53 protein-coding genes (2 of these 53 running past the window's edge) are annotated in these 57,185 nt (G+C 73.0%); 32 read left to right on the top strand and 21 right to left on the bottom strand.

The features are described from left to right. Positions 1 to 348, top strand: partial view of an ABC transporter permease gene (locus QOM21_RS27045; RefSeq protein WP_407555840.1) — the end only. The gene continues 483 nt to the left of window position 1, outside the view; only the last 348 of its 831 coding nucleotides appear in the window; its start codon lies beyond the left edge, outside the window; the stop codon is at positions 346 to 348. Positions 349 to 416: 68 nt separating this feature from the next. Then, positions 417 to 1,112 (top strand): ABC transporter permease, encoded by a 696-nt coding sequence (locus QOM21_RS27050; protein WP_407553612.1) that lies wholly within the window; start codon positions 417 to 419, stop codon positions 1,110 to 1,112. 66 nt (positions 1,113 to 1,178) lie between these two features. Here QOM21_RS27050 and ybaK read toward each other — a convergent pair whose 3' ends face one another. From ybaK to QOM21_RS27065, 3 genes are all read right to left on the bottom strand, one after another. Further along, positions 1,179 to 1,694: a Cys-tRNA(Pro) deacylase gene (gene ybaK, locus QOM21_RS27055; protein WP_407553613.1), complete on the bottom strand. Its 516-nt coding sequence runs from the start codon at positions 1,692 to 1,694 to the stop codon at positions 1,179 to 1,181. Positions 1,695 to 1,711: 17 nt separating this feature from the next. Then, a complete protein-coding gene (locus QOM21_RS27060) occupies positions 1,712 to 2,458 on the bottom strand; it encodes an LON peptidase substrate-binding domain-containing protein (RefSeq protein WP_407553614.1) in 747 nt (248 codons plus the stop codon). A gap of 69 nt (positions 2,459 to 2,527) precedes the next feature. Then, positions 2,528 to 4,129: an oxidoreductase gene (locus QOM21_RS27065; protein WP_407553615.1), complete on the bottom strand. Its 1,602-nt coding sequence runs from the start codon at positions 4,127 to 4,129 to the stop codon at positions 2,528 to 2,530. A 276-nt stretch (positions 4,130 to 4,405) separates the two neighbouring features. Between QOM21_RS27065 and hisD the strand changes: the two genes are divergently transcribed. From hisD to hisF, 8 genes are all read left to right on the top strand, one after another. After that, positions 4,406 to 5,728 (top strand): histidinol dehydrogenase, encoded by a 1,323-nt coding sequence (gene hisD, locus QOM21_RS27070; protein WP_407553616.1) that lies wholly within the window; start codon positions 4,406 to 4,408, stop codon positions 5,726 to 5,728. Further along, positions 5,725 to 6,873 (top strand): histidinol-phosphate transaminase, encoded by a 1,149-nt coding sequence (locus QOM21_RS27075; protein ID WP_407553617.1) that lies wholly within the window; start codon positions 5,725 to 5,727, stop codon positions 6,871 to 6,873. Before hisD ends, QOM21_RS27075 begins: the two co-directional genes overlap by 4 nt. A gap of 112 nt (positions 6,874 to 6,985) precedes the next feature. Further along, entirely contained in the window at positions 6,986 to 7,579 is a 594-nt protein-coding gene (hisB, locus tag QOM21_RS27080) for an imidazoleglycerol-phosphate dehydratase HisB (RefSeq protein ID WP_407553618.1), read from the top strand. Next, entirely contained in the window at positions 7,576 to 7,740 is a 165-nt protein-coding gene (locus tag QOM21_RS27085; protein WP_407553619.1) for a hypothetical protein, read from the top strand. The genes hisB and QOM21_RS27085 overlap by 4 nt, the downstream gene beginning before the upstream one ends. Continuing rightward, positions 7,731 to 8,378, top strand: coding sequence for an imidazole glycerol phosphate synthase subunit HisH (gene hisH, locus QOM21_RS27090; protein WP_407553620.1), 648 nt, complete (start codon positions 7,731 to 7,733; stop codon positions 8,376 to 8,378). Before QOM21_RS27085 ends, hisH begins: the two co-directional genes overlap by 10 nt. Then, on the top strand, positions 8,378 to 9,109 hold the full coding sequence (gene priA / locus QOM21_RS27095) for a bifunctional 1-(5-phosphoribosyl)-5-((5-phosphoribosylamino)methylideneamino)imidazole-4-carboxamide isomerase/phosphoribosylanthranilate isomerase PriA (protein WP_407553621.1): 732 nt from the start codon (positions 8,378 to 8,380) through the stop codon (positions 9,107 to 9,109). The genes hisH and priA overlap by 1 nt, the downstream gene beginning before the upstream one ends. Before the next feature lie 24 nt (positions 9,110 to 9,133). Beyond that, positions 9,134 to 9,538: a RidA family protein gene (locus QOM21_RS27100; protein WP_407553622.1), complete on the top strand. Its 405-nt coding sequence runs from the start codon at positions 9,134 to 9,136 to the stop codon at positions 9,536 to 9,538. After that, on the top strand, positions 9,535 to 10,290 hold the full coding sequence (hisF, locus tag QOM21_RS27105; protein ID WP_398556180.1) for an imidazole glycerol phosphate synthase subunit HisF: 756 nt from the start codon (positions 9,535 to 9,537) through the stop codon (positions 10,288 to 10,290). The genes QOM21_RS27100 and hisF overlap by 4 nt, the downstream gene beginning before the upstream one ends. 119 nt (positions 10,291 to 10,409) lie before the next feature. Here hisF and QOM21_RS27110 read toward each other — a convergent pair whose 3' ends face one another. Genes QOM21_RS27110 through QOM21_RS27120 form a run of 3 tightly spaced genes read right to left on the bottom strand, consistent with a single transcriptional unit; the run spans position 10,410 to position 13,889 of the window. Continuing rightward, the gene (locus QOM21_RS27110; protein WP_407555842.1) at positions 10,410 to 11,153 is read right to left on the bottom strand and encodes a succinate dehydrogenase/fumarate reductase iron-sulfur subunit; all 744 of its coding nucleotides are present in this window, start codon (positions 11,151 to 11,153) and stop codon (positions 10,410 to 10,412) included. 59 nt (positions 11,154 to 11,212) lie between these two features. After that, the gene (locus QOM21_RS27115; RefSeq protein ID WP_407553623.1) at positions 11,213 to 13,162 is read right to left on the bottom strand and encodes a fumarate reductase/succinate dehydrogenase flavoprotein subunit; all 1,950 of its coding nucleotides are present in this window, start codon (positions 13,160 to 13,162) and stop codon (positions 11,213 to 11,215) included. Between the two features lies 1 nt (position 13,163). Beyond that, positions 13,164 to 13,889, bottom strand: coding sequence for a succinate dehydrogenase (locus QOM21_RS27120; RefSeq protein WP_407553624.1), 726 nt, complete (start codon positions 13,887 to 13,889; stop codon positions 13,164 to 13,166). 95 nt (positions 13,890 to 13,984) lie between these two features. Here QOM21_RS27120 and QOM21_RS27125 point away from each other — a divergent pair, with 95 nt between their 5' ends. Then, a complete protein-coding gene (locus QOM21_RS27125; RefSeq protein ID WP_407553625.1) occupies positions 13,985 to 14,881 on the top strand; it encodes a LysR family transcriptional regulator in 897 nt (298 codons plus the stop codon). A gap of 107 nt (positions 14,882 to 14,988) precedes the next feature. Here QOM21_RS27125 and QOM21_RS27130 read toward each other — a convergent pair whose 3' ends face one another. Together QOM21_RS27130 and QOM21_RS27135 are read right to left on the bottom strand one after the other, a co-directional pair. Further along, a complete protein-coding gene (locus QOM21_RS27130; protein ID WP_407553626.1) occupies positions 14,989 to 15,621 on the bottom strand; it encodes a TIGR03085 family metal-binding protein in 633 nt (210 codons plus the stop codon). Positions 15,622 to 15,714: 93 nt separating this feature from the next. Beyond that, positions 15,715 to 15,852, bottom strand: coding sequence for a hypothetical protein (locus tag QOM21_RS27135; protein ID WP_393892326.1), 138 nt, complete (start codon positions 15,850 to 15,852; stop codon positions 15,715 to 15,717). Positions 15,853 to 15,876: 24 nt separating this feature from the next. On the opposite strand from QOM21_RS27135, the gene hisI reads away from it, so the two are divergent. The 11 genes from hisI to lgt all read left to right on the top strand — a co-directional run bounded on the left by hisI (position 15,877) and on the right by lgt (position 25,496). After that, complete coding sequence (gene hisI / locus QOM21_RS27140; protein WP_407553627.1) at positions 15,877 to 16,290, top strand: phosphoribosyl-AMP cyclohydrolase; 414 nt, start codon at positions 15,877 to 15,879, stop codon at positions 16,288 to 16,290. Between the two features lie 11 nt (positions 16,291 to 16,301). Next, positions 16,302 to 17,837: an anthranilate synthase component I gene (locus QOM21_RS27145; RefSeq protein WP_407553628.1), complete on the top strand. Its 1,536-nt coding sequence runs from the start codon at positions 16,302 to 16,304 to the stop codon at positions 17,835 to 17,837. A gap of 111 nt (positions 17,838 to 17,948) precedes the next feature. Beyond that, positions 17,949 to 18,599, top strand: coding sequence for a TIGR02234 family membrane protein (locus QOM21_RS27150; RefSeq protein WP_407553629.1), 651 nt, complete (start codon positions 17,949 to 17,951; stop codon positions 18,597 to 18,599). A gap of 85 nt (positions 18,600 to 18,684) precedes the next feature. After that, positions 18,685 to 18,936: an HGxxPAAW family protein gene (locus QOM21_RS27155; protein WP_407553630.1), complete on the top strand. Its 252-nt coding sequence runs from the start codon at positions 18,685 to 18,687 to the stop codon at positions 18,934 to 18,936. 172 nt (positions 18,937 to 19,108) lie between these two features. Further along, positions 19,109 to 19,648, top strand: a complete 540-nt coding sequence (locus QOM21_RS27160) for a DUF2752 domain-containing protein (protein ID WP_407553631.1) — start codon at positions 19,109 to 19,111, stop codon at positions 19,646 to 19,648. 208 nt (positions 19,649 to 19,856) lie between these two features. Then, entirely contained in the window at positions 19,857 to 20,666 is an 810-nt protein-coding gene (gene trpC / locus QOM21_RS27165) for an indole-3-glycerol phosphate synthase TrpC (protein WP_393892331.1), read from the top strand. 25 nt (positions 20,667 to 20,691) lie between these two features. Then, positions 20,692 to 20,931 (top strand): tryptophan biosynthesis modulator TrpM, encoded by a 240-nt coding sequence (gene trpM / locus QOM21_RS27170; RefSeq protein ID WP_407553632.1) that lies wholly within the window; start codon positions 20,692 to 20,694, stop codon positions 20,929 to 20,931. A gap of 286 nt (positions 20,932 to 21,217) precedes the next feature. Further along, complete coding sequence (trpB, locus tag QOM21_RS27175; protein ID WP_407553633.1) at positions 21,218 to 22,498, top strand: tryptophan synthase subunit beta; 1,281 nt, start codon at positions 21,218 to 21,220, stop codon at positions 22,496 to 22,498. Then, positions 22,498 to 23,316, top strand: a complete 819-nt coding sequence (gene trpA, locus QOM21_RS27180; RefSeq protein WP_407553634.1) for a tryptophan synthase subunit alpha — start codon at positions 22,498 to 22,500, stop codon at positions 23,314 to 23,316. The genes trpB and trpA overlap by 1 nt, the downstream gene beginning before the upstream one ends. 124 nt (positions 23,317 to 23,440) lie before the next feature. Further along, on the top strand, positions 23,441 to 24,250 hold the full coding sequence (locus QOM21_RS27185; protein ID WP_407553635.1) for a thioredoxin domain-containing protein: 810 nt from the start codon (positions 23,441 to 23,443) through the stop codon (positions 24,248 to 24,250). Between the two features lie 115 nt (positions 24,251 to 24,365). Next, positions 24,366 to 25,496, top strand: coding sequence for a prolipoprotein diacylglyceryl transferase (gene lgt, locus QOM21_RS27190; RefSeq protein WP_407553636.1), 1,131 nt, complete (start codon positions 24,366 to 24,368; stop codon positions 25,494 to 25,496). A gap of 97 nt (positions 25,497 to 25,593) precedes the next feature. On the opposite strand, the gene QOM21_RS27195 is transcribed toward lgt, so the two are convergent. From QOM21_RS27195 to QOM21_RS27220, 6 genes are all read right to left on the bottom strand, one after another. Continuing rightward, positions 25,594 to 26,619: an HpcH/HpaI aldolase/citrate lyase family protein gene (locus tag QOM21_RS27195; protein WP_407553637.1), complete on the bottom strand. Its 1,026-nt coding sequence runs from the start codon at positions 26,617 to 26,619 to the stop codon at positions 25,594 to 25,596. Beyond that, positions 26,616 to 27,869: a CaiB/BaiF CoA transferase family protein gene (locus tag QOM21_RS27200; protein ID WP_407553638.1), complete on the bottom strand. Its 1,254-nt coding sequence runs from the start codon at positions 27,867 to 27,869 to the stop codon at positions 26,616 to 26,618. The genes QOM21_RS27195 and QOM21_RS27200 overlap by 4 nt, the downstream gene beginning before the upstream one ends. Continuing rightward, positions 27,844 to 29,253, bottom strand: coding sequence for an ADP-ribosylglycohydrolase family protein (locus QOM21_RS27205; protein WP_407555844.1), 1,410 nt, complete (start codon positions 29,251 to 29,253; stop codon positions 27,844 to 27,846). The genes QOM21_RS27200 and QOM21_RS27205 overlap by 26 nt, the downstream gene beginning before the upstream one ends. A gap of 101 nt (positions 29,254 to 29,354) precedes the next feature. Continuing rightward, entirely contained in the window at positions 29,355 to 30,569 is a 1,215-nt protein-coding gene (locus QOM21_RS27210; protein WP_407553639.1) for an ADP-ribosylglycohydrolase family protein, read from the bottom strand. After that, entirely contained in the window at positions 30,566 to 31,777 is a 1,212-nt protein-coding gene (locus tag QOM21_RS27215) for an ADP-ribosylglycohydrolase family protein (RefSeq protein ID WP_407555845.1), read from the bottom strand. The genes QOM21_RS27210 and QOM21_RS27215 overlap by 4 nt, the downstream gene beginning before the upstream one ends. Before the next feature lie 812 nt (positions 31,778 to 32,589). Then, positions 32,590 to 33,726, bottom strand: coding sequence for an ADP-ribosylglycohydrolase family protein (locus tag QOM21_RS27220; RefSeq protein ID WP_407555847.1), 1,137 nt, complete (start codon positions 33,724 to 33,726; stop codon positions 32,590 to 32,592). 504 nt (positions 33,727 to 34,230) lie between these two features. On the opposite strand from QOM21_RS27220, the gene QOM21_RS27225 reads away from it, so the two are divergent. The 3 genes from QOM21_RS27225 to QOM21_RS27235 all read left to right on the top strand — a co-directional run bounded on the left by QOM21_RS27225 (position 34,231) and on the right by QOM21_RS27235 (position 41,315). Further along, positions 34,231 to 34,962 (top strand): VIT1/CCC1 transporter family protein, encoded by a 732-nt coding sequence (locus QOM21_RS27225; protein ID WP_407555848.1) that lies wholly within the window; start codon positions 34,231 to 34,233, stop codon positions 34,960 to 34,962. A gap of 289 nt (positions 34,963 to 35,251) precedes the next feature. Next, the gene (gltB, locus tag QOM21_RS27230) at positions 35,252 to 39,862 is read left to right on the top strand and encodes a glutamate synthase large subunit (protein WP_407553640.1); all 4,611 of its coding nucleotides are present in this window, start codon (positions 35,252 to 35,254) and stop codon (positions 39,860 to 39,862) included. Further along, positions 39,855 to 41,315 (top strand): glutamate synthase subunit beta, encoded by a 1,461-nt coding sequence (locus QOM21_RS27235; protein ID WP_407553641.1) that lies wholly within the window; start codon positions 39,855 to 39,857, stop codon positions 41,313 to 41,315. Before gltB ends, QOM21_RS27235 begins: the two co-directional genes overlap by 8 nt. A 115-nt stretch (positions 41,316 to 41,430) precedes the next feature. On the opposite strand, the gene QOM21_RS27240 is transcribed toward QOM21_RS27235, so the two are convergent. Then, positions 41,431 to 42,000 carry a hypothetical protein gene (locus QOM21_RS27240; protein ID WP_407553642.1) on the bottom strand — a complete coding sequence of 190 codons (570 nt, stop codon included), beginning with the start codon at positions 41,998 to 42,000 and terminating at the stop codon, positions 41,431 to 41,433. 67 nt (positions 42,001 to 42,067) lie between these two features. On the opposite strand from QOM21_RS27240, the gene QOM21_RS27245 reads away from it, so the two are divergent. Further along, entirely contained in the window at positions 42,068 to 42,829 is a 762-nt protein-coding gene (locus QOM21_RS27245; RefSeq protein WP_407553643.1) for a winged helix-turn-helix domain-containing protein, read from the top strand. Positions 42,830 to 42,873: 44 nt separating this feature from the next. Here QOM21_RS27245 and QOM21_RS27250 read toward each other — a convergent pair whose 3' ends face one another. After that, positions 42,874 to 43,368 (bottom strand): PPOX class F420-dependent oxidoreductase, encoded by a 495-nt coding sequence (locus QOM21_RS27250; RefSeq protein ID WP_407553644.1) that lies wholly within the window; start codon positions 43,366 to 43,368, stop codon positions 42,874 to 42,876. A 71-nt stretch (positions 43,369 to 43,439) separates the two neighbouring features. After that, the gene (locus tag QOM21_RS27255) at positions 43,440 to 43,973 is read right to left on the bottom strand and encodes a hypothetical protein (protein ID WP_407553645.1); all 534 of its coding nucleotides are present in this window, start codon (positions 43,971 to 43,973) and stop codon (positions 43,440 to 43,442) included. Between the two features lie 132 nt (positions 43,974 to 44,105). Between QOM21_RS27255 and QOM21_RS27260 the strand changes: the two genes are divergently transcribed. Then, positions 44,106 to 44,834, top strand: a complete 729-nt coding sequence (locus QOM21_RS27260) for an MBL fold metallo-hydrolase (protein WP_407553646.1) — start codon at positions 44,106 to 44,108, stop codon at positions 44,832 to 44,834. After that, positions 44,831 to 45,355, top strand: a complete 525-nt coding sequence (locus tag QOM21_RS27265; protein ID WP_407553647.1) for a GNAT family N-acetyltransferase — start codon at positions 44,831 to 44,833, stop codon at positions 45,353 to 45,355. Before QOM21_RS27260 ends, QOM21_RS27265 begins: the two co-directional genes overlap by 4 nt. Before the next feature lie 91 nt (positions 45,356 to 45,446). Here QOM21_RS27265 and QOM21_RS27270 read toward each other — a convergent pair whose 3' ends face one another. Next, complete coding sequence (locus QOM21_RS27270; protein WP_407553648.1) at positions 45,447 to 46,490, bottom strand: LacI family DNA-binding transcriptional regulator; 1,044 nt, start codon at positions 46,488 to 46,490, stop codon at positions 45,447 to 45,449. Between the two features lie 155 nt (positions 46,491 to 46,645). On the opposite strand from QOM21_RS27270, the gene QOM21_RS27275 reads away from it, so the two are divergent. Further along, positions 46,646 to 47,341, top strand: a complete 696-nt coding sequence (locus QOM21_RS27275) for an alpha/beta fold hydrolase (protein WP_407553649.1) — start codon at positions 46,646 to 46,648, stop codon at positions 47,339 to 47,341. Positions 47,342 to 47,431: 90 nt separating this feature from the next. Here QOM21_RS27275 and QOM21_RS27280 read toward each other — a convergent pair whose 3' ends face one another. Next, positions 47,432 to 48,331 (bottom strand): hypothetical protein, encoded by a 900-nt coding sequence (locus tag QOM21_RS27280; RefSeq protein WP_407553650.1) that lies wholly within the window; start codon positions 48,329 to 48,331, stop codon positions 47,432 to 47,434. Between the two features lie 267 nt (positions 48,332 to 48,598). Here QOM21_RS27280 and QOM21_RS27285 point away from each other — a divergent pair, with 267 nt between their 5' ends. Beyond that, positions 48,599 to 49,408: a S1 family peptidase gene (locus QOM21_RS27285; RefSeq protein ID WP_407553651.1), complete on the top strand. Its 810-nt coding sequence runs from the start codon at positions 48,599 to 48,601 to the stop codon at positions 49,406 to 49,408. Between the two features lie 232 nt (positions 49,409 to 49,640). Further along, the gene (locus tag QOM21_RS27290) at positions 49,641 to 52,727 is read left to right on the top strand and encodes an endo-alpha-N-acetylgalactosaminidase family protein (RefSeq protein WP_407553652.1); all 3,087 of its coding nucleotides are present in this window, start codon (positions 49,641 to 49,643) and stop codon (positions 52,725 to 52,727) included. A gap of 57 nt (positions 52,728 to 52,784) precedes the next feature. Here QOM21_RS27290 and QOM21_RS27295 read toward each other — a convergent pair whose 3' ends face one another. Beyond that, the gene (locus QOM21_RS27295; RefSeq protein WP_407553653.1) at positions 52,785 to 54,596 is read right to left on the bottom strand and encodes a beta-galactosidase; all 1,812 of its coding nucleotides are present in this window, start codon (positions 54,594 to 54,596) and stop codon (positions 52,785 to 52,787) included. Between the two features lie 211 nt (positions 54,597 to 54,807). Between QOM21_RS27295 and QOM21_RS27300 the strand changes: the two genes are divergently transcribed. Continuing rightward, positions 54,808 to 55,695, top strand: a complete 888-nt coding sequence (locus QOM21_RS27300; RefSeq protein WP_393896027.1) for a helix-turn-helix domain-containing protein — start codon at positions 54,808 to 54,810, stop codon at positions 55,693 to 55,695. A gap of 160 nt (positions 55,696 to 55,855) precedes the next feature. On the opposite strand, the gene QOM21_RS27305 is transcribed toward QOM21_RS27300, so the two are convergent. Next, on the bottom strand, positions 55,856 to 57,185 hold the 3' portion of the coding sequence (locus QOM21_RS27305; protein WP_407553654.1) for an MFS transporter. It continues 131 nt past the right edge of the window; 1,330 of the gene's 1,461 nt are visible here — the last part of the coding sequence; its start codon lies beyond the right edge, outside the window; the stop codon is at positions 55,856 to 55,858.

Genomic DNA, 57,185 nt, shown 5'->3' on the forward strand with positions numbered 1-57,185 from the left:
CTCTGGGTCCTGGTCGCCGTCATCCCGCTGTCCGGCGCCGCCCTGGCCGGCCTCGGCGCGGCCCTCGGACTGCTCGCGCCGCGCCAGGAACTCGCCACCCTCTGCGGCCAGCTGGGCATGTCGGCCGCGTTGCTGCTGGGCGTGCTGCCCGCCGGGCGGCTGCCCGCGGTGATCGGCTACGCCCGCGACCTGCTGCCCTCGACGTACGGGGTCGAGGCGCTGACCCGCAGCTTCGACGCGCATCCGGACTGGCTGGTGGTCTGCGCCGACCTGGGCGTCTGCGCGGCCGTCGGGGTGCTCTCGCTGGCCGTCGCGACCTGGGCGTACCGCCGGGCGGCGGCCCGGTGAGCGGCGCCACGGGCGGGCCGGGACGTCCCTCTGCCGACCGCACGACGCCGACCTGGCACGATGACAGGGTGACCGCACCGCTGACGCCACGCGACAACCAACCGCCCGAAGAGCCGCACCACCCCACGGCCACGCCTGCCGGGGTCCACGGCGCCACCGCCGACCCGGGGGCGCACGGCCCCGACGGGGACCACGGGGGCCTCGGCGGCCCCGAATTCGCCCGCGAGCTGCGTGAGGCGGCCCTGATCGCGCTCGTCGTCGCGGTGAGCGGTGTGCTGCTCGGCGTGCTGTGGGCCTGGCTGGCGCCGAAGGTCCCGCTGATCGCGGACACCCGGAACGTCTACCTCAAGAACACCGAGGGCGAGGAGGCGATCGGCGCGGACGGCACGTTCGTCCTGCTGTCGCTGGCCTTCGGCCTGGTCAGCGCGGCCGTGGTGTTCCTCGTCCGCAGGCGCGGCGGGATTCCGCTGGTGGTGGCGCTGGTCGTGGGCGGGCTGCTGGGCGCGCTGGCCGGCTGGGTCATGGGTATGTGGCTGGGCCCCGGCCCGGACGTCGCCGCGCACGCCAAGCAGGTCGGTCCGGGCGTCACCTTCTACGGACCGCTGCGGCTCCAGGCCAAGGGCGCGCTGCTGGCGTGGCCCATCGCGGCGATGCTCGGGCAGCTGCTGCTGACCGGACTGTTCGGGCCGCGCGACCCGGAGCCCGGGGAGCCGCCGGAGCCGGACTGGTCCGGTCACCAACGGCAGCAGCCGCCGGCCGGCTGACGGCAGAGGCGGCAGGCCGGACGCCCACGCGGTCGTCCCTCCGAGGAGTGGCGGCCGCCGCCGGGGTCAGCCGCGGGCGATCCGCGCGATCCGGGCGCCGGTGAGAGCCGCCAGGTCGGCGGGGGACAGCTCGACCTCCAGGCCGCGCCGGCCCGCGGAGACGCAGATCGTTCGGCGCCCCTCGGCCGAGGCGTCGAGGACCGTGGGCAGCCGTTTGCGCTGGCCCAGCGGGGAGATCCCGCCGAGGACGTAGCCGGTGCTGCGTTCGGCCGCCGCCGGATCGGCCATCACCGCCCGTTTGCCGCCCACCGCGGCCGCCAGCGACTTGAGGTCCAGGGAGCCGGACACCGGCACCACCGCGACCGTGAGCGCCCCGTCCACCTCCGCGAGCAGGGTCTTGAACACCTGGTCGGGCGCGACGCCGAGGGCTGTCGCCGCCTCCTCGCCGTACGACGGTGCGGCCGGGTCGTGCGCGTAGGAGTGCACCGTGAACGGGACGCCGGACGCGGTGAGCGCGACCGTCGCGGGCGTACCGCCGCCGGACTGCGGTGCCTTCCGGCTCTGCTTCGACTTCTTCGACAACGCCGGTTCGCCTTGCGTCAGTTGGGACTGGTCGGCTGCCGGGTCAGATCCACGGCCGGCAGCGACGGGAGCTTACCGAGCAGCGCCGACTCCTGACGAAGCAGTTTCAGCTCCTGCGCCAGCCGCGTCGCGGTGTCCGGTGCCTGGAGCAGCCGCTGCTTGGCGGGCACGTCGAGCACCGCCGCGGCCGCGACGAGGTACGACAGCACGGACGGGTCGGCCGGCAGGTCCTGGCCGCTGGACAGGGTCCGCTCGTTCGCCCAGGCCAGCCGCTTCTGATAGGTCCGAAACGCCCGGACGACGCCGGAGGCGAGCGCGCCCGCGCTGTCGCCCTCCTCCTCGTCCAGCTCTTCCATCTCGCCGGTCAGATACGGGCCGGAAGCATCCACCGACACCAGCCGGAAGCGGGTGGTGCCGGTGGCGAGCACTTCGTAGCCGGTGTCGTCATCCGTCGACTTCTCCCGGATGGTCGCCGCGTCCGCGATACAGCCCACGGTGTGGAACGCCTTCATCGGCTCGTCCCCGAAGCCCGCGGCGGGACCTTCCGCGGCGGGCAGGGTCGCGTCCGGCATGCCCTGGGCGGTGGCCGCGACCTCGCGGCCGTCGCGGATCGCCACCACGCCGAAGCGGCGGTCGTCCTCGGGCAGCGCGCTCAGGTCGCGCATCATCGCCCGGTACCGCGCCTCGAAGATGTTCAGCGGGAGCACGAGCCCCGGGAAGAGCACCGAGTTCAACGGGAAGAGCGGCAGGCGCACGGAGGTCACAGTCGGTAAGCCTAGAGGAGTAGGTCGGAAGTTCTGCCTGCGGGGAGGCGCCGAAATGCGCGTTCACCACTACTGCCGCCGCAACAACCGCGACGCGCCCGCCGCGACCGTCGTGGCCAGCACCCAGCCGGCGAGGATCAGGATCGCCGCCGCCCACTGCGCACCGCCGTCCGGTTTCCAGGCGGCGCCCTGATAGAGGTCGATCACCGGCAGCAGCAGGTCGAGCGAGTACAGGAACGGGTTCCACGGCGGCGCCTCGCCCGGCTTGAGCGGGGGCGGGGGCGACTGGCTGAAGTAGATCGTGCCGATCGCCCACAGGATGGCCATCCAGACCGCGGCCCGCCCCGGCCGGTAGCCGTACGCCACCGTCCAGTCCTGCAGGAAGCCCCACGCCTTCGCCGCCAGCGGAAGCGTCTCCCGGCGGCGCCGCTGCTTGGCCAGCAGCACCTCCCGGGCGTCGGCGTCCTCGCCGCTGCTGCGCAGGGCGGTGGCCAGCATCTCGTACGGCTCCGGCGCGTACTCGGGGGTCGCCGCGGACACCCACTGCACCCGCAGCTGGAGCGGGAAGTGACCGCGCGGGATCAGCGTCTCGTAGGCGAAGCCGGCCATCCACAGCCCGCCCAGGCCCGGCCAGCTCGCCGACTTGTCGACCAGGTTGACGACCCGGGCGCCCGAGAGGATCACCCGGCCGCGCTGCGGGCGCTCACAGAGGAACCGCAGCTCAGGGGTCTGGATCCGGCGCAGCGACAGCTCCTGGTCGGACTCCATGAGGAAGCGGGCGTGCTCCAGGTCGAGCGCGTCGCCGAACCGGCCGTCGTCGAGCCGCATACCGCCCTCGCACTCGAAGCGCTGCATGCGGGTGCCGCGCGAAGGGGTGTTGGTGACGCCGTAGGGGGGCGTGGCGTTGCTGGAGAACGGGGAGTTCGCCAGCCCGGCGGCGGTCAGGTAGACGGTGCGCTCGACGGTCAGCTGGGGGGCGTTCAGCGCGCGGCGGCCGAAGGGGTTGCTCAGCCGGCTGCCGCGCAGGCTCAGCGACACGCCGATGGTGGCGCCGCGCAGCGACAGCTCGCCGTACGACTCCATCATCTCGGCCTGCAGGTCCTGGGCGACGGTCATGCCGTCCGCCATGATCGAGCGGCCCTGCCGGTCCTTGTGCACCACGGTCTGGTTCAGCAGCAGGTCGGTGCCGATGTGCGCGTCGGTGAGACGGATGCCGGAGTGCACCACGCAGCGCGGCAGATGCAGATCGCCCTCGGTGTGCAGCCGGGCGGCCTCCACGCGGGGTATCGCGCAGTTGACCAGCCGCAGCGTGGTGAACCTGCTCTCGGGCAGCACCACCTCGGCCTCGAAGCGGCAGTCCCGCAGCTCCACGAATGGCTTGATCGTGCCGCCCGCAAGGTCGAGAGTGTCCGTGATGTACGCGCCGGTCAGCTTGAGCGCGGAGACCCGGCCCGGCTGCGGGCTCGGCCCGTCCAGCAGCAGCAGCGCCACGACCCGGGCCCGCACCCGGCGCTCCGGTCCCCACAGGTGCTGCCCGTGCGGGTCGTCCCTGGCCGGGTCGCCGATGTGCAGATCGCAGGTGCTGCCGTTGCGAAAGGCCTGCCACATGCTCCATTCCGCCGATGTCAGCTGCAGGTCGGCGGGCGCGTCGCCGTCCCCGGGCTCGGTCACAGTGGGTCCCCCTTGTTTCGCCTTGTTTCGCTGTTTTCCGGTCCGCACGGCGGTGGTCACGTCCGTCGTGCACGGTCCACACCCGTGCCACAGGTGCTCCCGTACGCCCGTACGGGGCCCTTGCCCCGCCCGTGACTGCTTGAACACGCGTGGTCAGGGCCAACTCCGGTCAACTTCGCGCGGCCGGTCCCGGCGCGTGTCCAGGACGTGTGTGGCTGTGTATCACTGAGTGATACGCCCGGTCGGGCGCGAGATCGGGTCTGAGACACTGGGAGGGTGATCTCCCGAATCGATCTGCGCGGTGACGCCCTCCCCGAGGGCGGCGCCCTGCGCGACCTGCTGCCCCGTGCCGAGTTCGACGTGGAAGCCGCCCTGGAGAAGGTGCGGCCCATCTGCGAGGACGTACGCCATCGTGGCACCGCGGCGCTGATCGATTATGCGCGGCGGTTCGACGGCGTCGACATCGAGCGGGTGCGGGTGCCGGCCGAGGCCCTCGACCGCGCCCTCCAGGAACTCGACCCGGCCGTCCGGGCCGCCCTGGAGGAGTCCATCCGGCGCGCCCGCATCGTCCACCGCGAACAGCGCCGTACGGACACCACCACCAAGGTCGTCCCCGGCGGCACGGTCACCGAGCGCTGGGTGCCGGTCGAGCGGGTCGGGCTGTACGTCCCCGGCGGCCTGGCGGTCTATCCCTCGTCCGTCGTGATGAACGTCGTCCCGGCCCAGGAAGCCGGCGTCGAGGGCATCGCCGTCACCTCCCCGCCGCAGAAGGCGTTCGCCGGCCTGCCGCACCCGACCATCCTCGCCGCCTGCGCCCTGCTCGGCGTCGACGAGGTCTATGCCGCCGGCGGCGCCCAGGCCATCGCGATGTTCGCCTACGGCACCGAGGAATGCCTGCCGGTCAATCTCGTCACGGGCCCCGGCAACATCTTCGTCGCCTCCGCCAAGCGCCTGCTCAAGGGCCGCATCGGCATCGACGCCGAGGCCGGCCCCACCGAGATCGCCGTCCTCGCGGACGCCACCGCCGACCCGGGCCACGTCGCCGCTGACCTGATCAGCCAGGCCGAGCACGACACCCTCGCCGCGGCCGTCCTGGTCACCGACTCGGCCGAGCTCGCCGAGGCCGTGGAGGCCGAGCTCAAGGAGCAGGTCGAGGCCACCAAGCACACCGAGCGGATCACCGAGGCGCTGGCCGGGCAGCAGTCCGCGATCGTCCTCGTCGACGGCCTCGACGCCGGCCTGAAGGTCGTCGACGCCTACGGCGCCGAGCACCTGGAGATCCAGACCGCCGACGCCTCCGCCGTCGCCGCCCGGGTCCGCAACGCCGGCGCGATCTTCGTCGGCCCCTACGCCCCGGTCTCCCTCGGCGACTACTGCGCCGGCTCCAACCACGTCCTGCCCACCGGCGGCTGCGCCTGCCACTCCTCGGGCCTGTCCGTGCAGTCGTTCCTGCGCGGCATCCACGTCGTGGACTACTCCCGCGACGCGCTCGCGGAGGTCGCCCACCATGTGGTGACCCTCGCCGAGGCCGAGGACCTCCCGGCCCACGGCGCCGCGCTGAAGGCCAGGTTCGACTGGAAGGTTCCGCAGAGCAAGTGAGCAGGCACGTGACCCGCACCCCCTCCTCGTCCCGCATCGACGCGCTGCCCATCCGCGACGAGCTGCGCGGAAAGTCGCCCTACGGCGCCCCGCAGCTGGACGTCCCCGTACGCCTGAACACCAACGAGAACCCCTACCCGCTGCCCGAGCCGCTGGTACGGCGGATCGCCGAGCGGGTCACCGAAGCCGCCCGCGAACTCAACCGCTACCCCGACCGGGACGCCGTCGAGCTGCGCACCGAGCTGGCCGCGTACCTCACCCGCACCGCGGGCCACGCGGTCTGCGCCGACCAGGTCTGGGCCGCCAACGGCTCCAACGAGGTCATCCAGCAGCTGCTGCAGACCTTCGGGGGACCGGGCCGCACCGCCCTCGGCTTCGAGCCGTCGTACTCCATGCACGGCCTGATCTCGCGCGGCACGGGCACCGGCTGGATCGCCGGCGCACGCAACGACGACTTCACCATCGATGTCGCCGCGGCCCGCGCCGAGATCGCCGAGCACCGGCCCGACGTGGTCTTCATCTGCTCGCCGAACAACCCCACCGGCACCGCGGTCGACGCCGACACCGTTCTCGCGCTGTACGACGCGGCCCAGGCGGCCAAGGCCGACAGCGCCGGGGCACTGGTCGTGATCGACGAGGCGTACGGCGAGTTCAGCCACCGCCCGTCGCTGCTGTCGCTGATCGAGGGCCGGCCGAACCTGGTCGTCTCCCGGACCATGTCCAAGGCGTTCGGCGCCGCCGGGCTCCGGCTGGGCTACCTCGCCGCCGACGCCGCCGTGGTCGACGCCGTCCAGCTCGTCCGGCTGCCGTACCACCTCTCGTCCGTCACCCAGGCCACCGCGCTCGCCGCCCTGGAGCACACCGACACGCTCCTGAAGTACGTCGAGCAGCTCAAGACCGAACGCGACCGCCTGGTCACGGAGCTGCGCGCGGCCGGCTGCGAGGTCGTCGACTCCGACGCCAACTTCGTGCAGTTCGGCCTCTTCGAGGACTCGCACGCCACCTGGCAGGCCATCCTCGACCACGGCGTGCTGGTCCGGGACAACGGCGTGCCCGGCTGGCTGCGCGTCAGCGCCGGCACCCCGGCCGAGAACGACGCGTTCCTCGACGCCGTGCGCGCGGTCCTCAAGGAGCACGGGCGATGAGCCGCACGGCAGACGTACCGCAGCTTCCGGGGCACGCTCCCCGGACCCCCAGCCGAGTCCGCGGTCACCGCGCGTCGGACCCGTACCGCCAGCACGAACCAGGAGTATCGCGATGACCCGCGTCGGACGCGTGGAGCGCACCACCAAGGAGACCTCGGTCCTCGTCGAGATCGATCTCGACGGCACCGGCCAGGTCGATGTGTCGACTGGTGTCGGCTTCTACGACCACATGCTCGACCAGCTCGGCCGGCACGGCCTCTTCGACCTCAAGGTCAAGACCGACGGCGACCTGCACATCGACACCCACCACACCATCGAGGACACCGCCCTCGCCCTGGGCGCCGCCTTCAAGCAGGCCCTCGGGGACAAGGTCGGCATCTACCGCTTCGGCAACTGCACCGTCCCCCTGGACGAGTCGCTCGCCCAGGTCACCGTCGACCTCTCCGGCCGCCCGTACCTGGTGCACACCGAGCCCGAGTCGATCGCGCCGATGATCGGCAGCTACGACACGACGATGACCCGGCACATCTTCGAGTCCTTCGTCGCGCAGGCCCAGATCGCCCTGCACATCCACGTCCCGTACGGCCGCAACGCCCACCACATCGTGGAGTGCCAGTTCAAGGCCCTGGCCCGCGCCCTGCGCTACGCCAGCGAGCGCGACCCCCGCGCCGCCGGGATCCTCCCCTCGACCAAGGGCGCCCTGTGAACGGACTGTCGACCGTCTTCATCCTCGTCGGTCTCTTCCTGCTCGGCGGCGTCTACTCCTTCTGGAAGCAGCAGCTGCCCAAGGGCGTGATCACCCTGCTCGCCATCGGCTCCGCGCTGTGCCTGGTGGCGGGTGTCATGCGGCTGGAGGTGTGGAATTGACCGCCCCCAAGAAGGTCGTCGTCTTCGACTACGGCTTCGGTAACGTCCGCTCCGCCGAGCGCGCCCTGGCACACGTCGGCGCCGAGGTGGAGATCACCCGGGACTACGACCGCGCGATGAACGCCGACGGCCTGCTGGTCCCCGGCGTCGGCGCGTTCGCCGCCTGCATGCGGGGCCTGAAGGACGCCCGCGGCGACTGGATCGTCGGCCGGCGGCTGTCCGGCGGCCGCCCCGTCATGGGCATCTGCGTCGGTATGCAGATCCTCTTCGGGCGCGGCATCGAGCACGGCGTGGAGGCCGAGGGCCTGGACGAGTGGCCCGGCACGGTCGGCCCGCTCAAGGCCGATGTCGTCCCGCACATGGGCTGGAACACCGTCGAGGCCGCGGAGGGCTCCCAGCTCTTCGCCGGCCTGGACCGCGACGCCCGGTACTACTTCGTGCACTCCTACGCGGTGAACGACTGGGAGCTGGAGACGGGCAACCCGCACATCGCCGCCCCCAAGGTCACCTGGACCACGCACGGCGCCCCGTTCGTGTCCGCGGTCGAGAACGGCCCGCTGTGGGCCACCCAGTTCCACCCCGAGAAGTCCGGCGACGCCGGTGCCCAGCTCCTGACCAATTGGATCGAGACCCTGTAATGCCGAACGCGTCGAAGCTCGAACTGCTCCCCGCCGTCGATGTCCGTGACGGCCAGGCCGTCCGCCTCGTCCACGGCGAGTCCGGCTCCGAGACCTCCTACGGCGACCCGCTCCAGGCCGCCCTCGCCTGGCAGCAGGCCGGCGCCGAATGGCTGCACCTCGTCGACCTCGACGCGGCCTTCGGCACCGGCGACAACCGCGCGCAGATCGCCGAGGTCGCCCGCTCGATGGACATCAAGGTCGAGCTGTCCGGCGGTATCCGCGACGACGCCTCGCTGGCCGCGGCGCTCGCCACCGGCTGCCGCCGCGTCAACCTGGGCACCGCCGCCCTGGAGGCCCCCGAGTGGGTCGCCAAGGTCATCGCCGAGCACGGCGACCAGATCGCCGTCGGCCTCGACGTGCGCGGTACGACGCTGCGCGGCCGCGGCTGGACCCGGGACGGCGGCGACCTCTACGAGACGCTGGCCCGCCTGGACTCCGAGGGCTGCGCCCGCTACGTCGTCACCGACATCAACAAGGACGGCACCCTCCAGGGCCCCAACCTGGAGCTGCTCAAGAACGTCTGTGCGGCCACCGACCGGCCCGTCGTCGCCTCCGGTGGCGTCTCCTCGCTTGACGATCTGCGGGCGCTTGCGACCCTGGTACCGGAAGGTGTCGAAGGCGCGATCGTCGGCAAGGCGCTCTATGCGAAGGCGTTCACGCTGGAAGAGGCCTTGGCGGCAGTGTCGTAAGCGGTGTGACCGAAAGGCGGCGTGATGACCATCGAGCGCGTACGGACCGGCAGTCCCTGGGAAGAGGCCATCGGCTTCGCGCGCGCGGTGGCGGCCGGTGACCGGGTCCTGGTCGCCGGCACCATGCCCCTGGTCGACGGCGTCCTGCACGGTGAGGGCGACCCCTACGAGCAGACCAGGGTCGCCCTCACCAACGCGCTGACGGCGCTCACCCCCTTCGGGCTGGGCGTCGACGACGTGCTGCGCACCCGCCTGTATCTCACCCACGCACGCGATGTGGACGCCGTCGGCCGCGCCCACCGGGAAGTCTTCGCCGACCACCCGCCCGCCGCGACCCTGGTCGTGGTCTCCGGGTTCGTCGACTCCCGCGTGCTGGTCGAAGTAGAACTCGAAGCCTTCCGAGAAACCCCCGAGGAGCCTGACCAATGACCCTGGCGGTCCGTGTCATCCCCTGCCTGGACGTGGACAACGGCCGGGTCGTCAAGGGCGTGAACTTCCAGAACCTCCGCGACGCCGGCGACCCCGTGGAGATGGCCAAGATCTACGGCGAGGAGGGCGCCGACGAGCTGACCTTCCTGGACATCACGGCCTCCTCCGGCAACCGCGAGACCACCTACGACGTCGTCCGCCGCACCGCGGAGCAGGTCTTCATCCCGCTCACCGTGGGCGGCGGGGTCCGCACGGCGGAGGACGTCGACAAGCTGCTGCGGGCGGGTGCCGACAAGGTGGGCGTCAACACCGCCGCGATCGCCCGGCCCGAGCTGATCCGGGAGATCGCCGAACGCTTCGGCAGCCAGGTCCTGGTGCTGTCGGTGGACGCCCGCCGCACCGACACCGGCTCCTTCGAGGTCACCACGCACGGCGGCCGCCGCTCCGCCGGCATCGACGCCGTGGAATGGGCGCACCGCGCCGCCGAGTTGGGCGCCGGCGAGATCCTGCTGAACTCCATGGACGCCGACGGCACCAAGGACGGCTACGACATCGAGATGATCGAGGCGGTACGCAAGCACGTCACCGTCCCCGTCATCGCCTCGGGCGGTGCGGGCCGCCTCGACCACTTCGCCCCGGCGGTGGCCGCGGGCGCCGACGCCGTCCTGGCCGCGTCCGTCTTCCACTTCGGCGATCTGCGCATCGGCCAGGTCAAGGACACGCTCCGCGAGGCCGGCCACCCGGTGCGGTAACGGTCACCCGGCACGGGCGGGTGCCGCGGCCCGCCCACCATGAACACCTGGAGGCACCCCCGCACTGCCGGGGGTGCCTCCAGTTCGTTCCGCGGGGGCCGATGCCCCTCACGCGCCCGTCACTGCCGCTTGCGGGCCGCCCGGACGAACTCGCGGTTCATCTTGGTGATACTGAACAGCGGGATGCCCTTGGGGCAGGCCGTGGCGCACTCGCCGGTGAGGGTGCAGCCGCCGAAGCCCTCGTCGTCCATCTGGCCGACCATGTCCAGGACGCGGGACCCGCGCTCGGGAGAGCCCTGCGGCAGGACGTTGAGATGGTTGACCTTCGCCGAGGTGAACAGCATCGCCGAGCCGTTGGGGCAGGCCGCCACACAGGCGCCGCAGCCGATGCACTCGGCGTGCTCGAAGGCGGCGTCGGCGGCCGGCTTGGGGACGGCGGTGGCGTGCGCCTCGGGGGCGGCTCCGGTCGGGGCGGTGATGTAGCCGCCGGACTGGATGATCCGGTCGAAGGCGGACCGGTCGACGACGAGGTCCTTGACGACCGGGAACGCCGAGGCGCGCCAGGGCTCGATGTCGATGGTGTCGCCGTCGGAGAAGGACCGCATGTGCAGCTGGCAGGTGGTGGTCCGCTCAGGCCCGTGGGCGTCGCCGTTGATGACGAGGCTGCAGGCGCCGCAGATGCCCTCGCGGCAGTCGTGGTCGAAGGCGACCGGGTCGTCACCGGCCAGGATCAGCGACTCGTTGAGGGTGTCGAGCATCTCCAGGAAGGACATGTCCGGGGAGATGCCCTCGACCTCGTACGTGGACATCGTGCCGTCGGCGGCGGCGTTCTTCTGGCGCCAGACGCGCAGGGTGAGGGACATCGGGGCGGCGGCCTGCGGCGTGGCCGCCGTCGGGCGCCGCGTCCCCGGGGAAGAGGCGGTCATGCGTAGCTCCGCTGAGTGGGGTGGACGTATGCGAAGACGAGGTCTTCCTTGTGGAGGGTGGGGGCGTCGCCGGTGGCGGTGAACTCCCAGGCCGCGGCGTAGGAGAACGCCTCGTCGCGGCGGGCGGCCTCACCGTCGGGGGTCTGCGACTCCTCGCGGAAGTGACCGCCGCAGGACTCGGCCCGGTGCAGCGCGTCGAGGCACATCAGCTCGGCGAGTTCGAGGTAGTCGACGACGCGGTTGGCCTTCTCCAGCGACTGGTTGAACTCCGCACCGGTGCCGGGGACCTTGATGCGGCGCCAGAACTCCTCGCGGATCTGCGGGATCCGGTCCAGCGCCTTGCGCAGACCCTCGTCGGTACGGGCCATCCCGCAGTACTCCCACATGAGTTCGCCGATCTCGCGGTGGAAGGAGTCCGGCGTCCGGTCCCCGTCCACCGCCAGCAGCGCGGCGAGCCGCTCCTCGGTACGCCGCACGGTCGCCACCGCCTCCGGGTGGCCGCCGTCGATCCCGTCCTCGTGCGGATTGCGGGCGAGGTAGTCGTTGATGGTGGACGGCAGCACGAAGTAGCCGTCGGCCAGTCCCTGCATCAGGGCGGAGGCGCCGAGGCGGTTGGCGCCGTGGTCGGAGAAGTTGGCCTCACCGATGGCGAACAGGCCCGGGACGGAGGTCTGGAGGTCGTAGTCGACCCAGAGGCCGCCCATCGTGTAGTGCACGGCCGGATAGATCCGCATCGGGACCTCGTAGGGGTCCTCGTCGGTGATCCGGGCGTACATGTCGAAGAGGTTGCCGTACTTCGCCTCGACGGCCTTGCGGCCCATCCGGGCGATGGCGTCGGCGAAGTCGAGATAGACGCCTTGGCCGCCGGGGCCGACCCCGCGCCCCTCGTCGCACACGTTCTTCGCGGCCCGGGAGGCGATGTCGCGCGGGACGAGGTTGCCGAAGGCCGGGTAGATGCGCTCCAGGTAGTAGTCGCGCTCGTCCTCGGGAATGTCCTTCGGCGACCGCGCGTCACCCCGGGCCTTCGGCACCCAGATGCGGCCGTCGTTGCGCAGCGACTCGCTCATCAGCGTCAGCTTGGACTGGTGGTCGCCGGTGCGCGGGATGCAGGTGGGGTGGATCTGGGTGAAGCAGGGGTTGGCGAAGTAGGCGCCGCGCCGGTGCGCCCGCCAGACGGCGGTCGCGTTGGAGTTCATGGCGTTGGTGGAGAGGTAGAAGACGTTGCCGTAGCCGCCGGAGGCCAGTACCACCGCGTCGGCGAAGTAGGTGTCGATCTTCCCGGTGATCAGGTCGCGGGCGACGATGCCGCGGGCCCGCCCGTCCACCACGATCAGGTCCAGCATCTCGGTGCGGGAGTGCATCTCCACGGTGCCCGCCGCGATCTGCCGCGACAGCGCCTGGTAGGCGCCGAGCAGCAGCTGCTGCCCCGTCTGGCCGCGGGCGTAGAAGGTCCGGGAGACCTGGACGCCTCCGAACGAGCGGGTGTCGAGCAGCCCGCCGTACTCGCGGGCGAACGGCACGCCCTGCGCCACGCACTGGTCGATGATCTCCACCGAGACCTGCGCCAGCCGGTGCACGTTCGACTCGCGGGCGCGGAAGTCGCCGCCCTTGACGGTGTCGTAGAAGAGGCGGTGGACGGAGTCGCCGTCGTTGCGGTAGTTCTTCGCGGCGTTGATCCCGCCCTGCGCGGCGATGGAGTGGGCCCGGCGCGGTGAGTCCTGGTAGCAGAACTGCACGACGTGGTAGCCCTGTTCGGCGAGCGTGGCGCCGGCGGCGCCGCCCGCGAGGCCGGTGCCCACGACGATCACGGTGTGCTTGCGCCGGTTGGCGGGGTTGACCAGCTTCGCCTCGAAGCGGCGGGTGTCCCAGCGCTCGGCGATCGGGCCCTGCGGGGCCTTGGTGTCGGCGATCGGGGCGCCGGTCGCGTAGTCGGTGTATGCGGTCACGTCAGCTCACCCATCCGGTCATGACGGCGACGGGCACGGAGACGAAGCCCGCCGTCAGCAGCAGCGCGAGAACAGTGGCGGTCGTCCTGAGCACCCGGTCACGGGCGGCGCTCCCGGCGCCGAGCGTCTGCGCCGCGCTCCAGAAGCCGTGCCGGACGTGCAGCCCCAGGGCCAGCATCGCCACGATGTAGACGGTGTTGCCGTACCAGGTCGAGAAGGTCGCCACGACGTTCTCGTACGGGTGGCCGGCCTCGGCGCGCGGATTCACCGTCAGCGTCGTCAGGTCCAGGATGTGCCAGACGATGAACAGGCCCAGGATGACGCCGCCCCAGCGCATGGTGCGGGTGGCGTAGCTCGCCCGGCGCCGCTTGCTCCGCTGTCCGGCGGCGGGGCGGGCGTACTTCACCGGCCGGGCCGCGATGTCGCGCCGGCTGAGCCGGTAGGCGGCCACGGCGTGTGTCACCACCGCGGCGACCAGCACGATCCGGGCGATCCACAGGAACCACTCGTGGTGCAGAAACGGCTCGCCGATGGTGCGCAGCCAGGCCGCGTAGCCGTTGAAGTCCACCGTCCCGAAGAAGATCTTGAGGTTGCCCAGCATGTGGACGACCAGATACAGCAGCATCACGATGCCGCTGACGGCCATGGCCGTCTTCTTGCCGACGGTCGAGCCCCACAGGAGGCCGGCGAAGGACGGCCGTCGATCCGTCCGCGTGTCCAGTGCCATGGGTCCCGACGGTAGGGACGGTTACCCCGATCAGTCCAAGACATGGAACAGCTCATCTCCATAGGCCCAGCCTATTGACGCTTACGATGACCCCCATGCAGCTGCAACAGCTCCGCTATTTCACCGCGGTGGCCGACACCCGCCATTTCACCCGCGCCGCCGAGCGCGAACACGTGGCGCAGCCCTCCCTTTCCCAGCAGATCCGTTCCCTGGAGCGGGAGTTGGGCGCCGAGCTGTTCCACCGCGCCCGCGGCCACATCACCCTCACCGATGCCGGGGAGACCCTGCTCCCGCTCGCGCGCCGCATCCTGGCCGACGCCGAGACGGCACGCCGCGAGGTCCAGGAGGTCGCCCAGCTACGCCGCGGGCGACTGCGCCTCGGCGCCCCGCCCAGCCTCTGCGCGAGCCTGGTCCCCGACGTCCTGCGGTCCTTCCACGCCACCTACCCCGGGGTGGACCTGATCGTCACCGAGGACGGCTCCCAGGACCTCGTCCGCGCACTCGCCGACGGCGAACTGGACCTGGCCCTGATCATCACCCCGCTGCCCGGCCAGGCGCCCGCCCTGGCCACCTCGGAGCTGCTGCGCGAAGAACTCGTCGTGGTCTCGGCCCCCGACCGCCCGGCGCCCGAGGGCCGCAGGACCCGCATCCGCGTCGAGGACCTGCGCGGACGTCCGCTCGCCATGTTCCGGCGCGGCTACGACCTGCGGGAATTCACCACCGCGGCGTGCCGCGCGGCCGGTTTCGAGCCGACCTTCACCGTGGAGGGCGGCGAGATGGACGCCGTCCTCGGCTTCGTCCGGGCAGGGCTGGGCGTCGCCGTGGTGCCCAGCATGGTCGCCGAGCGCTCCGGCCTGCGGGTCACCCGCTTCGCGACCCCCGGCATGCACCGCGTGGTCTCCGTGGCCCACCGCGGCGACGTCTCCCCGCCCCGGGCCGCGCGCGAACTGGAACGCATCCTGATGGAGCACCTGGACACGGGCCTGTCCTGACCTGACGGAAGCGCCCGGCCGCGGCTATGGGTACGGACATCCCCGACAGCGCGGGTGCGCAATCGGGGCCCCGCACCGGCAGGCCACGGCCACGAGCCGGGCCGCGGTCACAGCCCGAGTTCGGCCTGCCTCACCCGTGCCACCGCGTCCTTGTCGCCGTCCAGCTCCACATCGGCCACCGCCTGCCGGCCGAAGGTGAACATCGTCAGCTCACCGGGCTCCCCGACGACCGTGACCACCGGAGTACCCCGATGAGCCACCGCGGTCCGCCCGTCCGGCCGCCGCAGCACCAGCCCGACCGGAGACTTGCGCCCCAGCACCCGGGACAACCGCTCGATCCGGGTCCACAGGGCGTCCGAGAAGACCGGGTCCAGTTCCCGCGGGGCCCAGTCCGGCTGCGCCCGCCGCACGTCCTCGGCGTGGACGTAGAACTCGACGGTGTTGGACGCCTCGTCGATCTGCTTCAGGGCGAACGGCGACAGCCGCGGCGGCCCCGTCCTGATCAGCTGGATCAGCTCCTCGTACGGCTTGGCCGCGAACTCGGCCTGCACCCGCTCCAGCCGCGCGGCCAGCGGCTTGACGAGGATCCCGCCGGCCGCGTCGGCCCGCCGCTCGCGCACCACCAGATGCGCGGCCAGTTCCCGCGTCGTCCAGCCCTTGCACAGAGTCGGCGCGTCGGGACCTGCGCTCTCCAACAGGTCGGCGAAAAGGAGTCGTTCACGCTTCGCATGGGTCGACATACGGTCAGCCTACGACCGGCCCCCCGGCACTGCCACGGCACCGCGCGCACCGGGGTGCGCGTCCCCCGGGGCCGCGCACCGGAACCCCGCCGCTCACCGCAACCACAGCACCACGCTCACCACCACCGCGGCCGCGAACACCGAGCCCAGCACGATCACCGCGACCCGGCCGGCGCGGTCCGGGTCCGGCTCCTGCGGCGGTGGCGGGCGGGGCGGCTGCTGCTGATGCATGTCAGCAGGATGCCGCACGGCACAATGGACACCATGAGCAGCCGTGCCGCCGGGCAGGACCCCGCCCCGTCCTCGCCCGCCCCCACCCTGGACCCCGCCGTCGCCGCCCGCCTCAAGCACGGCGCCGACGGCCTCGTCCCCGCCATCGCCCAGCAGTACGACACCGGCGAGGTGCTGATGCTCGGCTGGATGGACGACGAGGCACTGCGCCGCACGCTCACCACCGGCCGCTGCACGTACTGGTCGCGCAGCCGCCAGGAGTACTGGGTCAAGGGCGACACCTCGGGCCACTTCCAGCACGTCAAGTCCGTCGCCCTGGACTGCGACGCCGACACCGTTCTGGTCAAGGTCGACCAGGTCGGAGCCGCCTGCCACACCGGCGACCGCACCTGCTTCGACGCGGATGTGCTGACCCTCGCCTCTCCCACGGACCAGTAGGCTCCGCTCCCATGACCACGGGAACCACCGGCACCGCCACTCCGGACCTCGACACCTTCCGCACCCTCGCCAAGGACCGGCGGGTCATCCCCGTCACCCGGCGCCTGCTGGCGGACGGCGACACCCCGGTGGGGCTCTACAGAAAACTCGCGGCCGAGCGCCCCGGAACCTTCCTGCTGGAGTCCGCGGAGAACGGCCGGACGTGGTCGCGCTACTCCTTCATCGGCGTGCGCAGCGCCGCGACGCTCACCGCGCGCGACGGCCGGGCGCACTGGCTGGGGACCCCGCCGGTCGGCGTGCCCACCGACGGCGACCCGCTGGCCGCCCTGCGCGCCACCGTCGAGGCCCTGCACACCCCGCGCGACCTCATCGAGGGCGCGGGCCTGCCGCCGTTCACCGGCGGCATGGTCGGCTACCTCGGCTACGACATCGTGCGCCGGCTGGAGAAGATCGGTGACCACACCACCGACGACCTCCGGCTGCCCGAGCTGACCATGCTGCTCACCTCCGACCTCGCGGTCCTGGACCACTGGAACGGCACGGTCCTGCTGATCGCCAACGCGATCAACCACAACGACCTCGACACCGGCATCGACGAGGCGTACGCCGACGCGGTCGCCCGGCTCGACACCATGGCCGACGACCTCGCCCGCCCCGCGCCCGCGAGCGCCGCGGCCCTGCCGCCCTCCGAGGTGCCCCCGTACACCGCGAAGTGGGGCGGCGAGGAGTTCCAGGAGGTCGTCGAGGACATCAAGGAGCGGATCCGGGCCGGCGAGGCATTCCAGGTCGTGCCCTCCCAGCGGTTCGAAACCCCCTGCACCGCAAGCGCGTTGGACGTCTACCGCGTGCTGCGTGCCACCAACCCCAGCCCGTACATGTACCTCTTCCGCTTCGAGGGCGGTGACGGGGGCGCCTTCGACGTGGTCGGCTCCAGCCCCGAGGCGCTGGTGAAGGTCGAGGACGGCCGGGCGATGGTGCACCCCATCGCGGGCACCCGCCCGCGCGGCGCGACCGTCCAGGAGGACCAGGCGCTCGCGGACGAGCTGATGGCCGACCCCAAGGAGCGCGCCGAGCACCTGATGCTCGTCGACCTGGGCCGCAACGACCTCGGCCGGGTCTGCGAGCCCGGCAGTGTCGAGGTCGTCGACTTCATGTCCGTGGAGCGCTACAGCCACGTCATGCACATCGTCTCCACCGTCACCGGGCAGGTCGGCGCGGGCCGCACCGCCTTCGACGTGCTCACCGCCTGCTTCCCCGCCGGCACCCTCTCCGGTGCCCCCAAGCCGCGGGCCCTGCAGATCATCGAGGAGCTGGAGCCGACCCGTCGCGGCGTCTACGGCGGCTGCGTCGGCTACCTCGACTTCGCCGGGGACTCCGACACCGCCATCGCGATCCGCACCGCCCTGCTGCGGGACGGCACCGCCTACGTCCAGGCGGGCGCCGGCATCGTCGCCGACTCCGACCCGGTCGCGGAGGACACCGAGTGCCGCAACAAGGCCGCCGCGGTCCTCCGCGCGGTGCACACCGCGAACCGCATGGCGACGTAGCGGCGCCTCGCGCTCCCCGTCACCCGCCAGGGGCACGGTCGGCGCCGCGGAATCCGTCGCACGCACCCCCGCGCGGCGGCCCCCACCCCGCGGTGCGCGATAGTGGTACGCGTGAGTGCCGTATCCCAGCCCCGTACAGACGCCGAGCCCGCGCCCGCGCCGGCCGCGCCCGGCAGCGCCCGGCGCAGCCTCGCCCTCGCGCTGCTGGCCGGCGCGTTGGGCGCCGGCCTCGCGCTGCTCTCCTCAGGCCGCACCTGGGCCGAGGGCACCGCTGTCCTCGCCCAGGGAGAGCTGCCGCGCCGCGTGACCGGCAGCGATGTGACGGGCGTGCCCGGCGCGCTCGCCGTCGTCGGCCTGGCCGCGCTGGTGGCCGTCTTCGCGGTGCGCCGCGCGGGCCGGATCGCGGTCGCCGCGCTGCTCGCGCTCAGCGGCCTGGGCACCGTCGTCGCCGCCGTGCTCGGCAACTCCGACACCTCGGCGCTGCGGGAGAAGGCCGCCACCGCCGTCGGCCTGACCGGAACCGATGTGCATCACGTCACGCACACCCTGTGGCCCTGGGTGGCCGCCGCCGGCGGTGTGCTGCTGCTGATCGCCGGGGTGCTCGCACTGCTTCACGGCCGCTACTGGCCTGCGATGTCGGGCCGTTACGAGCGGACGCCGGGCGGCGGCCGCGGTCCGCGCCGCGCCCCGGCAGCGCCGGACCTGGACCGGCCGGAGGAGATCTGGAAGTCCCTGGACCGCGGCGAGGACCCCACCCGGTAACCGCGTGCCCCGCGGCATCGGTGACAATGGACGCCGAGGATCACCGCGCCCCGACCCCGGCGCGAAAGAGCAACGAGGAGCATTCATGTCGAGCAGTGGCCACGGACACACCCCCGCCGCCTGGACCGGCGTCATCATCTCGTTCATCGGCTTCTGCGTCGCGGGTGCCTTCATCGTGCTGGCGAACGTGCCCGGTTTCTGGGCCGGCATGGCCCTGATCGGCCTCGGCGCCGTGGTCGGCGGCCTGATGCGCATGGCCGGCCTGGGCGACGCCCCCAAGCGCTCGGCCGCGCCGCGCGCGGCGACGGCGGCGAAGGCGCAGCCCCAGGAGGGCTGACCTCTCCTCCCACTCCTCCGTGGCGCCGGATCCCGGCGCCACCCGGCAGTACCCCCGAAGGCGCCGCTTCCCGGCCCGTACGCACGCCTCGTGCCGTACCCGCCGTCCGTGCCACCCCCGTACGGCGGCCGAGAAGCTGCGCCTTCGCGCATGCCGCAGCACAATCGGCAGCGTGAGCGAGCGCGCGGACCGGATCGGACCGGGAGCCCCGCCTGCTGCCCGGTGGGACGCCCGCCCGGCAGCCGGACCTCCCGGCAGGCCCCCGGCCGCGAGCGAGGACCCCCCGGCCGGTGCCCGTACGGCCGCGCGCCGGAGCCCGCAGCGCCGCCTGGCGGCCCCTCTGGGCACTCTCGCCGCCGCTACCGCCGCCTTCGCCTACGTCGGCGCTGTCGACCCGCACGAGCCCGGCCACTACCCGGTCTGCCCGCTGCTGCACCTCACCGGCATCTACTGCCCGGCCTGCGGAGGGCTGCGCAGCGCGTACGCGGTCGCACACGGCGACCTCGTGGCCGCGCTGGGCGCCAACGCCCTCGCCGTGGCGGGCTACGCCGCCTTCGCGCTCTTCCTGGCGGCCTGGCTGGCCCGTGCGGCACGCGGACGCCCCACCCTGGGCCCCCGCCCGCGCGCCGGGCACTGGTGGGCTCTGGGCGGGCTGGCCCTGGCCTTCACGGTCCTGCGCAATCTGCCCTTCGGCACCGGGCTGATCCCGTGACCGGCCGTCCGCGCCCTCCGCGCCGCTCCGCCCTCCCCGGCCGCTCCGCACGCCGGACGGAGCCCGCGGATGTCCAGGTTGTGGGACCACCGTCAACCGGATGCGGGACCTGCGCCCCGCGGCGGATACCATCGGAGTGCCTGCTGGGACGGATTCTCGCCCCGAGGGTCACTGTCCACCTCCACCGTTCAAGAAGGAGGCCGCTCGCGTGAGTGTGCTCGACGAGATCATCGACGGAGTCCGCGCCGACCTCGCCGAGCGGCAGGCACGCGTCGGCCTCGACGAGCTCAAGGACCGGGCGCAGAAGGCACGGCCGGCCAAGGACGGCGTCGCCGCGCTCAAGGGCGACAGCGTCACGGTGATCTGCGAGGTGAAGCGCTCCAGCCCCTCCAAGGGCGCGCTCGCCGCGATCGCCGACCCCGCCGGGCTCGCCGCCGACTACGAAGCGGGCGGTGCGGCGGTCATCTCCGTCCTCACCGAGCAGCGCCGCTTCGGCGGCTCGCTGGCCGACCTCGAAGCGGTCCGCGCGAGGGTCGACATCCCGGTCCTGCGCAAGGACTTCATCGTCACCGCCTACCAGCTCTGGGAGGCCCGTGCCTACGGCGCCGACCTCGCGCTGCTGATCGTCTCCGCGCTGGAGCAGGAGGCGCTCGTCTCGCTGATCGAGCGCGCCGAGTCGATCGGCCTGACGCCGCTGGTCGAGGTGCACGACGAGGAGGAGGCCGCCCGCGCGGTCGACGCCGGCGCCCGGATCATCGGTGTCAACGCCCGCAACCTCAAGACCCTTGAGGTCGACCGCGGCAACTTCGCCCGGATCGCCCCCGAGATCCCCGACCACATCGTCAAGATCGCCGAGTCCGGCGTGCGCGGGCCGCACGACCTGATCGCATACGCCAACGACGGCGCGGACGCCGTCCTGGTCGGCGAGTCGCTGGTCACCGGCAAGGACCCCAAGACCGCCGTCGCCGACCTGGTCGCCGCGGGCTCGCACCCGGCGATCCGCCACGGCCGGTCCTGAGCGGCCGGAGTACGCGGACACCGACATGACCGCCACCACCGCAGGCATCCGCCGTCAGGCCCGGGGACCCCACCCGGGCCCGGTCGGCGTGCGCGCCGCGGCGGGTGGCGCCCGTGCCCCCTACCCGGCCCTCGTCCGCGGCTGCCGGCCGCGCGGCTGCCGGGCGCCCGCCCGCCGTGTCCACGGCCGCCGGGTCAGGTACCACATCGGCTCCGAGCCGGGGCAGATCAACGGCATGCGATGGCGACCGGGGTCCGCGCGCTGACGCGCCGGCCCCGCACGCACAGGCCGGAGGGAGCGGCGGTCCGATGACCGCCTGCCGCCTCCCCGGCCGCCGCCCGTCGACCCATGACGGCGGCACCGTGCCCCTGGCCGACGCGGCGTACGGCGCTGCCGCCCCGCACCCCCGCCCTGTACGAGCCGTTCATTACACCGGCCCACAGGCTCCGCGGTGGCAGCGAACGACGCCCGCGTGCGACGCATACCGTGATGCCCACATCCCGACATAACCGGACTTCCGGGGCGACTGCCCCGGCCTAGGAGTGCGTCAGATGTCCTCCGATTTCTTCCTTCCCGACCCCGAGGGTCGTGTGCCGAGCCCCGAGGGCTACTTCGGTGCCTTCGGCGGCAAGTTCATCCCCGAGGCGCTGGTCGCCGCGGTCGACGAGGTCGCCGCGGAGTACGAGAAGGCCAAGGCCGACCCCGCGTTCGTGGCCGAGCTCAACGACCTGATGGTCAACTACACCGGGCGGCCCAGCGCGCTCACCGAGGTGCCGCGGTTCGCCGAACACGCCGGTGGCGCGCGGGTGTTCCTCAAGCGCGAGGACCTCAACCACACCGGCTCGCACAAGATCAACAACGTGCTGGGCCAGGCGCTGCTCACCAAGCGGATGGGCAAGACCCGCGTCATCGCCGAGACCGGCGCCGGCCAGCACGGCGTCGCCACCGCGACGGCCTGTGCCCTCTTCGGCCTCGAATGCACCATCTACATGGGCGAGATCGACACCGAGCGCCAAGCGCTCAACGTCGCCCGGATGCGGATGCTCGGCGCCGAGGTCATCGCCGTGAAGTCCGGCAGCCGCACCCTCAAGGACGCCATCAACGAGGCGTTCCGGGACTGGGTCGCCAACGTCGACCGCACCCACTACCTCTTCGGCACGGTCGCGGGCCCCCACCCCTTCCCCGCCCTGGTCCGCGACTTCCACCGCGTCATCGGGGTCGAGGCGCGCCGCCAGCTCCTGGAGCGCACCGGCCGCCTGCCCGACGCCGCCGTGGCCTGCGTAGGCGGCGGCTCCAACGCCATCGGCCTCTTCCACGCCTTCCTCGACGACGAGAGCGTCCGGCTGGTCGGCTGCGAGCCGGGCGGCCACGGCGTCGAGACCGGCGAGCACGCGGCCACCCTCACCGAGGGCACCCCCGGCATCCTGCACGGCTCCCGCAGCTACGTCCTGCAGGACGAGGACGGCCAGATCACCGAGCCGTACTCCATCTCGGCCGGCCTGGACTACCCGGGCATCGGCCCCGAGCACGCCTACCTCAAGGACGTCGGCCGGGCCGAGTACCGCGCCGTCACCGACGACGGGGCGATGCAGGCCCTGCGACTGCTGTCGCAGACCGAGGGCATCATTCCGGCCATCGAGAGCGCGCACGCACTGGCCGGCGCCCTGGAGCTGGGCCGCGAGCTGGGCCCCGAGGGCCTGCTGCTGGTGAACCTCTCCGGCCGCGGTGACAAGGACATGGACACCGCCGCCCGGTACTTCGGGCTGTACGACGACAAGGGCGAAGCCGACGTGGACGGCGTCGTCCGCCCCACGGGCGAAGGTGAGAAGTGATGGCAGGCAACATCGAACTGCTGAACTCGGTGCTGGCCGCGGCCCGCGCGGAGAACCGCGCCGCGCTCGTCGGCTACCTCCCGGCGGGCTTCCCGACCGTGGACGGCGGCGTACGGGCGATGACCGAGATGCTGGACGGCGGCTGCGACATCGTCGAGGTCGGGCTGCCGCACAGCGACCCGGTCCTGGACGGGCCGGTGATCCAGACCGCGGACGACATCGCGTTGCGCGGCGGCGTGAAGATCGTCGATGTGATCCGCACGGTCGGTGAGGTGCACGCCGCCACGGGCGCGCCGGTGCTGTGCATGACGTACTGGAACCCCGTCGACCGCTACGGCGTCGAGCGGTTCGCCGCCGATCTCGCCGAGGCCGGCGGCGCCGGCTGCATCCTGCCGGACCTGCCGGTCGAGGAGTCCGAGGTGTGGCGCAAGGCCGCCGAGCAGCACGGGCTGGCCACGGTCTTCGTGGTCGCGCCGAGCAGCCGCGACGAGCGCCTCGCCAAGATCACCGCGGCGGGCAGCGGGTTCGTCTACGCCGCCTCGCTGATGGGCGTCACCGGCACCCGCGTGTCGGTCGGCCGCCAGGCGGAGGAGCTGGTCACCCGCACCCGCGCCACCACCGACCTGCCGGTCTGTGTCGGCCTGGGCGTCTCCAACCCCGAACAGGCCGCCGAGGTGGCCCGGTTCGCGGACGGTGTGATCGTCGGGTCCGCGTTCGTCAAGCGCCTGCTGGAGGAGGACGGCGACCTCACGGCGGGTCTCGCCGGCGTCCGGGCCCTGGCGGGCGAACTGGCAGAGGGCGTGCGCAGGCGCGCATAGGGCCGTAGGCATGTACGCCCATCCGTGCGGGTGGGTGCGTGCAGTCGGTCGAGCCATCCCCCAAAGGGGCGAAAAACGGTGCGGAGGGGTGCAGCGGCACCCCTCCGCTTCGTTGTCCAGGAGTGTGAGCCAAAAGAACCTTGAGGCAAAGAGCAGCGCCCGCGAGCGGCTGCAGGCACAGCGTGAGAAGGAAAAGGCGCGCGCCCGGCGCGGCCGTCAGGCGATCGTCGCCGGATCGGTCGTCGCGGTGCTGGCGATCGCCGGCGGCGTAGCGGTCTGGGCGTCCGCCATGGGAGGCGAGGACACCACCGACGCCAAGATGGCGGTCCCGAAGGCGGCCGCCGACGGGGACAAGCCGGCCGTCACGGTCGGCGCGGTCAACGCCCCCTCGACTCTCACGGTCTGGGAGGACTTCCGCTGCCCCGCCTGCCAGCAGTTCGAGACCGGTTTCCGCTCGGTCATCCACGAGTTGGAGGACTCCGGCCGGATGAAGACCGAGTACCACCTCGCGACGATCATCGACGGCAACGTCGGCGGCAAGGGGTCCCTCAACGCCGCCAACGCGGCACTCTGCGCCCAGGACACCGGGAAGTTCCGCGATTACCACGACGTCCTCTACTCGAACCAGCCGCCCGAGCCGCAGGACAAGTTCGCCGACAAGAAGCACCTGATCCAACTGGCGGGCAAGGTCAAGGGGCTGGTGACCGACAACTTCACCCGGTGCGTCAACGAAGGCACCTACGACGGCTTCGTGCAGAAGTCCAACTCCGCCTTCGCCACCTCCGGTTACCGCGGCACACCGACCGTGCTGCTCGACGGCAAGGACCTGGCCAAGGCCAAGGGCGGCCGGTTCACCCCGGCGGACCTCAAGAAGGCGGTGCAGGGCACCGGCAAGGCGAAGAAGCCCGGCACCGGATCGGTGCCCGTGTCCTGACGTCCGGCGGGCTCCGCACGCGCAGTGTCCTGGCGTGGAACGGCGGGGTCGTTACGGAGCCGTAGCCGGGTGGGTTGTCGCCGACCCCGCCCGGCGCGGTAGCGTCGACCCTGCCATGGACCTCGCATTCATTCCCAGCCCGTCGACCGGTGTCGTACATCTCGGCCCGATCCCGCTGCGCGGCTACGCATTCTGCATCATCATCGGCGTCTTCATCGGCGTCTGGCTCGGCAACAAGCGCTGGATCCAGCGCGGTGGCCGCTCCGGGACCGTCGCGGACATCGCCGTGTGGGCCGTGCCCTTCGGGCTCGTCGGTGGACGCCTCTACCACGTCATCACGACGTACGAGCCGTACTTCGGCGAGGGCGGCCACCCCCTCGACGCCTTCAAGGTGTGGGAAGGCGGCCTCGGGATCTGGGGCGCGGTCGCGCTCGGCGCGGTCGGCGCCTGGATCGGCTGCCGCCGACGGGGCATCCCGCTGCCCGCCTACGCCGACGCGCTGGCGCCCGGCCTCGCTCTCGGGCAGGCGATCGGCCGCTGGGGCAACTGGTTCAACCAGGAGCTCTACGGCCGCGCCACGGACGTGCCGTGGGCGCTGGAGATCAGCTCCGACCCCGCGATCGGCCGGGTCGGCGGCACCTACCACCCCACCTTCCTCTACGAGTCCCTGTGGTGCATCGGTGTCGCGCTGCTGGTGATCTGGGCCGACAAGCGCTTCAAGATGGGCCACGGCCGGGTCTTCGCGCTCTACGTCGCCGCCTACTGCGCGGGCCGCGCCTGGATCGAGTACATGCGCGTCGACGAGGCGCACCACATCCTGGGCATGCGGCTGAACGTCTGGACCGCGCTGATCGTCTTCCTGTGCGCGGTCGCCTACCTGGTGGTCTCCGCCAAGAGGGCGCCCGGGCGTGAGGCGGTCGTCGAGCCGCTGGCGCAGGCCGAGGCCGGTGCGCAGGCCGCGGACGCCGCTGACGGCGCGGACGGCGACAAGGTCTCCGTCGAGAAGCAGGCGGAGCCGAAGACCGAGCCGAAGAGCGCCGCGGACGCCGGGGCCGACACCGCTGAGGCGGAGGAGCCGGCCGAGGAGAAGCCCGAGGCCGGGCAGTCCGAGGCCGAGGAGTCCGCCGCCGAGGAGTCCGACGCCGACGGCTCCACCGGGGCCACCGGCGACGACGCGCCGCAGGGGCCGGACGCCCCCGCGGATGCGGCGAAGCCCGCCGGGAGCGGCAGCACGAAGAAGTCCTGACGACCGCGGCCGCGCGCGACGCGGCCGTACGCCTGCCGGAGAGCGCCGGGCGGACTCGCAGTGTCGAGTCCGCCCGGCGCTTCGTCGTACGGCGGTCTCAGCGGCGGCGGCCCGCCAGGGCCAGCACCTGCCGGGCGCCCGCGACCACCGCCGCGTCGACGAACCGGCCGTCCGGCAGGGCGAGCGCCCCGGCGTCCGTCGCGGCGGCCCGCACGATCTCCTCCGCGGCTTCGATCTCCTCCGGGCCGGGCAGGTGAGCGGACTCGATGACCGGCAGCTGGCGGGGGTGGATCGCCGCCCTGCCCAGGAAGCCCAGGGCGCGGCCGTGTGCGCAGGACCGGGCCAGGCCGTCCAGGTCACGGATGTCGCGGTAGACCGACTGCGGGGGCGGGGCCAGGCCGGCGGCGCGGGCGGCGTTCACCGTCCGGCCGCGGGCCCAGGTCAGCCCCGTCTCGTCCCGCAGTCGCAGTTCCGCGGCGAGGTCGGCCTCCCCGAGGGCGATACCGCGCACCGCGGGGTGCGCGGTGGCGATCGCGAAGGCGTGCTCGACGCCCAGCGCGGACTCCAGCAGGGCGTGCAGGGCGGGGGTCCGGGCCGCGCCCGGCGAGGAGCGGCGTTCGGGGGGCGCGGCGAGGGTGGCGGTGCTGCTGCCCGTGGTGGTGGGGCCGGTGGGGGGAGGGCCCACGAGGGTGCGCCGCGCGATGCGACGGGCCGAGAGTTCCGGGGCGTAGGGGACCGGTGAGGCGGTCGGGGACGTCGTGGCCCAGTCGACGGCCCGGAGGACGTCGGCGGGTCCCCGCACTTTGGGCAGTCGCAGACCGGCCAGCCCCGGCAGCGCGGCGAGGGTGCGGATCTCGGTTTCGGCGCGTGGACCGTCCAGGGCATTGACGCGTACGTGCACCGGCACCGGTCCCGGCGCCGCATCGCTCAGCAGCTCCGCGGTGGCCCGCAGCGCATAGTCCTTGCGGTCAGGCGAGACCGCGTCCTCCAGGTCCACCAGGACCACGTCGGCGCCGCAGCCGAGTGCCTTGGTGACCACCTCGGGGCGGTCACCGGGGACGTACAGCCAGGTCAGCACCACGGTGGGGGGAGGGTTCTGGGCGTCCTGCGGGGCGGCGGTCACAGGGCACCGGCCGCCCGCAGCTCGGCGATCTCCGTGCCGGTCATCCCGAGCCCGGTCAGCACCTCGTCGGTGTTCGCGCCGTGCGGGCGGCCCGCCCAGCGGATGGCTCCGGGCGTCTCGGAGAGCCGGAAGAGCACGTTCTGCATCCGCAGTGTGCCCAGTTCCTCGTCGGGCACCTCGGTGATGGAGCCCAGCGCCTGGTACTGCGCGTCCGCCATCACGTCCCGGATGTCGTAGACGGGTGCGACGGCGGCCTCGGCCTTCTCGAAGGCGGCGGTCACCTCGGCGCGGTCGTGGCGGGCGATCCAGTCGCCGACCGCCGCGTCCAGGGTCTCGGCGTGCGCGGCCCGGCCCGCTCCGGTCGCGAACCAGGGTTCGTCGATCACGTCCGGCCGGCCGACCAGCCGCAGTACCCGCTCGGCGATGGACTGCGCCGAGGTGGACACCGCCACCCAGGAGCCGTCCGCGGTGCGGTAGGTGTTGCGGGGCGCGTTGTTGGTGGAGCGGTTGCCGGTGCGCGGCTGCACATAGCCGAGCTGGTCGTACCAGAGGGACTGCGGCCCGAGGACCGCCAGCATCGGTTCGATGATGGCCATGTCGACGACCTGGCCCCGGCCGGTGGTGTCCCGTCCGCGCAGTGCGGCCATCACCGCGTACGCCGTGGTGAGCGCGGCGATGGAGTCGGCGAGCCCGAACGGCGGCAGGGTCGGCGGCCCGTCCGGCTCGCCGGTGACCGCCGCGAAACCGCTCATCGCCTCGGCGAGGGTGCCGAAACCGGGGCGCCGGGCGTACGGGCCGAACTGCCCGAACCCGGTGACCCGGGTCAGCACCAGGCGCGGGTTGACGGCGGACAGCTCCTCCCAGCCCAGGTCCCACTTCTCCAGGGTGCCGGGGCGGAAGTTCTCGATCACTACGTCCGCCTCGGCGGCGAGCCGGAGCAGCACCGCCCGGCCGCCGGGCCGGGAGAGATCGGCGGTGACCGTCTTCTTGTTGCGGCCCAGCAGCTTCCACCACAGGCCGACGCCGTCCTTGGCGGGGCCGTGGCCGCGCGACGGGTCGGGCCTGCGGGGGTGCTCGACCTTGATCACCTCGGCCCCGAAGTCCCCGAGCATGGTCGCGGCCAGCGGGCCCGCGAACAGGGTGGCGAGGTCGAGCACCCTGAGCCCGCTCAGCGGACCGGACGCGGGGCGGGGCGCGGTGTCCTGGCGTGGCGCGGGCTCGGACTCACCGGAAAGGGACGGGTCGGTCATGGTGCGGGGCCTCCGGTCGTTCGGTGTGGCGGACGGCGAGCGCGGCGGTGCGCGCCGCGAGGGTGTCGAAGCCGATGCCGTCCAGCCCGCCGACACCGGTGGCGAGCCGGTTGCGCAGCGGCGCCGTCCAGCGGGCGGGCAGCGCGGCGGGTGATCCCGCGAGCAGTCCGGTGAGGGAACCGGCCGTCGCGCCGTTGGAATCGGTGTCCCAACCTCCGGACACCGCACGGCAGATGGAGCCCTCGAAGTCGCCGTCGGCATGCGTGAGGGCGGCGGCGAGCAGCGCGGCGTTCGGGACGGCGTGCACCCAGTGGTGGTGTCCGTAGGCGGTGTGCAGCCGGTCGACGACGTCGGCGAAGCCGGCCGGTGTGCCCGTGGGCTCGGCGCGCGCCGTCGCGATGCCGAAGCGGACGGCCCGCGCGAGCCGGCACCGCGCGGGGATCACCCCGAGCCCGGCCCGCAGGACGTCGTCCACCCGGGCGTTGCCGCCGGCGGCCGCGGCGACGGCGGCGGCCGTGAACATCGCGGCGTACACGCCGTTCGCGGTATGGCTGAGCGTGGCGTCCCGCCAGGCCAGTTCCGCCGCGGTCACCGGATCGCCGGGATGCGTCCAGCCGAAGACATCGGCCCGGATCTGCGCACCGATCCACTCCCGGAACGGGTTGCGGTACCGGGCGGTGTGCGGCGGCTCGATGCCGTCCAGGAGGTTGCGGTACGCGACGCGTTCGGCGGTGAACGTGCGGCCGGCGGGCAACTCGTCCAGCCACAGCCGCGCGACGTCCGCGGTGGCGAAGCCGTGGCCGTGGCGTTCCAGGAGCAGCAGTCCGAGGAGCGGGTAGTTGAGGTCGTCGTCCTCGGGCATACCGTCGATGTTCTCGGCCAGTGACGTGGCCCGGCTGCGGCGGTTCCACGGGTGGCGGGCGGCCACCGCCGGGTCGAGCCCGGCCTCGGTGAACCACGAGGTCAGCGGCCAGTTCCCGGTCGACCGCGCGAGCGCCCTGAGCCCGTGGAGCGGGAGCTTCTCGACGGGCTTGCCGAGCAGGCAGCCGGCCGCCCGCCCCAGCCAGCCGGCTTCCAGCCGCTGCACGGAGGCGCCGCCGGCCGGGCGGGGCGCGCCGTCCGCCTCCGTGGCGCCGTCCACCGCGCACGGGCGCGCCGCCTCGATCCCCGCGAGGTCGGTGGGCTCGTCGGGGGCCGACGGGCAGGGCAGCGCGGCGAGTTGGTCGAGGAGGTCGCAGGCGAGCGCACGCAGGGAGGCGGGGCAGGGGCCGGCGGACGCCCCGGCCCGCTCCGGTGCCGGCGCGCCGCCCGCCGCGTACCACCGGCGCGCGATGGCCGCGGCGTCCCGCCCGTCCTCGGCCGCCTGCCGCAGCTCATGCCCCATCAGGTCCTCGGGCTGCACCCATGTCACCCGCAGCGCCGGACCGTACCCGGCGGGCGCGACATCCACGCCGCCCGGCGGACGTCCCTGCGGCCGGGGCGTCATCACGTCGCCGTGAGCGCCGCGAACGCCCGCTCGTGCGCCCGGTGCCGCTCCTGGTCGCGGTCGAAGATCTCCCGGGCCACCGCGGCCAGGGCACCCGCCGGGGCCCGCAGGTCCAGACGGCTGGCGCGGGCGACCTCGGTGCTCCAGTCGTCCGGCACGGCCGAAGCGCCGTGCAGCGCGCCGACCAGCGCACCGCTCATCGTCGCGATCGAGTCGCAGTCACGGCCGTAGTTGACGGCGCCGAGGACGGTGCGCCGGAAGTCGCCACCGCCGACGAGCACCATCCCCAGCGCGACGGGCAGTTCCTCGATGGCGTGCAGCCGGGACGGGCGGCGGGCGCCCAGGGAAGGGTTGCGGTAATCCGGTCCCACCGTGTCGAAGGGCGCGATGGCGGCCCGCAGCGGCGCCAGCGCCGACTCGAAGTCGGAGTCGGGGACGGCGGCCTCGCAGACCGCCTCGATCGCCGCGCGGGTGCCGTCCTTGGCGACCCGCAGCGCGTGCTCGACGATGCGGGCGGGTGTGGCGTCCGGTGTGCACGCCGCGGCCACCGCGGCGGCGAAGACACCGGCGGCCTCCCGGCCGTAGGAGGACTGGTGGGTCGCCGCGATGTCCAGCGCCTCGGCGTAAGCCCGGTCGGGATTGCCGGCGTTGACGATGCCCACCGGCGCCATGTACATCGCCGCACCGCAGTTGACGATGTTTCCGACGCCCGCCTCGCGCGGGTCGACATGCCCGTAGTGCAGCCGCGCCACGATCCACTTCTCGGCGAGGAAGATGCGTTGCAGCGGCAGCGCCTCGGCCTCCAGCTCCGGGATCCAGCGCGGGGTGCCGATCAGGTCCGGCACCAGATGGTCGGCGATGTCATACGCGTCGAGGTGGTCGCGCACCGTCTCGTAGACCCGCACCAGCGCATGCGTCATCAAGGTGTCGTCGGTGACGTGCCCGTCGCCCTTGTGGTACGGCGCGATGGGCCGCGCGGTGCGCCAGTCCTCGTGGAACGGCCCGACGATGCCCTCCACCCGGCCGCCGTGCCGGGCCACGATCTGGTCCGGCGTCCAGCCCTCGACCGGCCCGCCGAGCGCGTCGCCGACGGCGGCACCGACCAGGCACCCCGCCGCCCGGTCCTCCAGAGGCGGCGGGGCCGCCGGCCCCGGGCCCGCGGCCGGGGCGGTGACCTCGGCCGTGAGGGGCGTGTTCTGCGTCGTGTACGTCATGGGCGGGCGGGTCCTTCCACGGTGAGGGAGAACAGGGGTGCCGTGGCCGCCAGAGGGGCGGCCACGGCGTCGGCGAGTGCCGGGACGGCTTCCGGGGCGGTCAGTTCCGTACCGGCGAGCAGCCTCGCGAGTTCGACGAGATCGGTGCCGGCCAGCCGCGGCAGCGCGCAGCCGGACAGCACCCGGCAGGCGTCCCGCCAGGTGCGCGGCAGGTCGTGGACGTCACCGAGCGCGCCGGTCAGCGCGCCCGCGAGGGCGGGCGCGGAGTCGGCGACGCGGGACAGACACGCGGCGGCCGGGACCGCTTCGGAGACCAGTCCGTCCGCCGCGAGCGTCAGGGCGAGCGCGACGGGCACGGTCTCGGCCGCGGCGATGCCGTAGCTGTAGACGTGGTCGACGATCTCGTGCTCCAGCACCGGCACCAGGGCGAAGGCGTTGCCGGGCCGGCCGGGACGGTCCGCGGCGACGGCGTGCGCGAGCCGGACGGCGTGCAGCGCGTTGCGCCGGATCTCGGTGCCCTCGGGAAGCTGGCCGAGCGCCGCCTCCACGCAGGCCTGCACCGTCGCCCCGCCGAGCGCCGCCGCGACCGCCGCGGCCATCGCGCGTGCCCCGTGCACCCCGTCGCCGTCCTGCGTGTAACGCGCGTCGTACTCGGCGAGTTCGGCGGCCGCGGACGGCTCGCCCGGGTGGACGACGGCCAGCACGGCGGCCCTGACACAGGCGGCGTCGTCGAAGAAGTGCGGATTGTCGTGGCCGGTGGCGGGCGGCCGCAGCCCGGCGGCGAGGTTGCCGAGCCCGGCCCGTACGGAGATCCGGGCCCGTAGCGGCAGCACCGCCGACTCCACCTCGGGGGCCCGGTCGGCGGCCGCGGCCACCTCGCTCGCCAGCGCGTTCCACGCGAGATCGATGGCCGCTCGCATCCTGCGACCCCGGCCGAGGTCACTGAGCAGCGCCCCGGCGGCGGTGAGTACCGACTCGGCGGTGAAGGCCGCCCACTCCGCATCGTCGGACGGGCCGAGCCGCAGCGGCTCCGGGGGCTGGTTGAGGGCGATCGGGACCGGCAGGGTGGTGGTGGCGTTGTGCTCGGCGAAGGTGTCCAGCTCCCGGGTCAGCCGCCGGGTCCACTCGGGCATCCGGGCGGCCCGGTGTCTGGCCGCGGGCCACCCCGCGGCGTCCCCCGAGGCCAGCCCGAGCAAGAGCCCCTCGATCCGGGCACGGCCGCCGGTCCTGGCGCCCGCACCGTCGTCCGCACCCTCGGGTGCGACGGCTCCGGGCCCGTTCGGGACCTCGTCCGGCCGCTTGCCCGGGCCTGCTTCGCCGCGCGGACGGGCGCCCCGGTCCGCCTTGCCGTCCACCGTGCGCGTCGCTGCCGTCCCGCGCGGTGCGTCCACCCGGCCCGCCGCGTCCGGCGCGGTGAACGCGGCAGGGGGCCGCCCCCACTCCGGCCCGGTGGCCCGCGCTTCGTCGGCGCTCGTTCCTTCGGTGTGCCGGCACCCCGGAAGATCGAGCGCGCCCCGTGCGCCGGACGCCCCTGGCACCTCACCCGCCCGTCGCCTTCCGTCCCGCAGTCCGGCGGCGAAGGCCAGAGCAGGCCCGACGGACCGCACCGGGCCCACGGGTCCGCCGGGCCCGCTCGGCCCGCTCGGCCCCGCAGGGCCTACGGGCCCACCGGGCTGCCCCGGCCCGCTGGGCGCGACGGGGCCACCGGGAGTTCTCGGCCCGACGGGGTTGACGGGGCCGCCCGGCTCGCCGGGGGAGAGGGGATGGTGTGAGACGCGGCGCTCCCGGTCGCAGCCGGTCGCGGTGACGGGGGCGGTCGCCTCGCCGGTCCCGCTCGCGTCGTCCGCATCGTCCGTGGCCTCGGGGGAGCCACCCTGCGGCAGGGGCGCCGGGCCGACAGCGGGCCCAGCATCCGCGGAGGCCGCTTCACCGGCCGACTGCTCGGCCGCCGTGGCATCCTCCGGGCCCGACGCAGGTGTCGGCGCCGTGGCCGCGGCGGCACTCGTTGGCCGGGTGGTGGTCATCGTGCTCCCACCCCCGCGGCCGCCTCGCTCCTCGTCCGGACTTCGGTGTCCTGGGCGCCCGCCGGGGGCACTTCTGTTTCCCCGGATGCCGCCGTACGCGCCTCCGTGGGAGCCGCGGCGCTCGCCTGCGCGGGCGCCGTCGACCTCGGCGCCAGCAGCTCGGCGATGTCCAGGACGTGGTAGCCCGCCATGGACGGCAGACAGCTGCCGCGGGCCGGGCCGATGGCGGTGGTCCAGGTCTCGGGGATGGCGGCGGCGCCGGTCAGGGCACCGGCGAGGGCGCCCGCGACGGCCGCCGTGGTGTCGGCGTCGCGGCCCATGTTGACCGCGGTCAGCACCGAGGCGGTGAAGTCGCCCCGGGCCGCGGCGAAGGCGCCGAAGGCCAGACCGACGGCCTCGGGGGCCAGATCCGTCCACGGGTAGCCGCCGATCACGACCGCGGAGCGCACCGCGCGTTCGATGCCGAGCTGGGTGATGCCCGGATCGTGCCGTGACCGCTGGGCGGCGCCGACGGCGCGACGCAGCGAGCGGGCGGTCCAGGAGTCCTCGGGGACGACGGAGAGCGCGGCGGCGATCACCGCGTCGAGGTTGGGGGTCCCGCCCGGAGCGAAGCCCGTCGAAGGTCCTTGGGGAAGGGCGACCATGGCCGCGGCGACGCCGGCGGCGACCGCCCGTCCGCCGTAGATCCCCTCGCCGTCGTGGCTGACCGTGCCGTCGATGGCGACCAGCCGGGCGGCCTCGGCGGGCCGCCCGGCGGCGAACACCCCGAACGGAGCGGCCCGCATCGCCAGTCCGTCGCTCCAGGCGTGCCGGTGCTGCGCGGAGATGGGGGCGGCGAGACCGCGCCGCAGGTTCTCCAGGGTGCCGCGCTCGCTGAAGCCGGCGCCGCGGAAGGGTCCCTCGTCGCGGTCGGCGATCCACTGGTGCCAGGCCGCCTCGACATGGGCGACGGTCAGCGCCGAGCCGTGCGCGGCGAGCAGCAGCCCGGAGAAGATCGCGTACTCGGTGTCGTCGGTGCCGGCCGGATCGTCCTCGACGTAGCCCTCGATACGGCCCCATCGGCTGCGGATCTGGGAGGGCTTCATGTTCTCGGCGGGGGCCCCGAGCGCGTCCCCGACGGCGAGCCCCAGCATCGCGCCGCGGGCCCGGTCGAGCAGGGCGCCGCAGGCGCCGTCGCGTACGCGGTTGCGGGCTGCGTCCCCCGCGTCCCCCGCGCCGTCGGCGACGTCGGACTCCGCGGGCGGCGGGTGCGCTGCGCTCATGGGGCGTGCCCTTCTGTCGTGCGGGTCGGACCGCTGCCGTGCGGCGAGCCTTCGGCACGAGGACCGCCGGCCCGCATCGGACCGCTGCGGTGTATCCGTGCCACGCCGGGGCCCGGCTCTCCTCTCCGGGACGGCAGGGTCACCCGGTCGAATCGCTCACGCGGACCCGGCGCGCGGCCCGGCCGCTTCGCCGGAGTGCCCTGTGACCCACGTCTCACGCGCGACCGCGCGAGAAAACCGCAGGTCAGCGGGGTAAGTACGGCCTTCCTTGCTAGCGGAGGAGGGTTGATCGCGCATAGCTTCGAGGTGTTGCAGGGGGAAGCGCCGCCATCGGCCCACACCTCGCGGAAGGGAGCAGGTCCCTCAATGTCCGTCATGGAGATCATGGATGCCGCGGCGCCGACGCATGTCGCACACCGTGACAATCACACCCACCGCGATGTGAACGGTGGCTGGCTGCGCCCCGCCGTCTTCGGCGCGATGGACGGCCTGGTCTCGAACCTCGCGCTGATGACGGGTGTCGCGGGCGGCGCCGTGTCGCAGCAGACGATCATCATCACCGGCCTCGCGGGGCTGGCCGCCGGAGCGTTCTCGATGGCCGCGGGGGAGTACACCTCCGTCGCCTCGCAGCGGGAGCTGGTGCTCGCGGAGCTGGACATCGAGCGGACCGAGCTGCGCAAGCACCCCAAGGACGAGCTGGACGAGCTGGCCGCGCTGTACGAGTCGCGCGGCGTCGAGCCCGCCCTTGCCCGGCAGGTGGCCGAGCAGCTCTCGAAGGATCCCGACCAGGCGCTGGAAATTCATGCCCGCGAGGAATTGGGCATTGACCCGTCAGACCTTCCGTCGCCCACCGTCGCCGCGGTTTCTTCCTTCGGATCATTTGCTCTTGGCGCCCTTTTGCCTGTTCTTCCATACCTTTTGGGCGCTTCCGCATTGTGGCCCGCGGTGCTTCTCGCGCTGCTCGGACTGTTCGCCTGCGGGGCGGTCGTGGCGCGGGTGACGGCGCGCTCCTGGTGGTTCAGCGGTGTCCGCCAATTGGCCCTGGGTGGCGCCGCCGCAGGTGTGACGTACATCCTGGGAGCGGTGTTCGGAACCGTCGTAGGGTGACGTGTCATACGGGTGGCTGCATAATTAACGCGTTACCCAGCGGTTTCGATTTGTTGACGACCGGGCATAAGGCCCAGGCGTCGCGGGCAATGTCGCCCGACGATCGCCGCTCGTGGGATGGCGAAGAGTCCGTCCACGTCTTTGATCCACCGCTACGCCGGTGTCCGCATGCTGGAAGGCGCTATCCGCTTTTCGAGAAGCGGGTCATCCTGTAACCTGCACGAAATTTCGCGGAGGGCCAACGTCGTCCCTCGGCAATGCCTATGCCACGACGACGTTGGGAGAGCCGATGCGTTCCGCGTCCACGCACTCCGCGACCACCGGCAGCGCCAGCGCCGCCTGGTCGCCCATGGACGGGCGCCCCGCCCAGCAGGGGATGTACGACCCGCGCAACGAGCACGACGCCTGTGGCGTCGGCTTTGTGGCCACCCTCACCGGCGAGGCCAGCCACGCGTTGGTCGAGCAGGCGCTCACCGTCCTGACGAACCTGGAGCACCGCGGTGCCACCGGCTCGGAGCCCGACTCCGGCGACGGTGCCGGCATCCTCCTCCAGGTACCGGACGCGTTTCTTCGCGAGGACGTCACCTTCGAGCTTCCCGAGGCCGGCGGATACGCCGTCGGTATCGCTTTCCTGCCCTCCGATGCCCAGGATGCGGCTGCCGCCGTCTCGCGCATCGAGACGATGGCGACCGAAGAGGGCCTGAACGTCCTCGGCTGGCGTGTCGTGCCGGTGGCCCCGCAGCTGCTCGGCAACGGCGCCCGCGCCACCATGCCCGCCTTCTCCCAGCTTTTCGTCGCCGACGGTGAGAACACCGGGCTGGCCCTGGACCGCAAGGCGTTCGCGCTGCGCAAGCGCGCCGAGCGCGAGGCCGGGGTCTACTTCCCCTCGCTGTCCGCCCGGACCATCGTCTACAAGGGCATGCTGACCACCGGCCAGCTGGAGCCGTTCTTCCCGGACCTCTCCGACCGCCGCTTCGCCACCGCCATCGCGCTGGTCCACTCGCGGTTCTCCACCAACACCTTCCCGAGCTGGCCGCTGGCCCACCCGTACCGCTTCGTCGCGCACAACGGCGAGATCAACACGGTCAAGGGCAACCGCAACTGGATGCGGGCCCGCGAGTCGCAGCTCGCCTCGAAGCTCTTCGGCAACGGGGCCGACAAGGACCTTGCGCGGATCTTCCCGGTCTGCACCCCGGACGCCTCCGACTCCGCCTCCTTCGACGAGGTCCTGGAGCTGCTCCACCTCGGCGGCCGCTCGCTGCCGCACTCCGTGCTGATGATGGTCCCCGAGGCGTGGGAGAACTCCCCCTCCATGGACCCGGCCCGGCGCGCCTTCTACCAGTACCACTCCACGATGATGGAGCCCTGGGACGGCCCGGCCTGTGTCACCTTCACCGACGGCACCCAGGTCGGCGCGGTCCTCGACCGCAACGGGTTGCGCCCCGGCCGCTACTGGGTCACCGACGACGGCCTCGTCGTGCTGTCCTCCGAGGTCGGCGTCCTGGACATCGACCCGGCCAAGGTCGTCCGCAAGGGCCGCCTGCAGCCCGGCCGGATGTTCCTCGTCGACACCGCCGAGCACCGCATCATCGAGGACGACGAGATCAAGGGGCAGCTCGCCGCCGAGCACCCCTACGAGGACTGGCTGGAAGCCGGCCTGATCGACCTCGCGGACCTGCCCGAGCGTGAGCACATCGTGCACACCCACGCCTCGGTCACCCGCCGTCAGCAGACCTTCGGCTACACCGAGGAAGAGCTGCGCGTCATCCTCGCGCCGATGGCCAAGGCCGGCGCCGAGCCGATCGGCTCGATGGGCACCGACTCGCCGATCGCGGCGCTCTCGGACCGCCCCCGGCTGCTGTTCGACTACTTCACCCAGCTCTTCGCGCAGGTCACCAACCCGCCGCTGGACGCCATCCGCGAGGAGCTCGTCACCTCGCTGATCTCCTCGCTCGGCCCCCAGGGCAACGTCCTGGAGCCCACCGAGGCGTCCTGTCGCAGCGTGACCCTGCCCTTCCCGGTCATCGACAACGACGAGCTGGCCAAGCTCGTGCACATCAACGCCGACGGCGACATGCCCGGCATGAAGGCCGTGACGCTCTCCGGCCTCTACCGGGTCTCCGGCGGCGGCGAGTCGCTGGCCGCCCGGATCAAGGAGATCTGCGCCGAGGCGGACGCCGCCATCGACGACGGCGCCCGGCTGATCGTGCTCTCCGACCGCCACTCGGACGCCGAGCACGCGCCGATCCCGTCGCTGCTGCTCACCGCCGCGGTGCACCACCACCTCATCGGCACCAAGGAGCGCACCCAGGTCGGGCTGCTCGTCGAGGCCGGCGATGTGCGCGAGGTGCACCACGTCGCGCTGCTCATCGGCTTCGGTGCCGCGGCCGTCAACCCCTACCTCGCGATGGAGTCCGTCGAGGACCTCGTCCGCGCGGGCACCTTCCTGCCCGGCGTCGAGGCCGAGACCGCCATCAAGAACCTCATCAAGGCGCTCGGCAAGGGCGTCCTGAAGGTCATGTCGAAGATGGGCATCTCGACCGTCGCCTCCTACCGCGGCGCGCAGGTCTTCGAGGCCGTCGGCCTGGACGAGGACTTCGTCGCCGAGTACTTCCACGGCACCGCCACCAAGATCGGCGGCGCCGGTCTCGACATCATCGCCAAGGAGGTCGCGGCCAGGCACGCCAAGGCATACCCGGCCTCCGGCATCGCCGCCACGCACCGTGCGCTGGACATCGGCGGCGAGTACCAGTGGCGCCGCGAGGGCGAGCCGCACCTGTTCGACCCGGACACCGTCTTCCGGCTGCAGCACTCCACGCGCTCGCGCCGCTACGACATCTTCAAGCAGTACACCGAGCGGGTGAACGAGCAGTCCGAGCGGCTGATGACGCTGCGCGGCCTGTTCTCCTTCAACTCCGACCGGCCCTCGATCCCGATCGAGGAGGTCGAGTCGGCCGCCGACATCGTCAAGCGCTTCTCGACCGGCGCCATGTCGTACGGCTCCATCTCGCAGGAGGCGCACGAGACCCTCGCCATCGCCATGAACCAGTTGGGCGGCAAGTCCAACACCGGTGAGGGCGGCGAGGACCCGGACCGCCTCTACGACCCGGCGCGCCGCTCCTCGATCAAGCAGGTCGCCTCCGGCCGCTTCGGCGTGACGTCGGAGTACCTCGTCAACTCCGACGACATCCAGATCAAGATGGCGCAGGGCGCCAAGCCCGGCGAGGGCGGCCAGCTGCCCGGCCACAAGGTCTACCCCTGGGTCGCCAAGACCCGGCACTCCACTCCGGGCGTCGGCCTGATCTCGCCGCCCCCGCACCACGACATCTACTCCATCGAGGACCTCGCCCAGCTGATCCACGACCTGAAGAACGCCAACCCCCGGGCGCGTATTCACGTCAAGCTGGTCTCCGAGGTCGGTGTCGGCACCGTCGCCGCGGGTGTCTCCAAGGCGCACGCGGACGTGGTCCTCATCTCCGGCCACGACGGCGGTACGGGCGCCTCCCCGCTGACCTCCCTCAAGCACGCGGGTGGCCCCTGGGAGCTGGGCCTCGCCGAGACCCAGCAGACGCTGCTGCTCAACGGCCTGCGCGACCGCATCGTCGTGCAGACCGACGGTCAGCTCAAGACCGGCCGTGACGTCGTCATCGCCGCCCTGCTGGGCGCCGAGGAGTTCGGTTTCGCGACCGCACCGCTGGTCGTCTCCGGCTGCGTCATGATGCGCGTGTGCCACCTGGACACCTGCCCGGTCGGTATCGCCACCCAGAACCCGACGCTGCGCGAGCGGTTCAGCGGCAAGGCCGAGTACATCGTCAACTTCTTCCAGTTCATCGCCGAAGAGGTCCGCGAGCTGCTCGCCGAGCTGGGCTTCCGCACCCTCGACGAGGCCATCGGCCACGCCGAGATCCTCAACACCTCGCAGGCCGTGGACCACTGGAAGGCGCAGGGCCTGGACCTGGCCCCGCTGCTGCACGTCCCCGAGCTGACCGAGGGCGCCGTCCGCCACCAGGTCACCGTGCAGGACCACGGCCTGGAGAAGGCGCTCGACAACGAGCTGATCAAGCTCGCCGCCGACGCCCTGTCCGCGGACACCGCGGAGGCCGCGCAGCCCGTGCGGGCCCAGATCGCGATCCGGAACATCAACCGGACGGTCGGCACCATGCTCGGCCACGAGGTCACGAAGAAGTTCGGCGGTGCCGGTCTCCCCGACGACACCATCGACATCACCTTCACCGGCTCGGCCGGCCAGTCCTTCGGCGCCTTCCTGCCGCGCGGTGTCACGCTGCGCCTGGAGGGCGACGCGAACGACTACGTCGGCAAGGGCCTCTCCGGCGGCCGGGTCGTCGTCCGCCCGGACCGCGGCGCCGACCACCTCGCCGAGTACTCCACCATCGCGGGCAACACCCTCGCCTACGGCGCGACCGGCGGCGAGCTGTACCTCCGCGGCCGGGTCGGCGAGCGGTTCTGCGTCCGCAACTCCGGCGCCACGGTGGTCTCCGAGGGCGTGGGCGACCACGGCTGCGAGTACATGACCGGCGGAAACGCGGTCGTCCTCGGCGAGACGGGACGTAACTTCGCCGCCGGTATGTCCGGTGGTTTCGCCTACGTCATCGACCTCGACCGGGCCAATGTGAACAAGGAGCTCGTCGACGCCGTCCACGCGCTGGACGACACCGACAAGCAGTGGCTGCACGCCGTCGTGCGCCGCCACCAGGAGGAGACCGGCTCCACCGTGGCCGAGAAGCTCCTCGCCGACTGGGATGCCGCGGCCGCGCGCTTCAGCAAGGTCATCCCGCCCACCTACCAGGCAGTGCTCGTCGCCAAGGACGCCGCTGAGCAGGCCGGACTCTCCGAGTCCGAGACCCACGAGAAGATGATGGAGGCGGCGACCAATGGCTGACCCCAAGGGCTTCCTGAACACCGACCGCGAGGTCGCCAAGACCCGCCCCGTCGACGAGCGCGTCAAGGACTGGAACGAGGTCTACCAGCCCGGCTCCCTGCTGCCGATCATCAGCAAGCAGGCGTCGCGCTGCATGGACTGCGGTATCCCGTTCTGCCACAACGGCTGCCCGCTCGGGAACCTCATCCCCGAGTGGAACGACTACGCCTACCGCGAGGACTGGACCGAGGCCAGCGAGCGGCTGCACGCGACCAACAACTTCCCGGAGTTCACCGGTCGCCTGTGCCCCGCGCCCTGTGAGGCCGCCTGTGTGCTGGGCATCAACCAGCCGCCGGTGACCATCAAGAACGTCGAGGTCTCCATCATCGACAAGGCGTGGGACAACGGCGATGTCACCCCGCAGCCGCCCGAGCGGCTGTCCGGCAAGACCGTCGCCGTCATCGGCTCGGGCCCGGCGGGTCTCGCCGCCGCCCAGCAGCTGACCCGGGCCGGCCACACCGTCGCCGTCTACGAGCGCGCGGACCGGATCGGTGGACTGCTGCGCTACGGCATCCCCGAGTTCAAGATGGAAAAGCGCCACATCAACCGCCGCATCGAGCAGATGCGCGCGGAGGGCACCAAGTTCCGCACGGAGGTGGAGATCGGCCGCGACATCGACGCGAAGAAGCTGCGCAAGCGCTACGACGCCGTCGTCATCGCCGCCGGTGCCACGACCTCCCGCGACCTGCCGGTGCCCGGCCGCGAGCTGAACGGCATCCACTTCGCCATGGAGTACCTGCCGCTCGCCAACAAGGTGCAGGAGGGTGACCTGACCGTCGCCCCGATCAGCGCCGAGGGCAAGCACGTCGTCGTCATCGGCGGCGGCGACACCGGCGCGGACTGCGTGGGCACCGCCCACCGCCAGGGCGCGGCCTCCGTGACCCAGCTGGAGATCATGGGCAAGCCGGGCGACGAGCGGAACCCGAACCAGCCCTGGCCGACCTTCCCCATGCTCTACAAGGTCACCTCCGCGCACGAGGAGGGCGGCGAGCGGCTCTACTCCGTCTCGACCACCCACTTCGAGGGCGACGAGGACGGCAACGTCCAGTACCTGCACCTGACCGAGGTGGAGTTCAAGGACGGCAAGCCGGAGCCGAAGCCGGGCACCGAGCGGAAGATCCCGGCCCAGCTGGTCACCCTCGCGATGGGCTTCACCGGCACCGACCAGGAGAACGGACTGGTCTCCCAGTTCGGTCTGGAGCTGGACGCCCGCGGCAACATCGGCCGCGACCAGGACTACGCCACCAACGTCCCCGGCGTGTACGTCGCCGGTGACGCAGGCCGCGGCCAGTCGCTGATCGTGTGGGCCATCGCCGAGGGCCGCTCCGCGGCCAAGGGCGTGGACCGCTTCCTCACCGGAGCCAGCGCCCTGCCGGCTCCCATCAAGCCGACGGACCGCGCGTTGACCGTGTAGCCGTCCCCAGATGTCCCGTACAACGTCGTACGGAACAACCGCGGCGCCTGTCTCCTCCCCCCGACCGGAGGACAGGCGCCGCGACCTTTTCCGGGCCGGGTGTGCCTCAGGGGTGCTACGAACCGTTGCGCTGGCCGGGGAAGCGCCTGCCCAACTCCCGCGCCAGCTCCTGCGCGGGAGCCGGTACGGCCCGCGGCGGGGGAGTGCCCGGCGGCCGGAAGTCGTGCACCGGCGGGCACCACACCGACAGTTCGATGCCGCGCTCACCCAGCGGCAGCACCCACCGCGCATCGGCGTGCACCCGCAGCACCTGCGCCTCGATCAGCGTCCACGCGCCGTCGGCCGCCGTCCGTTCGTCGGACCGGCGCGCTTCCAACTGCACCGGGCAGTGCGCCAGTCGGGGCGGCCGGACCATCTCGGACGGTTCCGTCAGCGGGACCTCCGCCCCGCACGGGCCGCCGCCCGCGCCCTCCTCGGCCTCGCCGTCCGGTGGCAGATTGAAGACCACGTCCGGGCGTACCGCGAGATTGCGCGCGGTGCGGCCGCGGGCGGGCAGCCATGCGCTCACCACCGGGCCGAGTTCCCAGCGGATACGCAGTGCGGCCAGCGCGAAAGTCCCGTCGTCGTTCTCCGTGGACAGCACTGCCGACGCCACCGAACTGCTCTTCTCCAGCACGCCTTTCATGCCCATGAGGATAGAAGCAGGACGATTCGGTGCTCACCGAAGTGTTCCGACCGATTACTCTCTGCACATGAGTCAATGGGATGCCGAGCACGAAAGCATCGCGGAAACCCCCGACCTGGCCGCCCTCGCCGCGCTGCTCGCGGACCGGACCCGGGCCGCCATCTGCATGGCCCTGCTGGACGGCGGCGCCTGGTCCGCGGGAGAGCTGGCCGAGTACGCCGCGGTGGCGCCCTCCACGACCACCGAGCACCTCAACCTCCTGGTCGCCGGGGGGCTGCTGGCCGAGGAGCGGCGCGGGCGGCGCCGCTTCGTCCGGCTGGCGGGGCCCGGCACCGCGGAAGCCCTGGAGAACCTCGCGGGGCTGGCGCCCTACCGCCCGGTCCCGATCCGGTCCCTCGCCGAGGCCAACCAGCGCAGAGCGCTGCACCACGCGAGGATCTGCTACGACCACATCGCCGGCGCCCTCGGTGTCGCGATCGCCGAGGCGATGACCGAACGCGCCCTGCTGGCCCGCGACCACGGGCTCGTGCTGACCTGCGCCGGCGCCGACTGGCTGGCCGGCCTCGGGATTCCCGACGCCGGGCCGTCGGAAGCCCATCGGGCCCATGTGCGCACCTGCCTGGACTGGACCGTGCGCAGACACCACCTCTCCGGCGCGGTCGGCGCGGCACTGTGCCGGCACGCCCTGGAGCAGGAGTGGATCGTCAAGACCCCCGCCACCCGCATCCTCACCGTCACCGAGGCCGGGCAGCAGGCGTTCCGCAAGCATCTGGACCTGGACGAGGACGTGTTGTCGCAGTCCACCGCCCTGCTCGCGCCCCGCGCCTGACCAGGACGAGCGCTCCGGAGATCCGTCCCCGGGAAACGAGGTCGCTAGCGCGGGCCGTCGCCACCGTCCTGCTCGCCCTCGACGAGGCGGGCGGGGAAGCCGCCGGTGGCGATCGGGCCCCAGCGCAGCGGGGTGACGCGGATCAGTGACTTGCCCTGCTTGCGCATCGCCGCGCGGTACTCGTCCCAGTCCGGATGCTCGCCGGAGATGGTGCGGAAGTACTCGACCAGCGGTTCCACCGACTCCGGGGTGTCGATCACCTCGGCCTCACCGTCGATCTGCACCCACGGCCCGTTCCACTCGTCGGACAGCACGATGACGCTGACCGACGAGACACGGCGGGCGTTGCGGACCTTGGCCCGCTCCGGGTACGTCGACATCACCAGCCGCCCGGAGTCGTCCACCCCGCAGGTCAGCGGCGAGCCCTGCGGGGTCCCGTCGGAACGGCGGGTGAGCAGGATCGCGCGGTGGCGGGGCCGGACGAACTCCAGCAGCTCGGGCAGCTCGACGCGGGTGTTGGCGGCGATGGAAGGGCTCATGGGGCAAGCCTAGGGCGTGCAGCGCACTCCAACGCGGCGCCGGGCTCGGCGTGCGGGGGAGTCGCCGCGGGTCAGCCCGTGAGGAGCTGCTTGCCGGTGGCGGCGTCCACGACCTTGCGGTCGTCCAGCGCGCTCTTCAGCCGCACCTTCACCTTGTCGGTGGCGAGCTGCGCGGTGCACATCCCCTTCGGGTTCTTGGGCTTGCCCCAGCCGGAGATGACCACGAAGCCCTTCGACTCGTGGGTGTGCACGCCGTAGCGCGCATCGCACCCACCGTGGCCGACGGTCACCGTGATCTCCCGTACGCCGGTGTCCTTGGGGCGGTCCGCGCCCGCCAGCGGCAGCATGGTGTCGTGCCGGCCGGGGACGGCGGAGACCTTGGGCCAGTCCTGCTCTATCTGTTCCGCCCGCTTCTCGAACGGATCCTGCTTCTTCGGGGGCGCCGTGCCCACCTTCTGGGTGTCGCCGCCGCAGCCGGACAGCGCGAGCGTGCCGGCGGCCGCCATCGCGAGCACGACGGCGAACGGACGGAACGGGGAGCGGACGCGGGAGGGGGCGGCGGTACCGGCCTCGACGGGCGTCTGCTGTGCGGTGGGTCCTCGCATGACTTGCCTCCTTGGGTCACCGGTGGGACGTGGCCGGCCCGTGTCGGGTTCCGATGACCTTGGCCGTCCGCTCGATCCGCCCCGGGCGAAACCGGCGGCGCGGCCGGGCGCCGCGCCGCTGGCGTCCGCTCCATGGACTCCCTCACCCAGGTCGCGCCCCATGTCTGGCAGCTGCCGTTCGCCGTCGGGCATGTCCACGTCGTCGCGCTGCCCGCCGGCGGGTACGCGGCCGTCGACACGCCCGTCCCCGGCTCGGCCCCCGCCATCCTCGACGCGCTGGCCCGCCTGGGCGCCCGGCCCCACGATCTGCGGCAGATCGTGCTGACCCACTCCCACATCGATCACATGGGCTCGGCCGCCGACCTGGTCGAGGCCACCGGTGCCCGGGTGCTGGCGGGTGCCGCGGACGCCCCGGTCATCCGCGGCACCGCCCCCGAGCCGCAGGCGGAGCCCACCCCCGCCGAGCGTGAGCTGCACGAGCAGATCATGGAGGGCTTCGCCGCCGCAGGGCTCCCGCCGCTTCGCCACGTCGGTGTCGATGTCGAGCTGCGCGACGGCGACACCCTGGACGGCTGGCCGGAGCCGGTCCGTGTGCTGCACGTGCCGGGCCACACGCCGGGCGGTATCGCCCTGCATCTGCCCGGAAGCAGAGTGCTCTTCCCCGGCGACATCATCGGCAACGTGGGCGGACGCGCGGTGCTCGGCCCGTTCAACGTTGACCGCGCCAGGGCCGTCGCGTCCTTCCGTCGGCTGGCAGCTCTCGAGGACGTCGACACGGTCTGCGTGCCGCACGGCGAGCCGATCCTGACGGGGGCGCGGAAGGTGCTGGCCGCGGCCTCCCCCGAGGAGGACTGGCTGTGAAGGCGAGCGCCGACGTGCCCGCACCGGGGCCGGGCTCCCCGGCCGTGACGCTGCAGTTGACCGTGCGCGACCTGCTGCCCGCCGACCTCCCGGCGTGCGGCTGGTCCGGATCGCCACTCCATCTGAGGTCCGTGGCAGGGGAGTTGGAGCGCGCGCGGCAGGGCGAGGTGGACTACCTCGCGGTCTGCCCGCCGTCCGGCCTGCCGGTGGCGATCGGCGGCGTCGACTACCGGGCGCGTGCGGACGCCGGCCTCCTCTGGCAGCTCGCGGTCCTGCCCGCGCTTCAGTCCTGCGGCATCGGCACCGTCCTGATGGCCGGCGCGGAAGCGCGGATCCGCGGCTGGGGCCTGGCCCACGCCGAACTGGCCGTGGAGGACGACAACCCGCGGGCCCGCGCCCTGTACGAGCGGCTCGGTTACGTCGCGTACGGGCAGGAGGCCGAGGCGTGGGACGAGCAGGGGCCGGACGGCTCGGTGCGACGGCACGAGGCGATGTGCGTCCGGATGCGCAAGAGGCTGTGACGGGGAACTTTGGGTGGCTGTGCGGTCGGTGGAGCGGCCGACAGGTGAGCGTCGTGCGGCGAGCCACCGGACCGCTCGTCGCACGGCCGGGTCAGCCGGACTCGCGCGCCTCGATGTGGAAGGTGCCCAGGCGGTGCGGGGCCGGTTCGGTGCCGGGCTCGCGAATCAGGGTGTCGACCAGCTCGGCGATCCGGTCCGGCGGGGTGATATCGGCCCGCACGGTGGTCAGCCGCGGCCGCAGCAGCCGGCCGAGCAGCAGGTCGTCGGCGCCGACCACCGCGATCGAGGGGGCGGCGGCGCCGATGGTGTGCCCGGCGTCCTGGAGGGCCCGCATCAGCAGCATCGCGTACTCGTCGTTGTAGGCGAACACCGAGTCCAGACCGAGGTCGGGCCAGGCGGCGGCGAGCCGCGCGGCGGACTCCTCGGTGAGCGCCAGGCCGAGCGGCCGGACCTCGGTGCCGGGGTGCCGGGCGGCCGCGGCCCGGACGCCCGCCAGGCGCGGTGCGGCGAAGGCCGCAAGCCCGGGTTCGGCCGGCTCGATGACGCCTATCCGGCGCCGGCCGCGGGCCAGCAGGTGCTCACCGGCCCGCATCCCGGCTTCCCGCTGGTCCAGGACCAGGGTGTGGGCGCCCGGGGTGACCGGCGGGCCGTGGGTGAGCACGGCGGCCGTGCCCGAGCGCTTGAGGAGCGCGACGGCGCCGGCGTCCAGCGGCGGATCGTGCAGGGTCAGCACCGCCGCGGGCCGGAGTTCCGCCCAGGCGCGCGCGGCCGCCTCCGGGCAGGCGGCGGGCGCGCCGTGCAGGACGCCGGTGTAGCCGAGGCGGAGCAGCGCGGTCTGGAAACCGGCGAGGAACGCGGTGAAGAGCGGGCCGAAGGCGGGGGCGGTGTCGGCGGGAGCGGCCATCAGCACGAGACTGCCCCGGCCGGCGCGCAGACTGCGTGCGGCGGCGTGCGGTACGTACCCCAGCTCCTCGGCGGCGGCCCGGACCCGCTCCTGGGTGCGGGCGCTGACGCGTCCGGCGGCCTGCCCGTTCAGGACGTAGGAGACGGTCGCGCGGGAGACCCCGGCGCGCCGGGCAACGGCCGCGCTGGTCGGGGGTGTTGAGGTGGCCCGTGGGCCGGCTGCGTCAGTCATGTGCTGGGCATCCTCGCACAAGGGTTTGTGCGGTGGACGGCGGGTGACGCGGCCTCTGGGCGTCGGGTAGTGACACGTGTAATCTTCCGGCGTTCCCCGGTGCGGAGCCGGGGCGTGGGGCGGCCGGGGGCCGGCGACGGGAGAGAGGTACGGGCATGCAGCTGCACACCCATGAATGGGGCACGGGCGACCGGATCGCGGTGCTGGTCCACGGGATCATGTCCGATCACCGCACCTGGCGGCGGGTCGGCCCGGCGCTGGCCGAACGCGGCTACCGCGTCATCGGCGTCGACCTGCGCGGTCACGGCCGCAGCCCCCGTGGCGACTACGCCCCGGAGCTGTTCGCCGACGACCTGGTCGACACCCTGCCGTCCGGGGTGGAGGTGGCGCTCGGCCACTCACTGGGCGGTCTGGCGCTGTCGCTGGCCGCGGAGCGGCTGCGGCCGCGGCGGGCGGTCTACAGCGACCCGGCATGGTCCCTCGGTGCGTCGGGGCAGGTGGTGGACCCGGCCCTGTTCGTGTCCTTCAAGAGTGCCTCCCGCGCGATGGTGCGGCAGTTCAACCCGCGCTGGGAGGACGCCGATGTCGACATCGAGCTGGAGACGGTGGCGGCCTGGGACTCCGGTACCGCCCTCGCACTGTCCGGCACCCGTCTGGAGGACCGTACGCCCGCGCGGCCGGTCGTGCCGTCCCTGGTGCAGATCGCGGGGGAGGGGTTCCTCTTCACCGAGCCGGCGGCGGACCGGCTGACGGACCGCGGCTTCGCGGTCCGCACGGTTATCGGCGCCGGGCACACCATTCACCGCGATGACTTCGATGCCTTCATGGCGGGGCTCGCCGGCTGGGTATAGGACGCGGGGCGGGCGCGGCGGTATCGGGGATTTCTCGCCAACTGTCGTCATTCCAGGGCTGGTTGGCCGTGAGCGCGTCGCGCTGTCCGGTCAGGTGTCGCAGTCCAGCAGGGTCTTGCACAGGCCGCAACGCGCCTGCATACGGCCGCGGACCGGTACGCGGATGCGCTGGTGGCAGGTGGGGCACGGGAACGACACCCGCTGCGGCCCCGGCCCTTCGAAGGCGTACCCGTCGCCCGTGGCCTGCGCCGGGGCGCCGGGCCCCGGCGTCCGGGCCGCGCGGCGGTCCTTGCCGTAGCGGTGCCGCGCGGCCCAGCCGGCGGCGGCCAGCGGTGGCCGGCGGGCCTCCCGCCGGGCCCGTGCCTGCCCCGCCGCATACGCGTCGTACGCCTGTGGGCTGGTGAACCACGGCGCCGGGTCCTCGTCGAAGACCTGCGCGCGCTGGGCCAGCACGTAGCCGAACTCCTCCGGCGTCAGATACCCGAGCTTCTGCGAGAACGGGCCGTGCTCGCGGTAGGCGTCCAGCAGCAGCCAGCCCGCGCCGAGATAGGTGGTGGCGGTGTCCGTGAGGATCTCGTTGTCGCGGGTGCCCGGGAAGGACAGGTCCAGGCGGTGCAGCCAGACGTGGGCCACTTCGTGGGCCAGGGCCGCGCCGATGTCCTTGCGGTGGGTCTTGAAGCGCTCGTTGAGTTCGATGAAGTACTCCGGGCCCGCGGTCAGTTCGACGTTCGCGGCGTGTTCCATCTCGCGGAAGCCGACGACCACCCGGGCTTCCGGCAGCCGCAGATGCCCCACCATGACCCGGGCGATCCGCTGCGCTCCCAGGTAGAGGTCCTCGCTGTCGCCGAAGGCGACGTCGACGGGCGGCACGCTGGTCGCGTAGGTGCTCACCGTGTCATGACTCAGGCGCCGGTAGAGGGCCGTGACGGCCGCGCGCACCGTCTCGATATGGGGAAAGCCGTGCTCGATGTCCTTGCCGCCCGTTGCCACCGGGCCACTGTACGACTGACCGGGATCGACCGGTATGAGGCGTACGGGACGCCATGGGTACGGGAGTTGGCCGGATGCGTCCTCTTGTCACCCCGAACGACCACTACACATAATCAACAGTGCGCTTTACGGACTCATCCCCCACTGGGTTCGGACGCCTCGCGGCGTGCTGCCGTCTTCCACGCACTTCCTGCGGCGGCCACGTCCGGCTCCGGTGGTTGGCATGGGCTCGTCACAGACGTGCAACCCCCCACGAAAGGAAGCCCGTTGCGCAGCTACCTGAAGCACCTCACGAGAACCACCGCAGTCGGTGCGATCGCCCTGGCCGCCTTCAGCCTCCAGCCCGGCTCCGCCTTCGCCGGCCCCGCGCCCGACCCGACCGGCACCGTTGACACCAAGGTCGTCGGCGGCACCAAGGCCGAGCAGGGCGAATTCCCCTTCATGGTCCGGCTCTCGATGGGCTGTGGCGGTGCTCTCTACGCCAAGGACGTCGTGCTGACGGCGGCGCACTGCGTCGACGGCAGCGGCCCGAACACCTCCATCACCGCGACCGCGGGCGTGGTCGACCTGGAGGACTCCGCCGCGGTCACCGCCAAGTCCACCGAGGTCCTCCAGGCCCCCGGCTACAACGGCAAGGGCAAGGACTGGGCGCTGATCAAGCTCGACAAGCCGCTCGACCTGCCGACCCTGAAGATCGCCGAGGACGACAAGCTCAACAACGGCGACTTCGAGATCGCCGGCTGGGGCGCCGACAAGGAGGGCGGCGAGCAGCAGCGCTACCTCCTCAAGGCGACCGTGCCCTTCATCGATGACGCCACCTGCGAGAAGGCGTACGGCGACTCGCTGACGCCGGGCGACGAGATCTGCGCCGGGAAGCTCGACACCGGCGGCGTCGACACCTGCCAGGGCGACTCCGGCGGCCCGATGTTCCGCAAGGACGAGGCCGGCGAGTGGCTCCAGGTGGGCATCGTCTCCTGGGGCGAGGGCTGCGCACGGCCCGGCAAGCCCGGTGTCTACAGCGAGGTGAGCACCTTCGCCGCGGACATCAAGAAGGCGGCCGGGGAGCTCGGCGGCTGACCCAACGCAGTGACGGAAGGGCCCGGGGAACGCGCTCCCCGGGCCCTTTCCCGTCTCGGGGTCCCGCCCGCACCCGCGCCGTGGCCCCTCGTCCCCCGCGCACGCGTGCCTCCCTCCTGTCCCGGGCCCGTTAGTCCAACACCTGTCCCTCCTTTGTCCATAGGCGCACGCGCCACGCGGGCAGCACGCTGTCCGGCGACAGGCAGTGCAGGTGCGAAGGAGGACAGCGCGCGTGAACGAACAGACAGGTGACCGTCGCGGACCCAGCCGCCGGAAGGTCGTCGCCGCCACCACGCTCGCCGGGGTCGCCACCGCCCTCCCGCTCGGTGCGCACTCCGCCGTGGCCGCGCCCCGGGCCGGTCAGGCGGTGCTGCGCTCCGACGCACTGGAGGTACGCGTCGACACCGCCTTCCCCCGGATCGTCTCCTACACCGATCGCGGAAACGGGTCCGTCCTGCACGGCCGGCAGGCACCCGTCACCCAGGTCCTCATCGACGGCACCGCCCGCACCCCCGCCGTCCGCCACCAGGCCGGCGCCGACCGCGCCACCTACACGCTCACCTTCGACGGCGGCACCGAGATCACCGTGCAGATCGCCGTCGAGGGATGGCAGGTCACCTGGCGCGTCACCCGTATCAAGGACACGGCGGCCCTGCGCGTGGGCACCCTGGAGATCCCCGATCTCGCCCTGCTGAGCGTGCGCAGCGACCAGCCGGGCGCGACGCTGCTGGCCGCCCGCATCGACCTCGACAAGTCCAAGAGCGGTGACACGCTGGTCCAGGTCACCGCCGACACCCCCGTGGAGGCGGCGCCCACCGGATGCGCCTACGCGGTCGTCGCCACCGACGAACTGGCCGCCGCCGTCGAGACCAACACCGTCCAGGACAAGCCCGCCGGCGCCACCACCTGGGAGAACGGCCGGCTGCTGCGGCAGACCGTGCGGGGCGACGGCTGGGTCGAGGCGCAGCTGCGCTGCGGCCAGTGGACGTACCGGGCGGCCGGGCAGTCGCCGGACGCCACCGATCCGCTGCCGTACGCGACGGTGATCGTCACCCGGGACCGCAACGGCGACGGCAGGACCGACTGGCAGGACGCCGCCATCGCCCTGCGCGACATCATGGTGATGCCGCTGGGCGCCGACGAACAGCATCTGCGGGTCGTGCCGCACATCCCGTTCAACTTCGCCAGCCAGGCCACCAACCCCTTCCTCGCCACCCTCGACAACATCAAGCGGATCGCCCTGGCCACCGACGGGCTGCGGCAGTTCACCCTGCTCAAGGGCTACCAGTCCGAAGGCCACGACTCCGCGCACCCGGACTACGGGGGCAACTACAACAAGCGGGCAGGCGGGCTCGACGACCTCAACGCGCTGGTGCGGGCCGGCAAGAAGTGGCACAGCGACTTCGCGGTGCACGTGAACGCCACCGAGTCCTACCCGGTCGCGCACGCCTTCTCCGAGACGCTGGTGAACAAGGACGACGAGCAGTGGGACTGGCTCGATCAGTCCTACCGCATCGACGCCAGGCGCGACCTGGTCTCCGGCGACATCGCCCGGCGCTTCGCGCAGCTGCGAAAGGAGACCGACCCGGCGCTGAACACCCTCTACATCGATGTCTTCCGCGAGTCGGGCTGGAACTCCGACCGGCTGCAACGCCATCTGCGCGACCAGGGCTGGCAGGTCACCACCGAGTGGGGGCACGGTCTGGAGCGGTCCTCGCTGTGGTCGCACTGGGCGAACGAGCCCGACTACGGCGGCGACACCTCGCGCGGCATCAACTCCCGGCTGATCCGCTTCGTGCGCAACCATCACAAGGACGTCTTCGCCGACAAGTGGCCCACGCTGCTGGGCGCCGGGCGGATGGGCAACTTCGAGGGCTGGGTCGGCAAGACCGACTGGCACGCCTTCCACAAGATCATCTGGACGGACGCGCTGCCCGCCAAGTACCTCCAGGCCCACCCGATCAAGACCTGGGACGCACACGAGATCACCTTCGAGGGCCCCACCCGGACCGCCGTCAGCGACGCGGACGGCACCCGCAGGATCACCACCGACGGACGCCTGGTCTACGACGGCGGCACCTACCTGCTCCCGTGGCAGCCGCGCCGCGCCACCGACCCGGACAAGCTCTACCACTACAACCCCGAGGGTGGCACGACCGGTTGGGCGCTGCCCCGCGGCTGGTCCGGCACCGCCGCGGTCTACGCCTACCGCCTCACCGACCAGGGGCGCGCCGACGGGACCCGGGTGCCCGTCAACGGCGGAAAGATCACCCTGACCGCGCGTGCGGGCACCGCGTACGTCGTCCTCCGCGCCAAGGCCCCCGCCCAGGAGGACCCCCGCTGGGGCGAGGGCACCGCTCTGCACGACCCCGGCTTCCACTCGGGGACGCTCGACGGCTGGCAGGTCGGCGGCAGCGGCCCGGCCTCGGTCGAACTCAGCGACCTGGGCGACTACGAGCTGGTCGTCGGCGCGGGCGGCGCCGTCACCGTCGGCCAGCAGCTCGCCCGGCCCGAGCCGGGCAGCTACGCCGCGTCGGTACAGGTCGAGGTCGGCGCGAAGGCGGGTGAGCGGCGGCGGGCGGGACTCCAGGTACGCACCGCGGACGGCGTCACCGCGGCCAACTGGACCGAGACCTCCACCGCGGGCAACTACGTCGCCGCCGACCGCAAGTCCGGCACCCGCTTCCAGCGGCTGTTCACCTACTTCACGGTGCCCGAGGGCGGCGGCCCGGTCACCCTCACCCTCACCGCGGCGGCGGGCGCGGCACGGGTCCGGTTCGACAACGTCCGGATCGTTCCCGCGGAGCGCAGCGGCAAGAAGGGCACCCTGGTCCACGAGGACTTCGAGCACGTCCCGCAGGGCTGGGGAGTCTTCGTCAAGGGTGACGCCGGAGGGGTCACCGATCCCCGCACCCACCTCGCCCAGCGGCACGCGCCGTTCACCCAGCGCGGCTGGAACGGCAAGGCGGTCGACGACGTCATCGACGGCGGCGAGTCGCTCAAGTCGCGCGGCGAGAACACCGGGCTCGTCTACCGGACCGTGCCGCACACCGTGCGCTTCACCGCCGGCCGGCGCTACCAGGTCGGCTTCCGCTACGAGAACGAGAAGGCCGGCCAGTACGCCTGGGTCACCGCCGTCGACGCGCCGGGGACCCGCGAGCTGAGCCGCACCCCGCTGCCGGTCGCCACCCAACCGACCACGTACTCCTACGAGTTCACCGCCCCGGCCGACGGTGAGGCATGGGTGGGGCTGCGCAAGGTGGGGGACGACGGGAAGGCCGAGTTCGTGCTGGACACCTTCGAGGTGCGCGAGCTGTAGCGCGCGGAAGGGGCGGGCCCGCAGGGGCCCGCCCCTTCCTCTCCGGCCCCGGCGGCCTCAGCCCGCGCAGGGATACAGGCCCGGCGACGCCGCCCCTTCCCCTGTGAGGGGCGGTGCGCTCTCCAGCTCCCACAGCAGCAGCTCGTTCTCGCCCTCGCGCAGCACCGGGCCGGGCACGAACAGGGCACGCTGCGGTCCGACGTCCCAATACCGGCCCAGATTGAAGCCGTTGATCCAGGCGAAGCCGCGGGTCCAGCCCGGCAGCGCCAGATCGGCGTCCCCCGGGCGGCAGGTCAGCGTCAGCGTGCCCCGGTAGAACCCGGCGGCCGCCGGACCGCCGGCCGCCGGCACGGAGCGGTAGGGGATCCCGGCCCGCGCACCGGCATCCTCCAGGGCGTCCAGCCGCAGCCCGCGCGCCCGGACACCGTGCAGATACTGCCGCTCGTGCAGCAGCCCGCCGGTGATGCCCTTGGACTCCGCCAGCCGCGGGCCGTAATTGACGCGCCCCAAGGACTCCACCCACAGCTCCACCGAAGCCGGGCCCGCCACCTCCGCGACCAGTGCGTCCTCGTCGGCCGCCGCCGGCCCGCGCACCCCGTCGACCGACACGGCCGCCCGGTCCCGCAGCCCCCGCACCCGCAGCGGGTACCTGCCGCGCGGCCCCGGCACCTCGACGCGGTAGCGCACCACGCCCCGGTCCACGCCCAACTCCTCGAACGTGGCGGGGACCCCGGACGTCACCTCCGGGCCCCCGAGGATCTCCAGCACGTCCTCGGCCGGCGCCCACTCCGCCACCACCGCGGGCACCGGGGCGGCCAGCGCCCGCACCGGCTCGGGCAGCTCCGGCAGCGGCCCGTCCGCGAACTCGGCCAGCACCTCCCGGAACCGCCAGAACTTCTCCGTCGGACGGCCGCGTTCGTCGATCGGCGCCTCGTAGTCGTACGACGTGACGGTGGGTTCCAGCTCCCCGTCGTGCAGCTCACCGGCGCGGTTGGCGCCCGCCCAGCCGCCGAAGCTGGTGCCGCCGTGCGCCATGTAGAGGTTGACCGACGCACCGCACTCCAGGATCTCCCGCAGTGCCGCCGCGGCGTCCTCCGGAGGGCGCGGCACATCACGTCGCCCCCAGTGCGCGAACCAGCCGCACCAGAACTCCATGCACATCAGCGGCCCGTCCGGCTGATGCCGGCGCAGCGTCGCGAACGCCTCCCGCGCACCGGACCCGAAATTCGCCGTCGCGAGCACGCCGGGCACGGAGCCGCCGGTCAGCATGTGATCCTCGGGGCCGTCCGAGGTGAACAGCGGTACGCGCACCCCGTGGCCGCGGAGCGACTCCGCGATATGCGCCAGATACTCCGCATCGCTGCCGTACGAGCCGTACTCGTTCTCCACCTGCACCATGATCACCGGACCGCCGCCCGGACCGCCCGGCCCCGATGCCTCGGTGCACTGCCGCGCCACCACCTGCGGCAACAGCCGCGCGAACCAGGCGTCCACGGCCCGCAGATACGCCGCGTCCCGGGTCCGCACCCGACGGCCCAGCGGCCCCGTCAGCCACTCCGGCAGCCCGCCGTTCTCCCACTCCGCGCAGATGTACGGACCCGGCCGGACGATCGCCCACAGCCCCGCCGCCTGCGCCGCGTCCAGGAAGCGGCCCAACGCCTCCGGGTCGCGGAACATACCGGGCCGCGGCTCGTGCAGATTCCACGGTACGTACGTCTCCACGCAGTTCAGACCCAGCGCGCGGAGCATCGCCAGCCGGTGGCCCCACTGCGCCTCGTGCACCCGGAAGTAGTGCAGCGCACCGGACAGCAGGCGCAGCGGCCGCCCGTCCAGCATGAAGTCCCGCTCGCCCACCACGAACTGCGCCACGGATTCCCGCCTCGTTCCTCGCTGTGCTGCCGACTCGCGTACCGCGCCCGCCGGTCACACCCGTCGCGCACGCTCACCGGTCACCCTCGCCCTCTGGCGGTGCGGCGGTCCATGGACAAAGATCGGCACTGTTTGGACGGAGCGGCACGAGCGCCGCGGTGGGCCCGGCAGGTCCGCCACCGCGGGGACCACGGCGACGGGAGGCCCGGGCGTGTACCACACCTGGATGCGGTACTTCACTCCGAGCCCGGCCCACCACCGGCTCGGTCTGGTCTGCCTGGGCGTCGGGCTCCAGCACGGCGCACTGCCGACCGTCGGGCCGCGCACCCTCGACCACCACGTCGCCATCGTCATCAGCGCGGGCCGCGGCTGGTTCACCGCCCCGGACGGCTCCCGCCTGGCGGTCACCGCCCCCGCGCTGCTGTGGATCCTGCCGGGCGTCCCGCACCACTACGGGGCCGACCCCGAGACCGGCTGGGACGAGAGCTTCGTCGACTTCACGGGGCCCGCCGCCGACACCTACACCGAGCTGGGCTACATCGAGCCGGACCGGCCGGTGGTGCCGCTCGCCGACACCGGCCCGGCCCGCGCCGCCGTCGGCCGGATCGCCCGCGCGGCGCGCCGCGGCAATCCGCTGCTGGAGGTGGAGACCTCGGCGGTCGTCCACGAACTCCTCGTCGTGCTGCGGCGGGCACGCGCGGACACGGACGCCGACGGCGACCCGGTGCTCCAGGCGCTGGCGCGGGACGCGTTCCTGCCGCTGTCGGTGGCCGAACACGCGGCCCGGCACGGCATGACGCCCGCGGAGCTGCGGACGGCCGTACGACGGGGCGCGGGGTGCAGCCCCAAGGACTACCTCCTGGGCATCCGGCTGGGGCGGGCCAAGGAACTGCTGGTGGGTACGGACCTCCCGGTCGCCGCGGTGGCCCGCCGGGTCGGCTACGACGATCCGGCGTACTTCAGCAGGCTGTTCACCCGCCGGGTCGGTACCGCGCCGGTCCGCTTCCGCGACCGCCAGGTCCGCAGCGTGCCCGGCGGCTGGTCCACCCAGATCCCCGACCCGGACAATCCGCCGCTGGTCAGCGGACACAGCACCTGACCGCGGCGGGGGCGTGACGGCACCCGTGCGACGCGGCCCCGCCGTCCGTCCGGCTTCCGACCGGCATGCGCTGCGGCCGCCGCCGGACGGCCGGAAGCCCGGCGTCCCCGTGCGGCCGGCCACCGTGTGACCTGCCGCTCGGCTCCGCCGGGCAGCCGCTTCAGGGGGAGACCTCCTCCAGTGGCCGGTCGGTGGTCTCCTCGGCGAACACCGCGGCGACCATGGCGCCGGCCAGGGCGACCGCGCCCAGCATCACGAAGACCGTGGGCAGGCCGGTGCCGCCCGCGTAGACCGCGCCGACCAGCACCGGGCCGAGGATCACGCCGATCCGGTTGAGGGCGCCGCCGACGCTGCAGCCCAGGGCACGCATCCGCGTCGGATACAGCTCCGGTGTGTAGAGGTAGAGGCTGATGTTGGACCCGAAGAAGCAGACCGCCGCGAGCGAGGTCCACAGCAGCACCTGGACCGGTGTGCGCGCCCCGAGCACGGCGAGCACGAGCAGGACGGCCGCCGCGCCGCCGAGGAAGAGCGCGAAGATCCGGCGCCGGCCGATCCGGTCGACGGTGAGCGCGGCCAGGAGGCAGCCGAGCAGGCCGGCGACGGATGTGACGGTGGAGTAGAGCAGCGCGTCGGGGAGCGCGAGGCCGAACCGGGTGCCGTAGATGGTCGGGAGCCAGGACGTGATGCCGTAGTTCACGAAGTAGCCGGTGAACCAGAGGGTGCCGACGACGAGGGTGCGGCGTCGGTAGCGGCCGGTGAACAGGCCGCGCAGGCCGGTGGCGGCGCGCTCGGCCGGTGTCGCAGGTGCGGCGGGCGCCGTGGTCCGCAGGGCGGTGACCAGCGGGTGGTCGGGGTGCTCGGGAGTGCCGGTGCCCGGGGCGGCCCCCACCGGCGGCAGCGGCTGCCCCGTCGCGGCGGCCACCTTGGTCTCGATCAGCGCCATCGTCTCGGTGGCCTCCCGCAGCCGTCCGCGGTCGGCGAGCCAGCGCGGCGATTCGGGCACCGTGCGCCGGACGAGGAGGCAGAGCAGGCCGGGGAGTGCGGCGAGCGCGTACATCCAGCGCCAGCCCAGGACCGGCACGATCCAGGCCGCGCACAGCGCGCCGAGGGTGAGACCGGCGGGGAAGACCAGCTCGTAGAGCAGGACGAAGCGGCCGCGGCCGTGGCTGCGGGTGATCTCGCTGATGAAGGTGGCCGCGACGGGCACCTCGCCGCCGATGGCGAGGCCCTGGACGAAGCGCAGCAGTGTGAAAGGGGTCGGGCCGGGACTGGCGGCGAGGGCGAGGGAGGCCACGCCGGAGACGCCGATGCACAGGGCGATGACCTTGACGCGGCCGATCCGGTCGGCCATCCGGCCGGAGAAGAGCGCGCCGATCAGCATCCCGACCGACCCGATGGTCAGCACGAGGGTGGACTCCGCGGTGGACAGGCTCCATTCCTGGCGCAGCTCGGGCATCGCATAGGCGATCAGCAGTTGGTCGAAGGCTTCG

Source organism: Streptomyces sp. Pv4-95 (assembly GCF_045782725.1).
Classification (GTDB): domain Bacteria; phylum Actinomycetota; class Actinomycetes; order Streptomycetales; family Streptomycetaceae; genus Streptomyces.

Bases quoted from the DNA above. Each gene is read 5' to 3' on its own strand.
- QOM21_RS27205 (WP_407555844.1), bottom strand. From the start codon at position 29,253: ATGGGGCATGAGCTGCGGCAGGCGGCCGAGGACGGGCGGGACGCCGCG.
- lgt (WP_407553636.1), top strand. From the start codon at position 24,366: ATGGACCTCGCATTCATTCCCAGCCCGTCGACCGGTGTCGTACATCTC.
- QOM21_RS27155 (WP_407553630.1), top strand. From the start codon at position 18,685: ATGTCGAGCAGTGGCCACGGACACACCCCCGCCGCCTGGACCGGCGTC.
- QOM21_RS27210 (WP_407553639.1), bottom strand. From the start codon at position 30,569: ATGACGTACACGACGCAGAACACGCCCCTCACGGCCGAGGTCACCGCC.
- QOM21_RS27135 (WP_393892326.1), bottom strand. From the start codon at position 15,852: ATGCATCAGCAGCAGCCGCCCCGCCCGCCACCGCCGCAGGAGCCGGAC.
- trpB (WP_407553633.1), top strand. From the start codon at position 21,218: ATGTCCTCCGATTTCTTCCTTCCCGACCCCGAGGGTCGTGTGCCGAGC.
- QOM21_RS27220 (WP_407555847.1), bottom strand. From the start codon at position 33,726: ATGCTGGGGCTCGCCGTCGGGGACGCGCTCGGGGCCCCCGCCGAGAAC.
- QOM21_RS27250 (WP_407553644.1), bottom strand. From the start codon at position 43,368: ATGAGCCCTTCCATCGCCGCCAACACCCGCGTCGAGCTGCCCGAGCTG.
- QOM21_RS27240 (WP_407553642.1), bottom strand. From the start codon at position 42,000: ATGAAAGGCGTGCTGGAGAAGAGCAGTTCGGTGGCGTCGGCAGTGCTG.
- QOM21_RS27275 (WP_407553649.1), top strand. From the start codon at position 46,646: ATGCAGCTGCACACCCATGAATGGGGCACGGGCGACCGGATCGCGGTG.
- QOM21_RS27130 (WP_407553626.1), bottom strand. From the start codon at position 15,621: ATGTCGACCCATGCGAAGCGTGAACGACTCCTTTTCGCCGACCTGTTG.
- QOM21_RS27235 (WP_407553641.1), top strand. From the start codon at position 39,855: ATGGCTGACCCCAAGGGCTTCCTGAACACCGACCGCGAGGTCGCCAAG.
- trpM (WP_407553632.1), top strand. From the start codon at position 20,692: ATGACCGCCACCACCGCAGGCATCCGCCGTCAGGCCCGGGGACCCCAC.
- QOM21_RS27270 (WP_407553648.1), bottom strand. From the start codon at position 46,490: ATGACTGACGCAGCCGGCCCACGGGCCACCTCAACACCCCCGACCAGC.
- QOM21_RS27120 (WP_407553624.1), bottom strand. From the start codon at position 13,889: ATGGCACTGGACACGCGGACGGATCGACGGCCGTCCTTCGCCGGCCTC.
- QOM21_RS27225 (WP_407555848.1), top strand. From the start codon at position 34,231: ATGGAGATCATGGATGCCGCGGCGCCGACGCATGTCGCACACCGTGAC.
- QOM21_RS27200 (WP_407553638.1), bottom strand. From the start codon at position 27,869: ATGACCGACCCGTCCCTTTCCGGTGAGTCCGAGCCCGCGCCACGCCAG.
- QOM21_RS27100 (WP_407553622.1), top strand. From the start codon at position 9,134: ATGACCATCGAGCGCGTACGGACCGGCAGTCCCTGGGAAGAGGCCATC.
- hisF (WP_398556180.1), top strand. From the start codon at position 9,535: ATGACCCTGGCGGTCCGTGTCATCCCCTGCCTGGACGTGGACAACGGC.
- QOM21_RS27260 (WP_407553646.1), top strand. From the start codon at position 44,106: ATGGACTCCCTCACCCAGGTCGCGCCCCATGTCTGGCAGCTGCCGTTC.
- hisI (WP_407553627.1), top strand. From the start codon at position 15,877: ATGGACACCATGAGCAGCCGTGCCGCCGGGCAGGACCCCGCCCCGTCC.
- QOM21_RS27145 (WP_407553628.1), top strand. From the start codon at position 16,302: ATGACCACGGGAACCACCGGCACCGCCACTCCGGACCTCGACACCTTC.
- QOM21_RS27255 (WP_407553645.1), bottom strand. From the start codon at position 43,973: ATGCGAGGACCCACCGCACAGCAGACGCCCGTCGAGGCCGGTACCGCC.
- gltB (WP_407553640.1), top strand. From the start codon at position 35,252: ATGCGTTCCGCGTCCACGCACTCCGCGACCACCGGCAGCGCCAGCGCC.
- hisB (WP_407553618.1), top strand. From the start codon at position 6,986: ATGACCCGCGTCGGACGCGTGGAGCGCACCACCAAGGAGACCTCGGTC.
- priA (WP_407553621.1), top strand. From the start codon at position 8,378: ATGCCGAACGCGTCGAAGCTCGAACTGCTCCCCGCCGTCGATGTCCGT.
- trpA (WP_407553634.1), top strand. From the start codon at position 22,498: ATGGCAGGCAACATCGAACTGCTGAACTCGGTGCTGGCCGCGGCCCGC.
- QOM21_RS27125 (WP_407553625.1), top strand. From the start codon at position 13,985: ATGCAGCTGCAACAGCTCCGCTATTTCACCGCGGTGGCCGACACCCGC.
- QOM21_RS27110 (WP_407555842.1), bottom strand. From the start codon at position 11,153: ATGTCCCTCACCCTGCGCGTCTGGCGCCAGAAGAACGCCGCCGCCGAC.
- QOM21_RS27245 (WP_407553643.1), top strand. From the start codon at position 42,068: ATGAGTCAATGGGATGCCGAGCACGAAAGCATCGCGGAAACCCCCGAC.